This window comes from Paraburkholderia sp. EG286A (genome assembly GCF_040965375.1).
GTDB lineage: Bacteria > Pseudomonadota > Gammaproteobacteria > Burkholderiales > Burkholderiaceae > Paraburkholderia.
In genome coordinates, this window is the sequence record NZ_JBFRCB010000005.1 from 574,251 (window position 1) to 630,704 (window position 56,454).

Annotated in this window: 56 protein-coding genes (2 of these 56 running past the window's edge); 35 read left to right on the forward strand and 21 right to left on the reverse strand. The window is 63.8% G+C overall.

Going from position 1 to position 56,454, the window contains the following annotated elements; genetic code table 11:
- From AB4Y35_RS25740 to AB4Y35_RS25760, 5 genes are all read left to right on the forward strand, one after another.
- Positions 1–635: the 3' portion of a bifunctional YncE family protein/alkaline phosphatase family protein gene (locus AB4Y35_RS25740; protein WP_368706541.1), read on the forward strand. 2,182 nt of this gene lie to the left of the window's left edge; the window shows 635 of its 2,817 coding nt (coding positions 2,183–2,817); its start codon lies off the left edge, out of view; its stop codon occupies positions 633–635.
- A gap of 153 nt (positions 636–788) precedes the next feature.
- Positions 789–1,583 carry an energy transducer TonB gene (locus AB4Y35_RS25745; RefSeq protein WP_368706542.1) on the forward strand — a complete coding sequence of 265 codons (795 nt, stop codon included), beginning with the start codon at positions 789–791 and terminating at the stop codon, positions 1,581–1,583.
- A gap of 25 nt (positions 1,584–1,608) precedes the next feature.
- Positions 1,609–2,340, forward strand: coding sequence for a MotA/TolQ/ExbB proton channel family protein (locus AB4Y35_RS25750; RefSeq protein WP_368706543.1), 732 nt, complete (start codon positions 1,609–1,611; stop codon positions 2,338–2,340).
- 15 nt (positions 2,341–2,355) lie between these two features.
- A complete protein-coding gene (locus tag AB4Y35_RS25755) occupies positions 2,356–2,772 on the forward strand; it encodes an ExbD/TolR family protein (RefSeq protein ID WP_368706544.1) in 417 nt (138 codons plus the stop codon).
- 384 nt (positions 2,773–3,156) lie between these two features.
- Positions 3,157–5,118, forward strand: a complete 1,962-nt coding sequence (locus AB4Y35_RS25760) for a TonB-dependent receptor (RefSeq protein ID WP_368706545.1) — start codon at positions 3,157–3,159, stop codon at positions 5,116–5,118.
- Positions 5,119–5,249: 131 nt separating this feature from the next.
- Here AB4Y35_RS25760 and AB4Y35_RS25765 read toward each other — a convergent pair whose 3' ends face one another.
- From AB4Y35_RS25765 to AB4Y35_RS25775, 3 genes are all read right to left on the reverse strand, one after another.
- Complete coding sequence (locus AB4Y35_RS25765) at positions 5,250–5,564, reverse strand: DUF4148 domain-containing protein (RefSeq protein ID WP_368688929.1); 315 nt, start codon at positions 5,562–5,564, stop codon at positions 5,250–5,252.
- 518 nt (positions 5,565–6,082) lie between these two features.
- Positions 6,083–6,574 carry an aminoacyl-tRNA deacylase gene (locus tag AB4Y35_RS25770; RefSeq protein WP_368706546.1) on the reverse strand — a complete coding sequence of 164 codons (492 nt, stop codon included), beginning with the start codon at positions 6,572–6,574 and terminating at the stop codon, positions 6,083–6,085.
- A 127-nt stretch (positions 6,575–6,701) separates the two neighbouring features.
- On the reverse strand, positions 6,702–7,025 hold the full coding sequence (locus AB4Y35_RS25775) for a DUF4148 domain-containing protein (RefSeq protein ID WP_368706547.1): 324 nt from the start codon (positions 7,023–7,025) through the stop codon (positions 6,702–6,704).
- 304 nt (positions 7,026–7,329) lie between these two features.
- On the opposite strand from AB4Y35_RS25775, the gene AB4Y35_RS25780 reads away from it, so the two are divergent.
- Positions 7,330–8,481 (forward strand): MFS transporter, encoded by a 1,152-nt coding sequence (locus AB4Y35_RS25780; RefSeq protein WP_368706761.1) that lies wholly within the window; start codon positions 7,330–7,332, stop codon positions 8,479–8,481.
- Positions 8,482–8,537: 56 nt separating this feature from the next.
- Here AB4Y35_RS25780 and ccsB read toward each other — a convergent pair whose 3' ends face one another.
- From ccsB to AB4Y35_RS25800, 4 genes are all read right to left on the reverse strand, one after another.
- Positions 8,538–9,761 (reverse strand): c-type cytochrome biogenesis protein CcsB, encoded by a 1,224-nt coding sequence (ccsB, locus tag AB4Y35_RS25785; RefSeq protein ID WP_368706548.1) that lies wholly within the window; start codon positions 9,759–9,761, stop codon positions 8,538–8,540.
- A 55-nt stretch (positions 9,762–9,816) separates the two neighbouring features.
- Positions 9,817–10,488, reverse strand: coding sequence for a cytochrome c (locus tag AB4Y35_RS25790; RefSeq protein WP_368706549.1), 672 nt, complete (start codon positions 10,486–10,488; stop codon positions 9,817–9,819).
- A 51-nt stretch (positions 10,489–10,539) separates the two neighbouring features.
- Positions 10,540–12,048 carry a cytochrome C gene (locus tag AB4Y35_RS25795; protein WP_368688923.1) on the reverse strand — a complete coding sequence of 503 codons (1,509 nt, stop codon included), beginning with the start codon at positions 12,046–12,048 and terminating at the stop codon, positions 10,540–10,542.
- A gap of 570 nt (positions 12,049–12,618) precedes the next feature.
- A complete protein-coding gene (locus AB4Y35_RS25800; RefSeq protein ID WP_368706550.1) occupies positions 12,619–13,686 on the reverse strand; it encodes a purine nucleoside permease in 1,068 nt (355 codons plus the stop codon).
- Between the two features lie 286 nt (positions 13,687–13,972).
- Between AB4Y35_RS25800 and AB4Y35_RS25805 the strand changes: the two genes are divergently transcribed.
- On the forward strand, positions 13,973–15,334 hold the full coding sequence (locus AB4Y35_RS25805; protein WP_368706551.1) for a metallophosphoesterase: 1,362 nt from the start codon (positions 13,973–13,975) through the stop codon (positions 15,332–15,334).
- Positions 15,335–15,834: 500 nt separating this feature from the next.
- On the opposite strand, the gene AB4Y35_RS25810 is transcribed toward AB4Y35_RS25805, so the two are convergent.
- Complete coding sequence (locus AB4Y35_RS25810; protein WP_368706552.1) at positions 15,835–16,431, reverse strand: hypothetical protein; 597 nt, start codon at positions 16,429–16,431, stop codon at positions 15,835–15,837.
- A gap of 659 nt (positions 16,432–17,090) precedes the next feature.
- Between AB4Y35_RS25810 and AB4Y35_RS25815 the strand changes: the two genes are divergently transcribed.
- Positions 17,091–18,263, forward strand: a complete 1,173-nt coding sequence (locus AB4Y35_RS25815; RefSeq protein WP_368706553.1) for an alpha/beta fold hydrolase — start codon at positions 17,091–17,093, stop codon at positions 18,261–18,263.
- Positions 18,264–18,353: 90 nt separating this feature from the next.
- On the opposite strand, the gene AB4Y35_RS25820 is transcribed toward AB4Y35_RS25815, so the two are convergent.
- Both AB4Y35_RS25820 and AB4Y35_RS25825 read right to left on the reverse strand, forming a co-directional pair.
- Complete coding sequence (locus tag AB4Y35_RS25820; protein WP_368706554.1) at positions 18,354–18,770, reverse strand: helix-turn-helix transcriptional regulator; 417 nt, start codon at positions 18,768–18,770, stop codon at positions 18,354–18,356.
- A 187-nt stretch (positions 18,771–18,957) separates the two neighbouring features.
- Complete coding sequence (locus AB4Y35_RS25825; RefSeq protein WP_368706555.1) at positions 18,958–19,551, reverse strand: TetR/AcrR family transcriptional regulator; 594 nt, start codon at positions 19,549–19,551, stop codon at positions 18,958–18,960.
- A 124-nt stretch (positions 19,552–19,675) separates the two neighbouring features.
- On the opposite strand from AB4Y35_RS25825, the gene AB4Y35_RS25830 reads away from it, so the two are divergent.
- Together AB4Y35_RS25830 and AB4Y35_RS25835 are read left to right on the forward strand one after the other, a co-directional pair.
- The gene (locus AB4Y35_RS25830) at positions 19,676–20,101 is read left to right on the forward strand and encodes a 4-oxalocrotonate tautomerase family protein (protein ID WP_368706556.1); all 426 of its coding nucleotides are present in this window, start codon (positions 19,676–19,678) and stop codon (positions 20,099–20,101) included.
- A 154-nt stretch (positions 20,102–20,255) separates the two neighbouring features.
- On the forward strand, positions 20,256–20,564 hold the full coding sequence (locus AB4Y35_RS25835) for a DUF4148 domain-containing protein (RefSeq protein WP_368706557.1): 309 nt from the start codon (positions 20,256–20,258) through the stop codon (positions 20,562–20,564).
- A gap of 24 nt (positions 20,565–20,588) precedes the next feature.
- On the opposite strand, the gene AB4Y35_RS25840 is transcribed toward AB4Y35_RS25835, so the two are convergent.
- Complete coding sequence (locus AB4Y35_RS25840; protein ID WP_368706558.1) at positions 20,589–21,422, reverse strand: oxidoreductase; 834 nt, start codon at positions 21,420–21,422, stop codon at positions 20,589–20,591.
- A 94-nt stretch (positions 21,423–21,516) separates the two neighbouring features.
- Between AB4Y35_RS25840 and AB4Y35_RS25845 the strand changes: the two genes are divergently transcribed.
- From AB4Y35_RS25845 to AB4Y35_RS25905, 13 genes are all read left to right on the forward strand, one after another.
- Positions 21,517–22,488 carry an AraC family transcriptional regulator N-terminal domain-containing protein gene (locus AB4Y35_RS25845; RefSeq protein ID WP_368706559.1) on the forward strand — a complete coding sequence of 324 codons (972 nt, stop codon included), beginning with the start codon at positions 21,517–21,519 and terminating at the stop codon, positions 22,486–22,488.
- Positions 22,489–23,028: 540 nt separating this feature from the next.
- Complete coding sequence (locus AB4Y35_RS25850; protein ID WP_368706560.1) at positions 23,029–24,117, forward strand: ABC transporter ATP-binding protein; 1,089 nt, start codon at positions 23,029–23,031, stop codon at positions 24,115–24,117.
- Positions 24,107–25,033 (forward strand): carbohydrate ABC transporter permease, encoded by a 927-nt coding sequence (locus AB4Y35_RS25855; RefSeq protein WP_368706561.1) that lies wholly within the window; start codon positions 24,107–24,109, stop codon positions 25,031–25,033. Before AB4Y35_RS25850 ends, AB4Y35_RS25855 begins: the two co-directional genes overlap by 11 nt.
- Entirely contained in the window at positions 25,030–25,893 is an 864-nt protein-coding gene (locus tag AB4Y35_RS25860; protein ID WP_342924893.1) for a carbohydrate ABC transporter permease, read from the forward strand. The genes AB4Y35_RS25855 and AB4Y35_RS25860 overlap by 4 nt, the downstream gene beginning before the upstream one ends.
- A gap of 114 nt (positions 25,894–26,007) precedes the next feature.
- The gene (locus AB4Y35_RS25865; RefSeq protein ID WP_368706562.1) at positions 26,008–27,339 is read left to right on the forward strand and encodes an extracellular solute-binding protein; all 1,332 of its coding nucleotides are present in this window, start codon (positions 26,008–26,010) and stop codon (positions 27,337–27,339) included.
- Positions 27,340–27,413: 74 nt separating this feature from the next.
- Positions 27,414–28,925, forward strand: coding sequence for an alpha-N-arabinofuranosidase (locus AB4Y35_RS25870; RefSeq protein WP_368706563.1), 1,512 nt, complete (start codon positions 27,414–27,416; stop codon positions 28,923–28,925).
- A 17-nt stretch (positions 28,926–28,942) separates the two neighbouring features.
- On the forward strand, positions 28,943–29,707 hold the full coding sequence (locus tag AB4Y35_RS25875; protein ID WP_342924890.1) for a FadR/GntR family transcriptional regulator: 765 nt from the start codon (positions 28,943–28,945) through the stop codon (positions 29,705–29,707).
- A gap of 316 nt (positions 29,708–30,023) precedes the next feature.
- Complete coding sequence (locus tag AB4Y35_RS25880; RefSeq protein ID WP_368706564.1) at positions 30,024–31,157, forward strand: branched-chain amino acid ABC transporter substrate-binding protein; 1,134 nt, start codon at positions 30,024–30,026, stop codon at positions 31,155–31,157.
- A gap of 173 nt (positions 31,158–31,330) precedes the next feature.
- On the forward strand, positions 31,331–32,215 hold the full coding sequence (locus AB4Y35_RS25885; RefSeq protein ID WP_368706565.1) for a hypothetical protein: 885 nt from the start codon (positions 31,331–31,333) through the stop codon (positions 32,213–32,215).
- Between the two features lie 395 nt (positions 32,216–32,610).
- Positions 32,611–32,796 carry a hypothetical protein gene (locus tag AB4Y35_RS25890; RefSeq protein WP_342924887.1) on the forward strand — a complete coding sequence of 62 codons (186 nt, stop codon included), beginning with the start codon at positions 32,611–32,613 and terminating at the stop codon, positions 32,794–32,796.
- Positions 32,797–32,855: 59 nt separating this feature from the next.
- Complete coding sequence (locus AB4Y35_RS25895) at positions 32,856–33,038, forward strand: DUF6726 family protein (RefSeq protein ID WP_368706566.1); 183 nt, start codon at positions 32,856–32,858, stop codon at positions 33,036–33,038.
- A gap of 14 nt (positions 33,039–33,052) precedes the next feature.
- Positions 33,053–33,883, forward strand: a complete 831-nt coding sequence (locus tag AB4Y35_RS25900) for a hypothetical protein (RefSeq protein ID WP_368706567.1) — start codon at positions 33,053–33,055, stop codon at positions 33,881–33,883.
- A 93-nt stretch (positions 33,884–33,976) separates the two neighbouring features.
- A complete protein-coding gene (locus AB4Y35_RS25905) occupies positions 33,977–34,699 on the forward strand; it encodes a flagellar basal body L-ring protein FlgH (RefSeq protein ID WP_368706568.1) in 723 nt (240 codons plus the stop codon).
- A gap of 618 nt (positions 34,700–35,317) precedes the next feature.
- Here the strand turns inward: AB4Y35_RS25905 and AB4Y35_RS25910 are convergent.
- Both AB4Y35_RS25910 and AB4Y35_RS25915 read right to left on the reverse strand, forming a co-directional pair.
- Positions 35,318–36,136, reverse strand: a complete 819-nt coding sequence (locus AB4Y35_RS25910; RefSeq protein WP_368706569.1) for a response regulator — start codon at positions 36,134–36,136, stop codon at positions 35,318–35,320.
- Positions 36,137–36,221: 85 nt separating this feature from the next.
- A complete protein-coding gene (locus AB4Y35_RS25915; protein WP_342922732.1) occupies positions 36,222–36,773 on the reverse strand; it encodes a hypothetical protein in 552 nt (183 codons plus the stop codon).
- Positions 36,774–37,253: 480 nt separating this feature from the next.
- On the opposite strand from AB4Y35_RS25915, the gene AB4Y35_RS25920 reads away from it, so the two are divergent.
- From AB4Y35_RS25920 to AB4Y35_RS25930, 3 genes are all read left to right on the forward strand, one after another.
- Complete coding sequence (locus AB4Y35_RS25920) at positions 37,254–38,186, forward strand: lysozyme inhibitor LprI family protein (protein WP_368706570.1); 933 nt, start codon at positions 37,254–37,256, stop codon at positions 38,184–38,186.
- 78 nt (positions 38,187–38,264) lie between these two features.
- Positions 38,265–39,032, forward strand: a complete 768-nt coding sequence (locus AB4Y35_RS25925) for a response regulator (protein ID WP_368706571.1) — start codon at positions 38,265–38,267, stop codon at positions 39,030–39,032.
- Positions 39,033–39,036: 4 nt separating this feature from the next.
- Positions 39,037–40,350: an ATP-binding protein gene (locus AB4Y35_RS25930; RefSeq protein ID WP_368688896.1), complete on the forward strand. Its 1,314-nt coding sequence runs from the start codon at positions 39,037–39,039 to the stop codon at positions 40,348–40,350.
- 48 nt (positions 40,351–40,398) lie between these two features.
- Here AB4Y35_RS25930 and AB4Y35_RS25935 read toward each other — a convergent pair whose 3' ends face one another.
- Positions 40,399–41,328 carry a tyrosine-protein phosphatase gene (locus tag AB4Y35_RS25935; RefSeq protein ID WP_368706572.1) on the reverse strand — a complete coding sequence of 310 codons (930 nt, stop codon included), beginning with the start codon at positions 41,326–41,328 and terminating at the stop codon, positions 40,399–40,401.
- Between the two features lie 430 nt (positions 41,329–41,758).
- On the opposite strand from AB4Y35_RS25935, the gene flhC reads away from it, so the two are divergent.
- Positions 41,759–42,469: a flagellar transcriptional regulator FlhC gene (gene flhC / locus AB4Y35_RS25940; RefSeq protein ID WP_368706573.1), complete on the forward strand. Its 711-nt coding sequence runs from the start codon at positions 41,759–41,761 to the stop codon at positions 42,467–42,469.
- Positions 42,470–42,487: 18 nt separating this feature from the next.
- On the opposite strand, the gene AB4Y35_RS25945 is transcribed toward flhC, so the two are convergent.
- Positions 42,488–42,892, reverse strand: coding sequence for a hypothetical protein (locus AB4Y35_RS25945; protein ID WP_368706574.1), 405 nt, complete (start codon positions 42,890–42,892; stop codon positions 42,488–42,490).
- A gap of 170 nt (positions 42,893–43,062) precedes the next feature.
- Between AB4Y35_RS25945 and AB4Y35_RS25950 the strand changes: the two genes are divergently transcribed.
- From AB4Y35_RS25950 to AB4Y35_RS25970, 5 genes are all read left to right on the forward strand, one after another.
- Positions 43,063–43,527, forward strand: coding sequence for a hypothetical protein (locus AB4Y35_RS25950; RefSeq protein WP_368706575.1), 465 nt, complete (start codon positions 43,063–43,065; stop codon positions 43,525–43,527).
- Between the two features lie 120 nt (positions 43,528–43,647).
- Positions 43,648–44,628, forward strand: a complete 981-nt coding sequence (locus AB4Y35_RS25955; RefSeq protein WP_368706576.1) for an alpha/beta hydrolase — start codon at positions 43,648–43,650, stop codon at positions 44,626–44,628.
- Between the two features lie 161 nt (positions 44,629–44,789).
- Positions 44,790–45,752: a hypothetical protein gene (locus AB4Y35_RS25960; RefSeq protein WP_368706577.1), complete on the forward strand. Its 963-nt coding sequence runs from the start codon at positions 44,790–44,792 to the stop codon at positions 45,750–45,752.
- Between the two features lie 77 nt (positions 45,753–45,829).
- A complete protein-coding gene (locus AB4Y35_RS25965; protein ID WP_368706578.1) occupies positions 45,830–46,513 on the forward strand; it encodes a TetR/AcrR family transcriptional regulator in 684 nt (227 codons plus the stop codon).
- Positions 46,510–47,757 (forward strand): glycosyltransferase, encoded by a 1,248-nt coding sequence (locus AB4Y35_RS25970; RefSeq protein WP_368706579.1) that lies wholly within the window; start codon positions 46,510–46,512, stop codon positions 47,755–47,757. Before AB4Y35_RS25965 ends, AB4Y35_RS25970 begins: the two co-directional genes overlap by 4 nt.
- A gap of 2 nt (positions 47,758–47,759) precedes the next feature.
- Here AB4Y35_RS25970 and ubiM read toward each other — a convergent pair whose 3' ends face one another.
- From ubiM to AB4Y35_RS25985, 3 genes are all read right to left on the reverse strand, one after another.
- Positions 47,760–48,956 (reverse strand): 5-demethoxyubiquinol-8 5-hydroxylase UbiM, encoded by a 1,197-nt coding sequence (gene ubiM, locus AB4Y35_RS25975; protein ID WP_368706580.1) that lies wholly within the window; start codon positions 48,954–48,956, stop codon positions 47,760–47,762.
- Between the two features lie 23 nt (positions 48,957–48,979).
- Complete coding sequence (locus AB4Y35_RS25980; protein ID WP_368706581.1) at positions 48,980–49,492, reverse strand: hemerythrin domain-containing protein; 513 nt, start codon at positions 49,490–49,492, stop codon at positions 48,980–48,982.
- Positions 49,493–49,767: 275 nt separating this feature from the next.
- Complete coding sequence (locus tag AB4Y35_RS25985) at positions 49,768–49,977, reverse strand: hypothetical protein (protein WP_035514678.1); 210 nt, start codon at positions 49,975–49,977, stop codon at positions 49,768–49,770.
- 219 nt (positions 49,978–50,196) lie between these two features.
- On the opposite strand from AB4Y35_RS25985, the gene AB4Y35_RS25990 reads away from it, so the two are divergent.
- From AB4Y35_RS25990 to AB4Y35_RS26000, 3 genes are all read left to right on the forward strand, one after another.
- A complete protein-coding gene (locus tag AB4Y35_RS25990) occupies positions 50,197–51,240 on the forward strand; it encodes a D-cysteine desulfhydrase family protein (protein ID WP_368706582.1) in 1,044 nt (347 codons plus the stop codon).
- A gap of 54 nt (positions 51,241–51,294) precedes the next feature.
- Positions 51,295–51,681 carry an SgcJ/EcaC family oxidoreductase gene (locus tag AB4Y35_RS25995; protein ID WP_368688884.1) on the forward strand — a complete coding sequence of 129 codons (387 nt, stop codon included), beginning with the start codon at positions 51,295–51,297 and terminating at the stop codon, positions 51,679–51,681.
- Between the two features lie 247 nt (positions 51,682–51,928).
- A complete protein-coding gene (locus tag AB4Y35_RS26000; RefSeq protein WP_368706583.1) occupies positions 51,929–52,783 on the forward strand; it encodes an alpha/beta fold hydrolase in 855 nt (284 codons plus the stop codon).
- A 4-nt stretch (positions 52,784–52,787) separates the two neighbouring features.
- Here AB4Y35_RS26000 and AB4Y35_RS26005 read toward each other — a convergent pair whose 3' ends face one another.
- From AB4Y35_RS26005 to AB4Y35_RS26015, 3 genes are all read right to left on the reverse strand, one after another.
- On the reverse strand, positions 52,788–54,269 hold the full coding sequence (locus AB4Y35_RS26005; RefSeq protein WP_368706584.1) for a cytochrome P450: 1,482 nt from the start codon (positions 54,267–54,269) through the stop codon (positions 52,788–52,790).
- Positions 54,270–54,293: 24 nt separating this feature from the next.
- Positions 54,294–55,004 (reverse strand): YceH family protein, encoded by a 711-nt coding sequence (locus AB4Y35_RS26010; protein ID WP_368706585.1) that lies wholly within the window; start codon positions 55,002–55,004, stop codon positions 54,294–54,296.
- A gap of 84 nt (positions 55,005–55,088) precedes the next feature.
- Positions 55,089–56,454: the end of an Hsp70 family protein gene (locus tag AB4Y35_RS26015; RefSeq protein WP_368706586.1), read on the reverse strand. The gene runs 1,430 nt beyond the window's last position; only the last 1,366 of its 2,796 coding nucleotides appear in the window; its start codon lies beyond the right edge, outside the window; the stop codon is at positions 55,089–55,091.

The following is a 56,454-nucleotide window of genomic DNA, read 5'->3' on the forward strand; positions in this document are numbered from 1 at the left end:
AGGCGGACAACGACTTCGCGGTGGGCAAGCTGATCGAGACGGTCGCGCACAGCCCGTACGCGAAGAGCACGCTGATCGTGGTGGTCGAGGACGACTCGCAGGCCGGCTCCGATCACATCGACTCGCACCGTGCTCCGGCCTATGTCGTTGGCGCGTATGTGAAGAAGAACGCCGTGGTCAGCACCGCCTACAGCCAGGTCAACGCAGTCCGTACCATGGAAGACGTGCTCGGCACCCAGCACATCGACCTGAACACGGCGTATGCGCAACCGATGGCCGACGTCTTCGACACCGGCTCGGACGGTTCGTGGACCTACACCGCCGTTGCGTCGACGATCCTGAAGGGCACGAACGTGGGCAACGTGGCGACCGGCCCGACCTCGGGCGGCAACGACGGCAACCAGTATGCACAGGGTCCGGACATTCATCCGCTGCATGACGCGACCTACTGGGCGAACGCGACGAAGGGCTTCGACTTCTCCAGGGAAGATCGCGTTCCGCCGGAAGTGTTCAACCGCGTACTGTGGGCGGGCGTGATGGGCAACAAGCCGTATCCGGAGCCGCACTCGGTCTATACGAAGCCCACGACCGATGGCGCGAAGACGGTCGCTGCCGCTGACGACGATGACGATTGAGCGAATCACGTCGTCCGGACGTTGCGTTGACGGGGTCGTGACGTCCGCTGCGCCAGGCGCACAGTAGCTGGCATCGGTGGGCGGCTGTCCTTGGGGGCAGCCGCCGCCCGCTGACATCGACGCTCTGCGCAGACGTTCGATAAAGCGAACCGCTTGAACCGGATCTACCGCATGCAGATTTCGCCGCCTTTTATTGCCGATCGCGAGCCCGCATCGCCCAACAGACTGAACGTCCGCGCAACGAGCGCCATCGTTGTCGTCGCTGCCATTCACGTGGCGCTTTTCGCGGTGGTGCTGAGCGGTCGCAACGACCCTGTGCCGCCGCCCGCCGAGCCGCGCACGATCACGGCCGAACTGCTGAGTCCCGCGCCGGTTACGGCATCCGCCGTCGTCCAGTCGCCTCCTTCCCGGATCGAGCACCGTGCGACATCCTCCGACATTGCGAAGCCAAAGGCGCAGTCGCAAAATATCAGGAAAACGAATCATGTGACGACGCTGCATGAAACCATGGCCCCATCACCGCGCAGGCTTGCTGCAACCGAACCCGTGGCGGCACAGTCGAGCGCCACCGCCTCCTCGACACCAGCAGCAACCGTGGCCGCCGCACCGGAAGCCGCCGCATCGTCGCCCGATGCCGTCTCCGCCCGGCCGACAATCGCACTGGCCGCTCCGCAGGACATCTCGCATCTGCATTGCAGCATCGCACAGCCGCCCTACCCGGCGCTCTCGCAACGACGCGGCGAAACAGGTTCGGTGATGGTGAAATTCATCGTGGGACTGACGGGGCAGCCCGAATCCGTGGAACTGAAAAGCGGCAGTGGACACAGCCGCCTCGACGAAGCGGCGCTTGCCGCCGTGCGCGACAGCACGTGCCAGCCGTATCTCGAGAACGGTACGCCGCGCCGCGTGCCGACGTCTGTTCCTTTCGTATTCGCCCTGAACAACTAGCGCGGACGTTTATAGGGAACCCGCCATGCAAAACTATGGTATTTCGCATTTCCTGGCTGCCGGAGACTTCGTGTCGCGCGGCATCGCGCTCGCACTGCTGGTCATGTCGGTGCTCTCATGGAGCGTGATCATCGTCAAGGGTTGGAATGTCATCCGACTCAAAAAACTGGCCCGTGACATCGATCAGACAATCGCACAACTCGACGATTTCACGGACAGAGCCTTGCAATCGGAAAGCCGCGCAAGCACGGCGCGGGAAAACCCGTTTCTCGCGCTCGCGCTGGCCGGCAAGGAGGCCGCCGTTCATCATCGCAGCACGCAACCGCTTTTGCGCGAACGCATGGACGTGTCGGACTGGATAACGCGCTGTCTGAAAGACACGATGGACGAGAGTGTCGCCCAGATGCAGGGCGGTCTCTCGATCCTGGCATCGATCGGCAGCACCGCGCCGTTCGTCGGGTTGCTGGGTACGGTGTGGGGCATCTATCACGCCATGCTGGCAGTTGGCGCGACAGGCGAGTCGTCGATCGACCAGGTCGCGGGCCCGGTCGGTGAAGCGCTGATCATGACGGCGTTCGGCCTCTTCGTCGCCATTCCCGCTGTGCTGGGCTACAACGCGCTGACGCGCGCCAACAAGTCGCTCGCCGGCAAGCTGAGGCGGTTTGCGCATCGGCTGCACGCGTACTTCGTGACCGGTTCGAGCCTTTCGCCGGCGGTCCACGACAGCGGCCTGCGGCTCGCGACCGGCAGCGACTGACCTCGAGATACGGCAATGGCCATAACCCCGTTCAGTGACGACGAAGACGATGGGCTGATGGGCGAAATCAACATGACGCCGCTCGTCGACGTCATGCTGGTTTTGCTGATCGTCTTCATGGTGACGATCCCTGCGCTGCGCCATGCGGTGAAAGTGGAACTGCCACACGCAAGCAGCCAGAAGGAGGACGCAAAGGCGGCGCAGGTCAATGTGTCGATTGAGGCCAATGGCACCGTGCTATGGGACGGGCAGCCAGTAGCACCCAACGCGTTGCGCACGAAGATCGCCGCGGCGGCACACGAGAATCCTCTGCCGGAACTGCGGCTTGGCGCAGATCGCAAGGTGGCCTACGAAGCGGTGGCACAGGTGATGTCCGCTGCCTATGCAGGCGGCCTGACGAAGATCGGATTCGTCACCGAGCCCAAACCATAGACCATTGCTTCGCCAACCTGCTTCGAGGTAGCGGGCGGGCCGTTCGTAAAACGGCTCTCCCGTTGTCTATTTGCAGCTTACATATGCAAGTCATTTGCATTCAAGAATATAGGGGGCGACGAACTATCAGAAATCCCCAAAAACAGGATGACGTTAATGAAATCGTCCCCGTCTCGCATCGCAATCGCCGTATCGGTTGCGTTTACAACGCTGTCTTTTTCCAGTGCAGCGAAAGCTCAACAGGCCCAGCAAACGCAAACGCCATCGACACTGGATACGGTCGTTGTTCGCGCAACCAGACCGACGACCGCGCCCGACAACGTCAACGATCCTGACCAGACTGCAGACGTCAGCAAGACCGGAACCCCGATCGGCGACCTGCCCATGACGGTGCAGGAAATCCCCAGCGGGCTGCTCAAGGAGCAAGGCGCCACGAAGCTACAGCAGAGCCTCAGCAACGCCACCGGGGTGAACTCCGGCGGACCGGATGCCAAGGGCTTCTTCGATCACTTCATGATCCGCGGCCTCCAGGCCCAGATCTACACCGACGGGTTTTCCGATGGCGATCAGGTCAACGGCGTTTCGCATTCGCTGAACGGCGTCGAACGTATCGAGGTTCTCGAAGGACCGGGTTCGTCACTCTTCGGCAGTGGCCCGCCGGGCGGCACGATCAATATCGTCCATTACACGCCGTCTCCCACGCTTCAGTATGGCGGCAGCGTCCAGGCCGGTTCATTCGGCACGGTCTGGGGCAGCGCGTATGTCACGGGGCCGACCGGCCTCTCCGGTTTGAACTATCGTGTCGACGCGACGGGTGCAAGATCGGACGGCTACCGCAGCTTGTCGTACTGGGACAAGAAGATCCGTCCTGCAGTCGAATGGAAAGTCGGCAACCACAAGATCGACTTTTCGCTCGAGGCGCAGGACTCCCGCTCGACGCCAGATTCGTACGGCATCATCTATTACAACGGCACTCCCATCCGGAACGTCCCGTTCGACGCGAAGTATTCGACGCCGTTCGCCTATGCGCGCGCAAGTTACGTTCGCCCGACCCTCACCGACGAGTGGAAGGTCAACGACGTGCTGACGATCAACAACCGGCTGTCGTTCCTGCACCGCTCGCTTGAATTCTTTGGCAATGGGGATAGTTCGAAGACGAAGGTGGTCGGCAACGAGGTCGTCAACCGGCAGTTGCGCCAGCAGAACGATTCGGACAATACGCTCGACTATCAGCTCGAACCGGTGTGGAAGTTCGCAACGGGCAGCGTCAAGCACACGCTGCTGACCGGCTTCGAATACCAGCATCAGACCATCAATACCGATCGCTCCACGGCGGACCTTCCGAATATCGAAGATGTGTTCGCACCGGTGCCGCCCGAAACGTCGCTTGCGAGCCTGCATTTCCTTTGTGATGCGAAGCATTCGTGCGACAACGATCATCTGGTTGCGAACTTCTACAGCCTGTACGCCACCGATCAGGTGGATGCGACCAGCAAGCTGAAGATACGCGTCGGTGTGCGAAAGGACTGGTGGCAAACGTCGCTGACACCGAATATCACCGTGCCCGGCCGGGTGGACAACGAAGGCGTACCGATACTGGCGGGCAATACTTACTCGCGCAACGATGCGCCGGTGAGCTGGAATATCGGCGCGCTTTACAAGCTCACGCCGTGGATGTCGCCGTATTTCGGTATATCGAAAAGCTATCTGACGAACTTCAACTCGGAGAATACGCAGACGGGCATCGGCGCGCCTGAATCGGCGCTGCAGTACGAGGTAGGCGTCAAGTTTTCATTCCTCGACGGCCAATACGTGCTGAACACGGCACTCTTCGACGTATCGCGCGACAACGTGGCGACGCCGACGACCGTCAACAACATCGAAACCGTCGTGTACGACAGCCAGCGCACACAAGGCGGCGAGGCGTCTCTCGACGCAGGCATCACGGATCACTGGCACGTGATCGCCAATTTCACGGCTCAGCACGCCTATGTCACGAGCAATCCCCAAGGGATAACGGCGGTCGGCCACCGTCCGCAGGACGTGCCCGCGTTCATGGCGAATCTGTGGTCTACCTACACATTCGCGATCGCAGGCCATCCCGGGTTTCACGTCGGAGCGGGCATCAATTACATGAGCAAGGTATACAGCGATATCTCGAACATCAATTCGGTGCCGTCCTATGTCATCGCCAACGCGGCGTTCGGCTATCAGGCGAACCACTGGGGCGTGGATCTCAATGTCCACAATCTGACTAACCGCCGCTACTTCATCGCCGCCAATGAGGCCGGCGCCTATCTCGGCGAGCCCCTTAGCGCGTACGTTACCCTGCATGCCGATTTTTGAGGGAGATCTACGCCAGCGGCGGGGACCCATCTCGATCGACTGCTCGTACGATGGGTTGGCTTCTCAGCCGAAAACCAGCGCGCCGCCGGCGCAGTTCACGGCGCAATTGGCAGAGACACGGCGTTCGGCCGCTATTGACTGGCGCCCTGCCCAATCCCCGCCTTCTTCTGCGCGTTCTGGAGATCCTGCGGATAGTTCTGATCATTTGCGCGACCGGGTTGATAGCCCGCAGCTTCAAGCTTCTTCAATTCGGCGTTCTTTTTCGCCCGGGCTTCCTTTCGGGCCTGCTTGCGCTCCGCCTTGGTTGGCTTCGCGGACGACGCGCCCCCCGGCACTACGGCAGTGGCTGCACCCGAGGCGTCGTTCTGCGCGAAGGTTGGTGTGACTGTGCCAATCCCGAGCGATGCCGCGACGAGCAGGGCCGATATTTGTCTGGCGATAGGCATTTTCTTTCTCCTGTTCCCGGTTAATTGATGCGGTCAGGCCCATGGAAGTGGCTCAATGGGAAGTACCAAGTATAGGACAGTGAATATCGCGCGACGCCGGGACGCGCTCCGGGAATGCTCGGACTTTGGCCCTGCTACTTGCGGCGCCTTGTAGCCGCATACGGACATCAGGAAGGCGCCGCCTGGTTGCCGACGAGTGAACCACCATCCGCCAGCTCCATCGGGCTTAACTATTTTCGTGAGGCGGCCGCCGTGTTGGGCGCGCGCGGCCCACCGAACATGGACATGATGAAGGCCGTGATGAACCGCCACGGGATCGAACTGGCACCTTGAATATTGCCAGGATGGCGCCGTGAACCGTTGCTTGCGCAACCAGCCGGCGGAGGTCGTCTCCGCCGCCACCGCCTCTTTCACGAAGCGCTTGCGCCCGCTGCGTACGAAACGAGCATGTGTTTGCCCGGCGCGATGGGGCTAATCCGCACCGCGCCTGCCTGAACGCACGCTGTTCGACTACTCACTCACGCACGTCCACCCAAGCCTCGCATGCGCCTTGCAAAATGGGCTCGCTCCGCGTCGTCCATCAGCGCCAGAAACTGGTCCCCTTCCATATGAACCAGTTCTTCGTGATCGCCCGCCTCGAAGTACACGTCCGGCTGGCCGGCCAGGTTCGTCTCGAGGTAGGTCTTCATTCCATACGCTGCGCAGATCGGCGGCAGCGCCCCCGCATCGCAGTCCTTGAACAGCTCGCGCAGTTCGTCCTCCGTGGCAAGGGCGAGCCTGCGCCCTGTCTTGCTCCAAAGCTCGGACAATTGCACGGCATAGGTTGAGGGCAGCACGACGGCCACATAGCCGTGCTCGTCCTCGAGCAGCACCGTTTTTGCAAGGCGGTCGCCGGGAATGTGCGCCGCAGCAGCACTTTCCATGCTCGAATGACTGTATGGGTGGCGCACGATTTCGTAGCGTGAGCCCTTGCTGCGCAGGCGCTCCTGCAAAGTGGTCGACATCGACATGGCACACCTCCTGTCGAATGCGTAGAAAAAACCAGCCTCCAGTAATCCTTTCAGAATAGGTCACTCGCGAGCGACCCGGTAGCAGAACTCGATGTCGTCGCCGGGGAGTGGAGCGAACCCACCTTGCTCACCGGGGTGGAGACGGGTGGCACTCCGTGTTGAACCAATAGTCGACCAGGCGCTGCGCCGCCTGCAGATCGTCCGGGTAGTATGGGTCGTCGTACCAGGGTGACGGGTTGTAGCCCGCTTTCCTTAGGGCCGCCAGTTCGCTTTGGTGCTGCGCCATCGTGGGAGGCGCGTTGCTTCTGAGCGAGGCCAGGTCACGGCACTCCGTTGGGCTCAGATGTGGCCCGCTTTGTTGCGCGCTTTGCGGCACGCCGCCGACGACACACCCCGCCAGCAGGAGCGCCAACGCAGTCAGTGTCGGACGGATATTCGGGAGGCTCTTCATGGCGCATCTCCACGCGTCTGATGGGCGCAGCGCAACCCGGGTTTCCATCGCGCCGCAACTCCATGGTACGTCCATGCGGGCCACCGGGCAGGCGAAGCAGAAACACGAATCAATCGCGACCTGCACAGCCGCAACGCATGGAAGAACTGCGGTAGCATCAGCTTGCTGCACGAGCTGCTGGTGACCGCATTGGACATTGTCGTCATCGCCCTGACGTGGCACGAGTATACGTATCTCCGGAGCCAGCACAGTGCTGCCTGAGACGCCCGCTACCTCACGCATCCCCATTCCCCGCGCGGTACGCATGCTGGGGTACGTGAGCCTGTTCATGGACCTTTCTTCCGAACTCATTCACGCCCTGCTCCCCATCTTCCTCGTTACCACGATGGGCATGAGCGTGAGCGCGCTGGGCTTGCTCGAAGGCGCCGCCGAAGCGACGGCGATGATCGTCAGGATCTTCTCGGGTCCCGTGAGCGACTGGCTTGGCAAGCGCAAGGCGCTGTTGCTGCTCGGCTACGGGCTGGGTGCGCTGTCCAAGCCGCTTTTTCCGCTGGCGCATACGCCCGCGCTTGTCGCAGCGGCGCGTCTCATCGATCGTACCGGCAAGGGAATTCGCGGTGCGCCGCGTGACGCGCTCCTCGCAGATGTCGCGCCACCGGAGATTCGCGGCGCGTGCTATGGGCTCAGACAGTCGATGGATACGATCGGCGCGTTCGCCGGGCCGCTCGTGGCCATCGTGCTGATGCTCCAGTTCTCGGATCACATCCGTGCCGTGCTCTGGTTCGCCGTCGTGCCAGCCGTCATTGCGCTCGCCCTGATCGTGTTCGGCATCGAGGAGCCGGCCCATGAACAGGCGCCCCGCAGCTTCCGGTCACCGCTGCGCTGGGAGGCGTTGCGGGAATTTCCGGGGCGCTACTGGTTCGTGGTCGCGATTGGCGCGACCTTCACCCTCACGCGCTTCAGCGAAGCATTCCTCGTGCTGCGCGCGCAGCAGACGGGAATCGATATCGCGTGGATTCCCGGCGTCATGGTGGTGATGAGTCTCGCCTATGCGCTCAGTGCGTACCCCGCGGGCGCGCTGTCCGATCGAACCGACCGCCGTGTTCTGCTTGCACTCGGCATCGTCACACTGATCGCGGCGGATCTGGTGCTCGGCGCGCGTGTATCGATCATCACCGTGCTCATCGGCGTCGCACTGTGGGGCCTGCATATGGGGCTCACGCAAGGCATTCTCGCCGCGATGGTCGCCGAAACCGCGCCGCAGTCGCTCAGGGGCACGGCGTTCGGCGTCTTCAATCTCGCCAGCGGCATCTGCATGCTGATTGCGAGCGTCATTGCCGGCTGGTTGTGGGATCGGCACGGCGCACCCACCACATTCTTTGCCGGCGCCGTCCTGGCGCTCCTCCCCCTCGCCATGTGCCGCTTCGCACCGCGCCTCGCGAAGCTCAAACCCTGATGGGGCCTTGGGGCGAGCACGGAAGCTTCATGCGCTATCGCATTCCTTCGTTATCCTCACAGGCGGCCATAGCTGTGCAACCCGGACAGGAACATGTTCACCCCCAGGAATGCGAAGGTGGTGACCAGCAGGCCCGTGAGCGCCCACCACGCGGCAGCATGGCCCCGCAACCCCTTCATCATCCGCATATGCAGCCAGGCCGCATAGTTCAGCCAGACGATCAGCGCCCACGTTTCCTTCGGATCCCAGCTCCAGTAGCCGCCCCACGCCTCGGCAGCCCACAGCGCACCGAGAATCGTCGCAATGGTGAAGAACCCAAAGCCGACAGCGGTCGACTTGTACATCACGTCGTCGAGCACATCGAGCGTCGGCAGCCGGTCCGCCAGCACGCCCCGCTCCTTCAGCAGGTATGCCACGCCAACCATCGCCGACAGCGCAAAACTGCCGTAGCCGATGAAGTTGGCCGGGACGTGAATCTTCATCCACCAGCTCTGCAGCGCCGGCACCAGCGGCTGGATCTGCTGCGCGTCGCGCGCGATCGAGTACCACATCAGGAACCCGACCGCCGCGCTGATCACGAGCGACACGAAGGCGCCGAGCGAGCGCGTCTCGTAGTGCTCCTCGTAGTACAGGTAGAAAAGTGCCGTGATCAGGCTGAACAGCACGAACACTTCATATAGATTCGAAATCGGAATATGGCCGACATCCGCGCCGATCAGGTACGACTCATACCAGCGCACCATCATCCCGACGAAGCCCATCAGTACCGCGGCCCACGTCAGCTTCGAGCCAATCGCGCCGCCCGACGGCGAGCGCGACAGCATGCCCAGCCAGTAGAACAGCGTGGCCAGCACGAAAAACACGCTCATCCAGAGAATGGCCGACTGGCTGGAAAGGCAATACTTGAGGAAGAACGTGCTGTCGGCGCGCCCCAGGTCGCCCTGGTAAAGCTGGATCGCGAACAGCGACAGCGCTGCGATTGCGGCGATCAGCAGTCGCACGGGCTTCCAGCGCCAGCCGAGCATGACGAAAGCCGGCACGGAGCACACCAGCACCAGCCGGTCATAGGCACTCATGTACGCCTGGTAGCGTGACAAGGCAAAGCCTGCGCCTGCAAGCATCGCGAGGGCAAACAGCCAGTCGAATGCGCCGAGGCGCCTCGCAAAGGAGCGCTCGTCGGACAGCAGGCTCGCTTGATCCGCGCGCCACGTGGGTCGAGGCCGATGTCGTGCCGCTGGAGTCGCCACCGCGGCATCGGAAGACGGTGAGGATGATTTCATGACATTCGCTGTTCAAAGACGACGTCGAAGGATCGGGGGCTGCGCGCCTGCTGGCTCATCGATCGTCTGGCGCACCAGCGGACGCCTCCCCTTCCGGCGGAAACACCTCGACGTACGCCGCGACGGCACGCATGTCCCGATCCGACATGTTGGCGCACACCGCCTTCATCGCCGCGCCACGAGGCCGGGTATCCGTTTGCTGGAAGACCTTGAGCTGCTTCATGACGTAGTCCGCGTGCTGGCCCGCAAGCCGGGGAAACTGATTTATCCCTTCGCCATGCTGTCCATGGCACGCCATGCACGCCGAGACGCCCTTGTCCGGCAGACCCGAATGATAGATTGCGCTGCCTTCGTTGATGAGCGCGAGATCGCTCGCTTCACCGAGGACCGCGGGTTGACTCGAGAAGTACGTGGCGAGCTCGTCGATCTGCGCGTCGGTCAAATGGGTGAATCCCCACATAAAGCGCTGCGCGTTCGGGTCGGCGCGCGAATGACTCTTGAAGTCCGTCAGTTGATCGACCAGATATTCCTTGCGCTGCCCGGCGAGCTTCGGAAACGTAGGCGATACCGAGACACCGTTCACACCATGGCAGTTCGAGCACACCTGCAAGGCGATGGTCTTTCCGCGCACCTGCGGGTTGTCGACCTGTCGCGAATGCTCGAGGTCCTGACACGCCGACCCGCACAGCAGCATCCCAATGGAGACGATATGCGTCACTTTGTTCATGGCAACAACCTCCTTGCTGCAGCCTTTGCGGTGCTCTGTAACCACAGGACATCACCATGAAGCAGCCCACACATAGATGAAAAGCGTGTCGTTGTCTCTCGCGTTGCGTCCGGCGCCGTCGTAGTTCGACGTGGCTCCGAGAAACTTGGTGTAGTGCGTGTACTGAATACCTATCCGGATGCGTTGATTCGGTATCCAGAATATTTCCGGCATCCATCCCTGGGTATTCGGGTGGAAGTTCGCGCTGGCCGCGTAGGCTGTGCTGTCTGGACTGCCCGTCGTATTGAAAAACGACAGACTGAACCCGTACCTGGCCTGATACACATACGACGCCTTGATCCTCAACGAGTCGAGATTCCCCGACGCGCTATCGCTCAGGACCAGATTGTTCGGATCGTGGACGTTCTCACGCACATAGCGGGCTTGCGCGGTGATCGTGTGCGGTTCGAGCAGGTACTCGTACTGCGCGTCCACGCCGTAGTCGCGGAAGCGCGTCACGCCCTGCGTAAAGATCGGGAACTGGTTGGAGTCGTTCGGATAGATGTTCACGTTCAACAGGAACGCGCCGACCATTGCGCTATGGGGTCCCCAGTCCCGCGTCAGGGCGATGCGCGCATACGGGTTGTAACCGCGCAGATATATTTGCGGGTGAGCCGCGTTGCCTTCCCGGTTACCGTGACTCATGAACGACCAGATGCCATCGGCCGTGCTGTACGCGGTCAGTTCGGCGTAGACCATCTTGTTCCAGTACAGGTAGCCGCCGATGCCTGCCACCTGCGACGCCAGACTGCCTTCGATAACGGGAAGATTGGGGATCCTGGCAACCGGACTGATCGTCGATGAAATGTACGGATAACCCCATGCCGGCGCGGAATTCCAGACATCCTGCACGGTTGGGTTGTTGTGCAGCGTGACTCCGAGGATCAGGTCGTTCGCTTCGCCCATGATCCGGTCCACGAACCGGAAGTCTGTATTGTCGGATGCCCAGTGGCCTTCCCATTTGTTCGTTGTGCCATTCTGATGGTCGTAGTTCGTGTAGGTGAACTGCGTAAAGGCACCAATCTTGTCGGTGATCTTTCCGGCAAGGAAGATGCTCGCAAAGTCGAAAATCGGGAGACCATTCTTGGTGTTGATGGTGTTGCCGCTCGCGTCAGTATTGACTCGCGTCTGACTCAGATCGCCGATTGCCATTGCGGCAATCGGGATCGTGCGTTCGCCCAGCGTATAGCCGGTGAGCTTGAACATTCGCCCATAAGGCGTGAGCTCGGGAAATTGTCCCCCGGCGTGGCAAGCCACACAACTCTGGCCGGTTTGGCGCGCGAAGATCGGCAGCGCGTGTGCGATGGTCGCCGGCAACAACGCCAGCAATACGAATGCGAGTGCCCAGCCACAGAACAGCCAGTGATGACATGCTGCATGGCTGACGAGTAACTTTGTCATGGCTGCCACTCCTGCGCCGCGTCGAGAAAATGCGTCGTATCGGCGGTGAGCGCTGAAGTCCGTATTCCGTGTGCCGCGGCGATCAAGGAGCGACAGGCTCCAACTGGTGAAACCGTTCACGATGAACCCTTTTCACGCACGCGACGTCTTCATTGTGCAAACGCGCAATCAGAATCGCGATGGGTCAACCTCCTCTATTTTCGGTAGGGGGCTCGCTAGCGACGTGAGCGGTTCCACACGCAGTTCGACGCCCAAAGCGGGATGCACGTGGCGCTTTCGCCAGCCCGTCGAAGCCAGTGGATGAACTGAATGCGGAGAACGAACGCAAGTTTCCATTTGACACCTCCTGCGCGCACGATCGACCGGATCGATCATGACGGGTCGCGCAGCGTTGCTTCGCGCGACTCGCGTCCTGCGTAAACGAGAAGGCACTTCGAATATTCCCGGCGGGTTGTGACGCGACAATAGAAAGGCATCCGAAAGAACGCCAGGAAAAGTTGAACAACGTTGGGAACTGGGAAGGATCGGACAGATCCCGTGACACGGCACGCCGGCACCGCAAGACCACCATCCGTCTGTGCTGGCTTACACGCGACCACCGCCCACGAGGCCGCACATGAACTCAATGGTGCACACACTCGACGCGTGTGCGGGCCGGCACCCGGTCCGCCTCACCGCACCGCAAATGCGTTACCGCTGCGGTACGCCGTTGCGCCACTCGCCCCAATGCGTGACGATGTCCTGCACCAGCGGATTGCCCGCGAGGAACAGATTGTCGATCGCGATCGTGAAGCCGCCTTGCGACGCGTAGTTAAGCAGATTGTCCGCACTCGACTGGCCCGCATACGGCCGGTCGAAGTCCGAGCCGGCGCGCAGCACCGCGACACGGCTCAGGTCGACGCGATGCACGTTCGCCGCGCGTGTCAGCGCCTCGAAGGTGGCGTTGTCTTCCTGCTGCGTCGTGCAATAGGTGCCCTTGCCGTCGGTCAGGATCTTCGTCCATTGGCGCGCTCGCTCGCCGAGGTCGGTGCCCGACCACCAGGTATCGCCCGCCAGCGTGTCGCACTGGATCACGGTCGGCGGACGGTTTGCGGGCGCATAGCTGTATTTCGCGCGAGCAGCCTGCGCCTGGGCGTCGTCGGTCAGTGTCACATTGCGTGACAGTGCGAATGCCGCGTTCGTGAGCGCGGGGTTCAGCTGGAACACTTCGGTGCGATAGTCGAGCGGCGGCTTCTGCGTCGGGCCCGTCGTGTTGATGCCGAGATAGCCGGTGTTCCAGCCCGCCGGAATTTCGCGTCCGTCGATCTCCCACTGAATGCCGAAATCGACGAGCCAGTTCGCCCACGCAGCGGAACCGACGGTCCCCTGAAGCGGATCGATACCGGCGATGCCCGCCACCATGAAGTACGTATGACGCAGATCGAAACGCGGCGAGAACGTGAGCGCCATGATCGACGCGGCGGCGTTCGCGTGCCCCATGCCTGTCGTCATCACGCAGACATCCTGGCGGTTGCAGTGCACGGCCGGGTAATCGGGGGACAGACCCGCGACGGTGATGTCCTGCCACGGGCCGAGATGATCCAGCCACACCTGGCCTTCCGGACCGAACATCGAAATGATCATCACCTTGACCGCACGGCCATGCGACGCGCCGTCGTCCTGCGCGAAGCTGTCGTCGGCATGCGCGATGACGGGCGCAGCGGCCGCCCCGGCCACGAGCAACGATGAAATCACTGCGCCAAAAGCACGATTTAGCATAATAGGTCCCACCCGTTATGTAAGAACCGCGGTTGCGAAACGTAAATCGCGTGCCGTGTTGTCGACTGATGTCGTGGGTTTTATTCTCGGCGTGCAGCGTGGGACCTGGGCGTGAGCCATTCAGGCGAAAGTGAGTATAAACGGAGAAAAAAAAGCCTGTTACGACCTGCAACGACTGCGACTGAACCTCTCCCGCAAGCTACCGTCTCACCCGGAGCATTCGGCAGGGGATCGCGTCGGTCAAACGCGGTCCTGCTTTCTTAACCGCGATTGGAGGAAATAGAACATGCCAAAGAAGCGCTCAGTTCGAACGTCAGCCAGCAATGGCAGCGGCAGCAGCCGCGTTCTCGCCGCCCCCGTCTTCTCGCAGCCGCAGCCTACGCCAGATCCGCAAACCTTCATCGTCAGGCACGCATCCGATGTGGCGGCCTACAGGATGATCGACGAACTCAACCGCGAGCACAAACTCAAGGCCCTTCCGTTTCCTGCGCCGCGCGGCGGCGTCGAGCCCCGCCTGACACTCGCGGACGTGATCGACAACGATCCGGCCATCCTCAACCAGATCAACACGAACAGACAGATCGTTTTTCACTCGACGGGCGACTGCGGCAGCACCCGCGGACCGAAAACGCAGAACGAAGTCTCCGACAAGATGGTCAGCGACTTCGACGAAACCGATCCTGCCGAAGTGCCGCAATTCAACTTTCTGCTGGGCGACATCGTCTACAGCTTCGGCGAAGCGCAGTACTACTACGACCAGTTCTACGAGCCCTATCGCGACTATCACGCGCCGATCCTCGCCGTCGCCGGCAATCATGACGGAATGATCTCGCCTTTGCAGCATGAAAAGAGTCTGCAGGCGTTTCTGCGAAACTTCTGCTCCGACTGCTTTCAGGTCTCGCCCGATGCCGGCAACCTTTCACGTACTGCGCAAATTCAACCTGGCGTCTTCTTTACATTCGAAGCGCCGTTCGTGCGCATCATCGCGTTGTATAGCAATACGCTCGAAGATCCTGGCGTGATCTCGAACAGCGACATCGGCAAGAGCCAGCTGAAATTCCTCAAGGCAGCGTTGACGCGGGTGAAAAAGGAAGGCTACACGGGCGCATTGCTGTTCGCGCATCATCATCCGCCCTATGTCGCGCGCGGACGTCACGGCTGGAGTGTCGAGATGCAGCAGCAGATCGATGCGATCTGCGCAGAGGTGGGCGTATGGCCCCATGCCGATCTCGCGGGGCACGCGCACAACTATCAGCGCTTTACGCGCACACGTCCGGACGGCACCCACATTCCGTACATCGTGTGCGGCAACGGCGGACACAACGTGCAGCGACTGACCACCAACGGACAGCCGCCGCTTCGTGCGCCGCAGCTGATCCAGGCCGCAACGAACAGCACCGATGCCGTGGTCATCGAGAACTACGACGACCAGAACTACGGGTATTTGCGCATCGTCGCGGACGACACCCAGTTGCGCATCGAATATCACGCTGCCGTCGACGGGCCGTATACCAAGGCGCCCGACGATCAGGTGACCGTCGATCTGGCCACACGCCAGCTTTCCCACTACGTGGCCCGCAATGCTGGCATACCGGCGCTGGCCACGCGCATCCGCGAATTTGCGCAAAGCGGGAAAGCCAGGCGCTGATCGGGACGGCAGTACCGGTACGGTATGCATCAACTGACGCGATGAATCCCGAGGAATTCGGTGGCTCGCATCCACGAGTTCCTCTTCTCTGTTCTCTGGATTGTGCGCACGGATCATGCTTACCTGGCGGTTGATAAAGACTCTTATTCAAGTCTGGCGCTCGACATGGATTCCACGCATGACGTGTGGCCGGATGCGTACATGACGCCTGGAGACTTTGACGATGCCGATTCTTCAAAATGCCGTCGGCGAAATCGCGCAACCGCACAGGGAACGCCAGGGTGACCCCGGCTGCATCGGGCGATGCAACACTTTGTTCGTAGTTCTCCTTACTAGAATCGATTCCCCTGCTCATCGTGGCACATCGTATGCGCGAGGCGGCTGTTGGCGTACGCGCAGAATTTGAGCGCTGCACCGGCGCACTTTCGAAGCGGTTTGTACGAGGAAAGGGGCGGACGATGAACCGAGCGACGAAACACACGGCGACATGGGTGGTGGTTTTAGCGCTGTCCGGTGCGGCTTATGGGGCGGCGGGCGGCAACGGTGGCGGTGGCGGCCACGGTGGGGGTGGGGGCGCGGGTGGCAACGGCGGCGGCCACGGTGCGGGTGCGGGTGCGGGTGCGGGTGCGGGTGGCAACGGCAACGGCAACGGCAATGGCAATGGCAATGGCGGCCACGGTGCGGGCGTCGGTGCGGGCGTCGGTGCAGGTGTGGGTGGCAACGGCGCAGGCGTCGGCGCGGGCGTCGGTGCAGGTGTGGGTGGCAACGGTGCGGGCGCCGGTGCGGGCGTCGGCGCGGGTGTGGGTGGCAACGGTGCGGGTGCAGGTGCGGGCTCCGGGGGCAATGGTGCCGGGGCAGGAGGCAACGGTGCGGGCTCGGGGGGCAGCGGTTCCGGCTCCGGTGGTGCCGGTGCCGGTGCCGGTGCCGGTGCCGGTGCTGGTGTCGGTGCCGGGTCCGGCGGCGGCGCTGGCGCGGGTTCGGGTGGCGGTGCCGGTGCTGGTGCCGGTGCTGGTGCTGGTGCCGGTTCCGGTGGCGGTTCCGGTGGCAGCGGCTCTGGTTCCGGGGGCAGTGGTGCGGGTTCGGGAAGTGGCGGTCACGGCGCAGGAAGCTCCGGCGCAGGAAGCTCAGGTGGAGGCGCCGGCGGCGGCAACGCGAGTGCAGGCGGCCCCGGCGTGGCATCGGCCAGCGTCCTGGGAAGCAGGTTCGCCCAGTTGCGCATGAGGCAGAACGTGGTCGCGGCGGTGCCCCGGACCGCGCCAGGTGCAAATTCCATAGCGCGCGCCGCGCCGGCCACTTACAGCCAACCGAGGGTAACGGGTACGGGCGGCAGCACCAACGCCTCGGCGACGGCTACCTCGGATACCGGCTACGGCCCGCCAGGCGTCAATGGCACGGGGACCGGCTCTCGCGCTACGGCAGCCGCCATACCAGTCAGCAGCGAGTACAGCCCGCCGGGTGACATCGGCCCGAGTCCCGGTTCGGGTCCCTGGGGCGGCTTCGCGGTGGATACGGGCGGTATTGAACCACCGATCCTGACCCCCAACGGGCCGGTCAGATGACCAAGGGCGGTTGCCACATCGAACCATAGCGACGCGTTGGCACCCGTCCAGGCGATGAGTTTGCGAACCGTTTGCCCTGGTTCCTCGTCATGATCGGCAGCCGCGTGCACGACGGACGTCACACGCGAATCCTTTCATGATCGCAAGACACTCCGCGCTGTCGGGTGCGGATCCCCCCGAGTCCAGCGGCACACGATTTGCGCGCATGCGTGGAACGACGCCGGGACCGGACAGGCTTTGATATGCGAGAAAAGATCCAGCAAGCGCACCCGTATCCCGAGGTCGGCGTTCCGCTCTTCTGGCCTTTTGGCCTCGCGCTCGAGCTTGAAGAAACGGCACTGCAAACCGTGGATAAAACGGTTCGATTCCTGCGCGAAGTCGAAAAGACCCAGGCAGGCAACGAGCCGCCGCAATGGACCACCAGGAATCGGGTCGCTCTCGACCTGCCGACCCTGGCCTTGCGCGAGTTCTCGCAAGGCACCGGGACACCGGTGCTCGTGCTTCCCCCATACGCAGGACACTCATCGACGATCGCGGATTTTCAGGCGCACCAGAGCCTGATCGCAACGTTGCTCGCCAACGGCTGCTCGAGCGTGTACGCCGCCGACTGGCGCAGTGCGACGCCTGAGATGCGGTTCTACAACATCGGCAACTATCTCGCCGAGATCGATCTGTGCGTGCACGAACTGGGCAACCGTGTCCAGCTAGTGGGTCTTTGTCAGGGCGGGTGGTGCGCGGCCATGTATGCCGCACGCTTCCCGGGGAAAGTTGTGCGTCTCGTGATCGCCGGCGCGCCGATCGACACCGATGCGGGCGACGGCGCGATCAAACTGGCGGCGCATACGCTGCCCATGCGCTTTTACGAGGATCTCGTCCAGTCCGGTGACGGGCTCCTCCAGGGCCGCTACATGCTCGAAGGATTCAAGAACCTCCACCCGGTCGCGCAATACTTCGACAAGTTCGTCGAACTCTACGAGCGCATCGACGACCCGGACTACGTGCGGCGGTTCGAGCAGTTCGAACGCTGGTACGAATACACGCTTGACCTTCCGGGCACATGGTACCTGCAGGTGATCGACCAGCTGTTCAAACAGAACCGCCTCGCGAGGGGCGAATTTGTGGCGCTTGGCAAGACACTCGACCTGCACGACATCACATGCCCCACTTACCTGCTGGCGGGCGAGCATGACCAGATTACGCCGAAGGCTCAGGTGTTCGCCGCGAAATCGCTAGTGGGCACGAACCCGCAGGAGATATTCGAAGCCGTTGCGAACGGTGGGCATATCGGGCTCTTCATGGGCCAGCGGGCCCTGCGCGAAAACTGGAAACCGATTGCAAGGTGGCTCGCGGGCCATGTCCAGGCGAAATGACGAAGACTCACTCGCTCGGTCGGACCGCGCCGCGGCTTCGGCCATGACGCAGGCCGCTATCGACGCAAGGAGCCAGCCTCCCGGATGCATTCAAGCCCCGCGCTTGCGAGCGATACCGGCCAGGGCTTCGACCAAACATCCTTTTGAAGTCGAACTGAAAGTGGTCTCCGATGCGTAGCCCACGGCGGCGGCGATGCTCGCGAGATGATCGTTGCCCGTCTTCAAGGCATCTCTCGCGATCGTCATGCGCCAGCGAATCAGATATTCCAATGGAGGCAATCCCACGAGGTCTTTGAAGCGCTCGATGAAGGCGGTGCGTGACATGCCGACCTTCGACGCCAGTTCGTCCACCTTCCACCGACGAGCCATGTCCCCATGCACCATCTTTAGCGCGGAGCCGATCCCTGGATCCGACAACGCGCCCAGCCAGCCGGTGGGCCCCGAGCTGGCAGCAAGATGCGCGCGCAGAATGTTCACAAGCACAATATTCGCGAGGCTGCCCGCCATCGCCGCAGCGCCAGGCCGGACTGATTCTGTCGCTATCCTGATCAATTCGAGGGCGCACTCAACGACCTGGCATCCGGAGAATCCGCGGAAACGAGCACGAGCGGAGGCAAGATATTGAGCAGCAGCCCGCTCATGTCCATGGAACAACGTGTCGATCCGTGTCGGCAATAACCGTTTCCGCGCCCCCTCACCCTTGCCTGCGCGGCACCGAAGTCAGCGCAACCGCCGAGCGCTCGACAGCGTCGGCGATCCGCTTCGACAGCGCCGGATCCGGCACCGCCCGCGCCAGCGTGACTCCGCCCGACAACATCGCAAGCAGCGCGATCGCCTTGTCGTCGCGCGCCGCGCCGGCCTCGTCGGGCAGCCCCGCCGAGACCTCCTCGATCAAGCGGCGCAGCTCCGCCTCATAGGCTTCGCGAGTCTCGCCGTCGGCGCGCACCATCTCGGGCGAAAAGCTCGGCAGCGCGCAGCTTTCGCCGATGTCGCAAGTGCGCTTCGGGCCCAGATAGAACCCAATGAACGTCTTGAGCCAGCGTTTGCCGTGGCTCGCTTTCAGATCGGCGACGGCGAGCCGCAACTGTTCCATGCCAGCCAGAACCACCGTGCGGAACGCCTCGCCCTTCGATCTGAAGTGTCCGTAGAACGCGCCATTGGTGACGCCCGCCTCCTTCGTCAGGCCGTCGATGCCGGAGCCGCCGTAGCCGTCGCGCCGGAACAGCCGGCTCGCTGCATCGACGATGCGTTTGCGGGTTTCGATCTTGTGCTCGGCGGTGTAACGCATCGGCATCTCGCATTCGGAGCGATCGCTCTTTTTTCTTGCTTAAAGAGCGATCAGTGTCTATACATAGAGAGCAGTCGCTACATATATACCACTAACCGCAGTCACTGACACATGAGGATCTGACATGCCTATCACGCTGACCGTATCCGAAGGAGTGCTGTCCACCGAGGCCGAAGCCCGTACGTTCGCCGCCTTGACGCAGGCGCTGTTGAGCGTCGCGCAGCTCGAAGGCAACGCGTTCATGACGCCCAATGTGATCGGAACGCTGAACGTCATACCGGCCGCACGCGTGTTTTCGGCCGGCAAGCCTGCCGCCGCCGCGTTCGTCGAACTCACGCTGCCGCAGATCGCGCTGGCGACGCCCGAGGCCAAACAGGCTTTCACCGAAAAGGCGACCGCGATCCTCGAACAGGCGGCCGGTGGGCGCCTGAGGCGGGATCACATCTGGACCAACATCGTTTATGCCGCGGACGGCTCCTGGGGCATCGCGGGCCGCGCCCACAGCAACGCGGAGCTCGTCGAGGCGATACAGGGAGCGGCGATCGCGTGAACCAGGCGCCTCGCGTTTCACTGGTTCCCGGCCTTCTTCGATTTCTACTGCGCCTCTCCCGGCGACTGGTCTAAGGCAAAATAAACGCGGAAATCACGCGCGACGGGCGGGAGCGCACCGCTCGTCGCGCCAATCACACGCGTGGAGATGCGCTATGGAAAGCCTGCCGAAAAGCCGCCTGACGCTGACTGCGCTGTCGCTCCTGCTGGCGGGATGCGCCGCCGGCGGCGTGCCACAAAGCGGGCCACATCTGAGCGCAACGGAGTGCCGTGATCTGGCCACGCTCAGGAGCAACGCGCCTCCCACGATAGCGCAACACCAAAGCGAGGTTGCGGCGTTGAGGAAGGCGGGCTACGACCCGTCACCGTGGAACGACCCGTACTACCCCGAGGATCTTCAGGCGGCGCAGCACCGAATCGACCATTGGTTTGCAACGGAGTGCCAGCAGTCTCATGCAGGATGAGAAGATCGGATACGCCCGCGATCCTCAGCCATCAGTCGAGACCGTCACGCTCTCCCAGGCACGGATTTCGTCTTGCAACGCCGACAGCTTGTCCCGCACGAGCCCCAGTGCATCGCTACCGAGCAGGAGATGCGCGGGCGGGTGGTCCGCGGCAATAGCGGCGAGCATCGCGCGCGCTGCCTTTTGGGGATCGCCCAATTGTTTGCCGCTCTTCTCCTCACGCGCTTTGCGGATGGGGTCGAAAATCGCGTCGTAATCCGGGATCGAACGCGGCGTTCGTTGCATCGAGCGACCGGCCCAGTCGGTGCGGAAGGAGCCAGGCGCAACGGCTGTCACGGCGATACCCAAGGCCTTGACCTCTTTGCCAAGCGCCTCGGAGATACCCTCCAGGGCGAACTTGCTCCCGCAGTAGTAACTGATGCCCGGCATGGTGATATAGCCGCCCATCGACGTAATGTTCAGAATGTGGCCGCGCCTGCGCGAACGCATGAAAGGCAGAACCGCCTTCATCATGGCGACCGCGCCAAACACATTGACGTCGAACTGTCTGCGCATTTCGGCGAGGGGCGATTCTTCCATGACGCCTTCGTGCCCGTAGCCAGCGTTGTTGACCAACACGTCGACCGGTCCGACGCTCGCCTCGATTTCCTCGACGTTGCCGTCGATCGCATCGAAGTCGGTCACATCGAGCACGCGTGCGAATGCGGCATTTGCAGAGAGAGACTCGAACTCGCGCTTCGCCTCGACACTTCTCACGGTACCGACGACTTTGTGACCTGCCGCCAGCGCCTCTTGCGCAAGCGCGCGACCAAAGCCGCTGCTCACGCCAGTGATGAGCAGAATTTTGCTGGACTCCATTGAAGCATCTCCCGAACGTTGTCTGGTGAGTGCATACTAGTCTGAAGCGCGGAGCGAACCAAGCGAAATTCCGCTATTTTTCTTGCCTAAAACTATGAGCACGAACCGGGCCTCCACCCCCAATCCTGACCCCTCGTCGCGCAGCCGCAAGCGCATCGTTGCGTTGCTTCGCGCGTTGGCGCCCGAGGAGGGCTACAACCTCACCGCGCTGCCAGGCGTGCGTATCCTGCGCTCGAACCGGCCATTGTCACGCACGCCGGTGCTCTACGACCCCGGCATCGTGATCGTTTGTCAGGGGCGCAAGCGAGGCTATTTCGGCAACCATCTCTACCTGTACGATGAACAGCACTATCTCGCCGTGTCCGTGCCAGTTCCATTCAGCATGGAAACCGATGCGACCGGGCAGCGGCCATTGCTTGCGCTCTACTTGCACCTCGATTTCACGCTGGCCGCGGAACTGGCAGTACAGATCGATCGCGAAGGCGGAGCGGAGCGCGTGCAAGCGCCTCAAAGCATGATGTCGACGCCGATGGATGACGCGATGCAGGCCTCTGTGCAGCGCTTGCTCGAAGCGATGCATCGACCTCTCGAAGCCGCGGTATTGGGCCCGTGCCTGCTACGCGAACTCTATTTCCGCGTGCTCACAGGCGCACAAGGCAGCTCGATGCGCGAGGCTTTGGCGATGCGCGGTCAGTTCGGCCGCATAGGCAAATCGCTACGTCTTATCCATGCCGGCTATGCACAGTCGCTGGACGTGATGCAGTTGGCGCAGGAAGCGGGCATGAGCGTTCCGAGCTTCCATAGCCACTTCAAGGCGATCACCCAGGTTTCGCCGATGCAGTACGTCAAGTCGACGCGTTTGCATCAGGCTCGCCTGTTGATGGTCCGCCAGGACCTGACCGCCGAGGCGGCGAGCCTCGCGGTGGGTTACACAAGCGCGTCCCAGTTCAGCAGGGAGTTCAAAAGACTCTTTGGCCTGACGCCTGCGGCGGAAACGAAGCGTATGCGCGCAAGCTTTGCGATTCCAGAGCCGTTTGCAGATGCGATATATGTTTCGTCGCACTGAGTACGGCGCACTTTTGGCTCAATGGGTGAAAACGCTGCAAAAACGATGTCAGCGGGGAGAGCCGGCACCGCGCTGATGATAGCCAGAAAGATCCCGTTTCCGGATCAATGAGCTCAGCATTCCCAAATAATCGTCGCGCGGTCTGCTTTTCCGCGTTGCCTTGCCAGTCACGCTGACACTTCGCTAGCCCTCCCCGTTCTGATAGGTGTGGACTGCCGCGGCAAGCGCTACAGTTTGCATCGAGGGTGCCCCCCGCGTCCTCTCTTAGTGTCTCCTCAAACCTCTTGCCCGCCTCGTGCGGGTATTTTTTTGTCCCGCTAACGCATTGCGCATTCCACGCGCACGCGATACGCGAGCGCCAGGCATTCCTTTTCATTACGCCCCGCGCAATCGCCATCCCCATTTGACGCAATACGCATAAAACCCATTATTTGGGATGTCGAATGATTAAGTGTTTACACGAATGGGTTAGGACGTCACTCTTTTCATAATATCAACGCACTAAAAGCGGCGGTACGAGACTACTCCACAGGAGGCACCGTGACGGGCATCCGACTGAGCGGCGTAACGAAGCGGTATGGCGAAACCGAGGTGATCACCGGCCTCGACCTCGACATTCAGTCCGGTGAATTCCTTGTCTTCCTCGGCCCTTCGGGCTGCGGGAAATCCACCTTGCTGCGCATGATCGCTGGGCTCGAATCCGTGAGCGACGGCCAGATCAGCATTGGCGAGCGGCGCGTGAACGACCAGCCGCCCGGCAAGCGCGGCGTGGCGATGGTGTTCCAGCACTACGCGCTCTACCCGCACATGACCGTGTACGACAACATGGCGTTCGGCCTGCGCAATACGGGCGTGAGCGCGGGCGAAGTCGACCAGCGCATCAACGAGGCCGCGCGCATGCTCGAACTCGGCGCGCTGCTGCAGCGCCGTCCTGCCCAGCTTTCGGGCGGCCAGCGCCAGCGCGTCGCCATCGGCCGCGCCGTCGTCAAGGAACCCGAAGCATTTCTCTTCGACGAGCCGCTCTCCAACCTCGACGCCGCGTTGCGCACCCGCACGCGCCTCGAGCTTGCGCGCATCCATCAGCGCCTGCACTCCACCATGGTGTTCGTCACGCACGATCAGGTGGAAGCCATGACGCTCGCCACGCGCATCGTCGTCATGAACCGCGGGCGCATCGAGCAGATCGGCGCACCGCTCGACATCTACAAGCGGCCCGCCACGCGCTTCGTCGCGGGCTTTATCGGCACGCCCGCGATGAACTTTATCGATGTCGAGCGTGTTGGCGACAACGGCGGCCGGCTGATCGTCGCCCTGCCGTTCGTCGGCGTAGAGGCGCCCACCGCGATCGCCGCGGCGAGCTTACCGGCGGGCAAGCTCACGCTGGGCGTGCGCGCCGAACACGTGCTGCTGGACCCGCAAGGGGCGCTGGTCGGCCGTGCCGAAGTCATCGAACGGCTGGGCGACCGCTCGCTCGCGCATGTGAGCATGCCCAACGGTCAATTGCTCGTGGCGGAGTTGCCGCGCGCACGTGAACTCGAAATCGAGACGGGCGACACCATCCGCATGAGTCTCGACGCGGCGCACCTGCATGTATTCGATGAAACCGGCAAGGCCTGGCATGGCCTCTAACCGCTCGCTCGCCATGCCGCTGCGGCAAACGCGCGAGGGCCGCCGGCGCAACCTGCGCGCGCCGTGGTCCAACGCGCTGTTCGTGCTGCCGTTCGTGATCGTCTACGTGCTGTTGCTGATCGTGCCGTTGTGCTTTGGCTGGTGGCTCAGCCTGCAGCGCGTTGACCTGCTCGCGGGCACGAGCGAATTCATCGGCATTCGCAACTATCTCGATCTCACCCTCGACCCGATCTTCCGCGGCGCCCTGCGCAACACGTTCTACTTCGTCATTCTCACGGTTCCTGTGTTCGTGCTGCTCGGCCTCGCGCTCGCGCTGGTGCTGAACCGGCCCGGGCGCTTCGGCGCCGCGCTGCGCGCACTCTTTTTCGGCTCTTCCGTGTTATCGGTCACAATCGTCACGCTGGTCTGGAAGCTCGTGATGATGCCCGGCAACGGCCTGCTCGCCGACCTGAGCCACGCGCTCCATTTGCCGGAATTCGTTCCGCTGATGCACGAGGCCACCGCGCTGCCCGCCATCGCCGTCGTCACGGTCTGGTGGATCATGGGCCTGCCGATGATGCTGTTCCTCGCCGCGCTCCAGCAGATTCCGCAGGAGCTTTACGAAGCCGCGGCGCTCGACAGCGCTTCTCGCTGGCGCACGTTCACGAAGATCACGCTGCCTTCCATCTGGCGCACCGTCGCGCTCGTGGCGGTGATCGAGGCGGTGCTGCAGTTTCAGTTGTTCGGCCAGGCCCAGTTGCTCACGGACGGCGGCCCCAACAATTCCACGCGCCCGCTCGTGCAATTCATCTACGAAACCGGCTTCCGCCAATGGTCGTTCGGCTATTCCGCAGCGGCGGCGCAAGTGCTGTTCGCGCTGATGCTGATCGGCGTGGTTGCGCAAGCCTGGCTTCTGCGCAAGAAGGAGAAGGCATGAGCACGCTCGCTTTCGATACCCGCTCGCGCGGCTCGCTGACGGGCCGCATGGGCGACCGCCTGATGCTGGGCGCCGTGGTCGTGCTCGCGCTTTTCTGGATCACGCCGCTCGTCTGGGTGCTGTGCCTCTCGTTCAAGCCCAATGCGTTTCTCGAACGGCACACCGACGTGCTCTTTTCGCCGCCCTTCACGCTGCAGAACTACACGAACATCCTCAACACCTCGGCGGTGGGCGGGTGGCTCGTCAACAGCCTCATCGTTTCGATCGGGCAGACGCTGCTTACGCTCGTGATCGCCTCACTCGCGGGCTATGGCTTCGCGCGCACCGAGTTTCCCGGCAAGCGCTACATCTATGTGCTTTGCCTGTGCGGACTCGCGGTGCCCGAGCAGGCGCTCGTCATTCCTCTTCACCATATCTTCGCCACGCTCGACTGGCACAACACCTACGGCGCGCTGATCCTGCCGCGCCTTGCCTCACCGTTCGGCGTGTATCTCATGACGCAGTACTTCAAGGCCGTGCCCATCGAGATCGAGGAGGCCGCCTTGCTCGACAATGCCTCGCGCTTCAAGGTGTTCTGGCGCGTCGTGCTGCCACTTTCGCTGCCGGCGCAGGCAACGCTCGCCATCTTCACGTTTCTCAGTGCGTGGAACGACTATCTCTGGCCGCTCGTCTCTGCGTCCAAGCCCGAGATGTACACGCTGACGATCGGGCTCGCCTCCACGCAAGGCAATTTCGCGCAGTCCGAGGGCATCGGCTACCTCATGGCGCAGGCCGTCTTTGCCGGCTTGCCCATCTTCGTGCTGTATCTGTTCTTCCAGAAGTACATCGTGGCGGCCGTAGCCGGCACCGCAGTTCGGTAGGCGGTGACCCCGAATCACACATCGACCGGTCACCCTTGATTCGCAGTACAAACAAAGTGATCCACTGGGAGCGCGTGATCAGCGTGCCAGCGGGGTCTCGCACAGGAGAGAGACATGAGAAGATCGTTGACACGCGGCGTCCTCACGCTGGCTGCGCTCGGCCTTGCGGCGACCTTGACGGCGCCGGCCCAGGCCAAAACGGAAATCACGCTATCGCGCTTTTTCGGCGCCTGTGACGCCGAATACGGCAAGGTCAACGACGTGAGCCAGGCCTCTGGCGAATGCGGCATCATCACGACGCTCGTGAACCAGTTCAACGCGACGAATAAGGAAGACATCGTCGTCAAGCCGCAGATCATCGAGTGGGCCCCCTACTACACGCAGATCGACGCGCGCATTCTGAGCCGCGACGTGCCGACCATCTCGGTCATGCACGAGGCGGTCCTGGGCGACTACGTGAAGCGCAATCTGGTCGAGCCGCTCGACGACGGCTTCAAGTCGGTCGGCGTGGACACCAATGATTTCACGCCCCAGGCCCACCGCGCCGTGACGTTCGGCGGTAAGACCTATGCGCTGCCGTTCGACACCCATTCGTGGCTCTGGCACATCAACGTCAACCTGTTCAAGAAGGCGGGACTCGTCGACGCGAGCGGCAAGCCCATCCTGCCGAAGACACCCGACGAACTGCTTGCGCAGGCGAAGCAGTTCAAGGACAAGACGGGTCTGCCCTACTTCGCCGTGCCGATCGCCAATGAATCGGCCGCGCAAACGCGCACGTTCGACACCTGGGTCTATCAGCAAAACGGCACGCTGTTCCCCGCCGGCCCGACGAAGATCGACATGCACACGCCGGCCGCCGCCAACGCGCTCACGCTCTACGACAAGCTCATGAAGGCGGGCGACGTCACGCCGGGGCTCGACTATGGCGCGGCCAACCAGGCGTTCGAGAACGGCAAGGCCGGCGTGCTCATGGTCGGCACGTGGATGATCGAGGACTTCACGAATCTCGCGAAGAAGCCCGATTCCCCGCTCGCCAACGGCTACGACGTGGTGCCGTTCCCGAATCTGTATCAGAAGAAGGCGGTGTGGGCCGACGGCCACTCGTGGGTCATGCTCAAGGGCGGCGCGAAGGACGAAAAGACGCGCCACGCCGCGCTCGTGTTCCTCAAGTTCCTTTACGACCACGACGGCGACTGGGCGCGCACCGGCCATCTGCCCGCGCGCCAGTCGATCATCACGAGCGCCACGTTCAACGCGCTGCCGCATCGCGCGGAAATCAAGGAAATCTCGACCACCGGTTACGCGCTGCCGAACACGGTGCCGCGCCAGTTCGCAATCCAGCAGATCGTGGGCGAAGAGATCAGCAACATGCTCTCGACGGGCAAGTCGGTTGCCGACGTCCAGAAGGAAGCCGAGCAACGCACCAACGCCCTGCTCGCGCGATAACGCCACCGGAGGTCCGCGCCCGCCCGGCGCGGCCGCCTCACTACATATAGCTACAGGATGGATAGAGGAACACCATGATCGCTTCCCGCCTCATCGTCGACCGCGACTTCGTCATTTCCGAGCTCGACCGGCGCCTCTTCGGCGTCTTCGTCGAGCACATGGGCCGCTGTGTCTACACCGGCATTTTCGAGCCGGGCCATCCGGACGCCGACGAGCGCGGCTACCGCAAGGACGTGATGGCGCTCACGCGCGAACTCGGCCCGACGATCGTGCGTTACCCAGGCGGCAATTTCCTCTCGGGCTACAACTGGGAAGACGGCGTGGGTCCGCGCGAAAAACGCCCGCGCCGCCTCGATCTTGCGTGGTACTCCACCGAAACCAATCAGTTCGGCACGAACGAATTCATCGAATGGTGCCGTTCGCTCGACATCGAACCCATGTACGGCGTGAACCTCGGCACGCGCGGCCCCGACGAGGCGCGCCGCTTCGTCGAATACTGCAATCATCCGGGCGGCACGGCGCTCTCCGACCTGCGCCGCGAGCACGGCCATGAACAGCCTCACGACATCAAGTTCTGGTGTCTCGGCAATGAAATGGACGGCCCGTGGCAGATCTGCCGCAAGACTGCCGAAGAATACGGACGCGCCGCGCTCGAAACGGCCAAGCTCATGCGCTCGGTCGACCCCACCATTCAACTCGCCGCGTGCGGCTCCTCCACGCACGAAATGCCTACCTACGGCACGTGGGAGGACCGCGTGCTCGATCATTGCTTCGAGCAGGTCGATTTCATTTCGCTACATACTTACTTCGAGAACCGGCGCGACTCGACCGCGGAATTCTTCGGCAACATCGAGGTGATGGATCTGTTCATCAAGGAAATCGTCTCGGTGGCGGACAGCGTGGCCGCGCGCAAGCATTCGTCCAAACGCATCATGCTTTCATTCGACGAATGGAATGTCTGGTACAAGGCGCGCACCATCAACGACCTGCGCAAGCCGGGCTGGCCCGAGGCGCCGCGGCTCATCGAGGAGGTCTACAACCACGAGGACGCGCTCGTGGTGGGTGGCGCGCTCATCACCATGATGAACAATTCGGACCGCGTGAAAACCGCCTGTCTCGCGCAACTCGTCAACGTGATCGGGCCGATCATGACGGAGCCCGGCGGCCGCGCGTGGCGCCAGACCATCTTCCATCCGTTCGCGCAGGCCTCGAAATTCGGCCACGGCCGCGTGCTCAAACCGGTGATCGATTCACCCACTTACGAAGCCGAAACTTTCCCGGAGATCCCCTATCTCTGCGCAGCGGTGGTGGACGATCGCGCCACGGGCACGACGACCCTCTTCGCGCTCAATCGCCACCTGAGCGACGAAATGGAACTCGATATCGAACTGCGCGGACTCGGCAAGGAACGTACGCTCGATCACGCGCTCGAGTTGTATCATGCCAACATGAAAGCGGTGAACACGGTGGAGGCGCCGACGACGGTGGCGCCTGCAGTCAACAGCGCCGTGTCGGTCGAGGGGGAACGCGTGCGCGCGAAGCTCAAACCGGGCTCGTGGAACGTGATTGTGACGACCGCCCGATAACACAGCACGGACACGCTGTGCACGACGTCCATGAAGGGGAAGTGATGTTCGAGCGCGAACCGATCGTTGGCAATATAACAACGCAGATCGCCAAGATTATCGGCATGCGCGTGGTCTCGGGCGAGTTTGCGCCCGGCGACGCGCTACCGGTCGAAAGCGAACTGTGCAGCGCATACGGCGTGAGCCGCACCACGCTGCGCGAAGCGATCAAGCAGTTGGCGGGCAAACGGCTGATTGCCGTTTCGCCCAAGATCGGCACACGTGTCCTGCCCTTCTCCGACTGGAACCTGCTCGACCGCGATGTGCTCGCGTGGCGCCTCAATGCGCAGTTCGACTCGAAGATCGTCGAGGACATTTTCGAAATGCGCATCTGCTTCGAGCCGCGCGCGAGCTTTCTCGCCGCGCGCCACGGCAAGGAAGAGACCTTCCAGATCATCGAGCGCCGCTACCTGGAACTGGCAAGCGCCTACAGCCAGTCTGCCCAGCATGGCGCCTCGGACATACGCGCGGCCGCCGACGCGAATCTCGAGTTCCATCTCGCCATCATCACGGCCTCGCAGAACGGCATGTTCATCACGATCGGCAACGCCATCAAGGCCGCGCTGCGCGTGTCGTCGGAAATGATGCAGCGCCAGGCCGCGAAGCCCAGCGAAGACCTCGAACTCCACGATGCCGTGCGCCGGCACATCGTCGCGCGCGAAGCCGACGCTGCGGCGGCTGCGATGACGCGCCTGCTCGAGCAGTCGCGCGACCGGATCCTGCGTTATACGATCGCGCCTTGACGAGCGCGGGCGCGCGCTGCCGCGCTGTGCCGATTGCACCACCCGCTACTACGCACGGCTTGCGCGCGGCCGCTACCCGTGCGCACCCTGGTCTGCATCCCCTGCCGGCCACTATGCAGAAATCGTCACGAGTCGCACGTCAATCGAGCAAGACGCGCTGATTTTCGCTACCTAGACTGCAATCGCCGATCCCGCCACGTTACGCGGCAACGCGAAACCCACAGGCGTGCTCCGCAACAACTCCATATCGCACTCGCCGGCACGGCAGCACGGAGCGTCCGGCATTGCCCAAATTGCACCTGAGGGGAAGTGAAAAGTGAAATTGAAGGTAACGCACTCCGCACTTGTAGTCGCCTGGGCATTTTCATGTGCCGCCGCGCACGCCGATGTCGTCAAGATTGGTTTCGCCGCGCCGCTCACGGGCGCGCAGTCGAACTATGGCACTGACATGCAGAAGGGCGTGCAGCTGGCCATCAACGATTTCAACGCCACCCATCCCACCATCGCCGGCAAGCCTGTCTCGTTCGAACTCGACGCGCAGGACGACCAGGCTGACCCGCACACGGGAACGGTGGTGGCGCAACGTCTGATCGACGACGGCGTCAGCGGCATCATCGGCCACTTCAACTCGGGCACCAGCATTCCCGCCTCGGATCTGTACAACCGCGCCGGCCTGCCGCAAATCTCGATGGCGACCTCGCCGGTGTATACGGCACGCGGCTACAAGACGACGTTTCGCCTGCTGACGAGCGACGCGCAGGCCGGCCGCATCGTCGGCTCCTATGTCGTGAAGACGCTGCACTACAAGCGCATTGCGATCATCGACGACCGCACCGCATACGGCCAGGGCATTGCCGACGAGTTCGCGAAGGCCGTCGAGGCCGCCGGCGGCACGGTGGTCAAGCGCGACTACACGAACGACAAGGCGCTGGACTTCTCTGCAATCCTGACCAACCTGAAGGGCCTCAATCCGGATGCCGTGTTCTACGGCGGCGGCGACGCCCAATCGTCGCCGATGATCCGCAAGATGCGCCAGCTCGGCATCAAGGCGGCGTTCGTGACCGGCGAAATGTCGCGCTCGCCCACCTTCCTCAAAATTGGCGGCAGCGCGGCCGAAGGCGCGATCGTGTACATGGGCGGCCTGCCTAAGGAGAAGATGCCCGGCTTCGCCAGCTACGCCACGCGCTACAAGGCGCGTTTCGGTGAAGACCCGATCACGTACTCGCCGTACTCGTACGACGGTACGATGGCGCTTCTCACCGCGATGAAGGACGCGAACTCGACCGATCCGAAGGTCTATGGGCCGTACCTCGACAAGCTGTCGATCAAAGGCGTGTCGGCTGCAACCATTTCGTATGATTCGACCGGCGACCTCAAGGACGCGCCCGTGACCATCTACAAGGTCCAGCACGGCGATTTCAAGCCGGTCGACACGATCGCGGGTAGTTGATGTCGTTCGCGGGTCCATCATGGACCCGCTGAAGCCGAGCACTTGCTCCCGGGTGCCAGATCGCCCGTCTCGTCTGCTCCCGCAATCGGGCATGACCGTTGCGCCCACGCCTCGTACGCGGCGGCACCGCCGCCCGTCGAGAGCGAAGGGAGACAGTCATGAGGCAAACCGTATTGGGCGTCTACGACAGCTATGGGAGCGCGCGTTCCGCGCAAAAGGCGCTTGGCGACGCAGGCGTCGCGCAAGCCGACATCGCCATTTACTCGATGTCGGTCGAGGCACCGGCGGAAAAAGGGCCGCGTGTTTATGCATCCGGTGCGAGCAATGCGGGACAACCCACGCCAGTATTCGATCAACTCGAACGCCTGTTTGCGCGGCTCTTCACGCACGGCGCGTATCCGCCGGAGACCGAAGATTACCGGGAGTTCATCCGGCGCGGCGGAACCGTCGTCAGTGCGGACGTTTCCGAAATGCAGGTGAACCTGGCGCGCGAAGTGATGCGCAGCGCGGGCGCGGCCGACATCGAGGAACGCAGCAATGCCTGGCGCCATGCTTCGTCGGGCATGGCGCCTTCCCGGAGCACGACCGGAACGCCCGGTAATTCGCACGAGACATCGCCCGAGGCGGCAACCCAGACGCGGCATGCGGCATTTTCATCTGTAGTGCCAACCGTAGTCAGCGGCATGCAGCAGATCACAACGCACGCAACAACGGGACCCGAACGTGCCTCGAGCGCGGCCAAAGCGCCGCAGACATCGGCGAGGGGCCTGGTGGGCGATCCTGTCATGGGCACCCCGCTCGACGACACAGCCTATGAGACCGAAGTCCGCAATGCCTATGACGCAAACTTCGCGGACTCCGGGATGTCCTACGAAGAATATTGCGCAGCCTACGAGCACGGCGCCACACTAGGCCAGGACGAACGGTACCGCGAACGCGACTGGCAAGGCATCGAGCCCAGTGCTCGCGAGGATTGGGAGTCGCGCTACCCGGAAAACGGCTGGGAAAAGTTCAAGGCCGCCGTGCGCCACGGCTGGGAGCGCATGAAACGGGTTTGAAGCGACCTCCTTCCCCCTTCTTTTATTTGTTCCCAGGCTGCTGACCCAGGCAGCCCGGGAATGCGCGCTCGATTCACCTTCCTCGCCCTCCCCATCCCTTACACGGCGCGCGCCAAGCGCGTTTGCGGATTTCCTCCGTTCCAGCCCGGCTCGGCGCCTCGTCAGCGGTTCCCCCGCCGAATTCCCGCCTTTCAAACTTGCACATTCGTATACCCCCGGAAGGACTCGTAAGCGATCGGCCAAAGGCCACGCTGATTCCTGCTTCATGCGAACGCTCTGGAAGCGAAGATTTGCCTCGCCGCACGTCGATTGCCCCCCGATCGGCGTAAGGCGGGGCGCGCTTCCCCCTTCTCGGCGCGCCCCTTTTTTGTTCCATTGCGCCAAGGAGGCCCTTCATGACCAGCCCTATCGGTTCGAGCAGCATCGCGCACACGTCCTCGTTGACGACGCTGGGCGAAAACCGCAACACCAAAAACTCCAGCACGGGAGGCACCGCCGGTAACCCCTTTCCGCAGCAGGAAACCGTGAATCCGGCGATGCCCGTCGGTCCGCTCGGCCACAACATCAACACTTCGGCATGACCACTTCGCCGTCACGGGAGCCGTCGACGCGGCGCTCGCCCCTGTGCCAGACATCCCGCATGTCTACGCATGTGGTGCGCGCCGCGTCGGCCGTCGCCCTCGCCTGCCTCGCGCTGCCGCTCGACGGCTGTGCCGTGGTGGCCTTTCCATGCCGGGTCGCATCGGCCACGCTGAAGATCGTGCCGCTGGTCGGCCACCCCGCAGCCGTGCCGTTCGACGCGTGCGCGGCGGCGGTCGACTGATCGAGGTCCAGCCGATGAAACGGGCGTCATTGATCGCTTTCGTTTTGAGCGCGGCGAGCCTCGCGGCGCCGCTCTCGCCCGCGTATGCAGACACGCATTACGAAGGGCGCGTGCAAACGTACGTCGCGCCGAAGCCGCCCGCGCCGGCGACGCCGCCTGGCGAAGCGAGCGCTGTGATGGCCGCGAACGCGGCGCATGCGGCAAGCACAGCAAAACCGTCCACACCGCCGGCGAAAAAACGAAGGACGGCGCCCATTGCGCCGCCCGCCCGTCCGCGCGTTCCGGCGCCGGATGACACGCCCTTTGCGTTTCGCGGCATTGTGCTCGGCACGCCGCTGAGCGCGCTGCGGCAGTCGGATATGGTGCGTGCGACGCCGCATGAAAGCGAGTTGCTTTGCGAGACCGACATCGCGGGCAGCGACATCGGCATGATGGTCAAGAGTTATACGAGCCAGACGGTCGCGTGCCGGTGGGCGCACCACACGGCGCAAGGCTGGACGCCCTCGCGCGCGGTCGTGGACGGCGTGCCCGCGGTGGACCATATCCTGCGCTTTGCGCACGCATCGGCCGGTGATCCGCTGCGGCTTTATGAGATGTCGTTCGTCGTGGACTCGACAACGGCATTCGACCTGCGCAACCTGCTCGCCTCGCGCTACGGCGCGCCGCGCGTGCTTGGTGCGGCTTCGCTGCCGCTGCTCGTGTGGGAGAACGCGTCGAGCACGATCACCATCTGCCTGCTGCCCGACAGCCAGCGCGCGACGCTCACCTACCTCCTCAAGCCCGCCACGCTGCGTGGCAAAGGCAGCGAGAAGACGCTCAAGCTGAGCCAGTTCGATGAAGGCTGAAACGATGCACGCCAACCCGTCGCCGGGACGAACTCGACGAATCCGCTGAAATCGCTAAATCCGATGAATCACTCTTGCACTCGCCCCATCGCCATGCCATTCGATCGATCGGAATCCTCACTTTCCGGCGCATGCCACACGACTCGTTCGAAAGGCCTGCCGTACGTGTTGCTGTGCGCGTCGCTCGCCACGGCGCTCGCTGGCTGCGCGACGCCTGAGTCGATCGTCAACACGCCCATGACGCCGCCGCTCGCGGAACCGCTGTTGAACGTCAATACCAGCGGCGCGATCTATCAGTCGGGCACCGCCATCTCGCTATACGAAACACCGCGTGCGCAGCGAATCGGCGATGTGCTCACGATCCGGCTCTCCGAAACCTATAGCGGCAACGATGTCGCCAGTGCCGCCGCGAAGCGCGACAGCAACATCACAGCCACCGCTGCTGACCAGTCGACCGGCGCGGCGGCACGGCTCGCGCGCCTGTTCAATATCGGCTCGGCTTCGACCTCGTTCAACGGCAGCGGCAATCACTCGCTTTCGAGCGACATGACCGGCACGCTGGCGGTCACGGTCATCAGTAAAACGCCTACGGGCAATCTGGTCGTCTCCGGGGAGAAGATCATCGCGATGAGCGGTGAGCATCAACGGCTGCGGCTTTCCGGGATCGTTAATCCTAACGATGTGGAAGCCGATAATTACGTTGAGTCGGGGAAGATTGCTAATGCCCGGATCGAGCAGGTGGGGCGTGGGTTGCTTAATGATGCGACTACCGTCGGGTGGTTGCAGCGGATGTTTCTTAGTGTGCTGACGTTTTGAGTTTTTTTGTTTGCTTTCGCGTTTGGTTGTTTTCTTGTTTTCTTGTTTTCGCGTCGGTATGCTGGCGTTGCCCCTGTGCGGGGCGGCACCTACTTTTCTTTGCAGCGGCAAAGAAAAGTAGGCAAAAGAAAGCCGCTCAAACCGCTAACGCCTGCCACAGTTCACATCTCGTCATTAATGGTGAATGGCTCCGGAGCGTCTGTCATCTCGCACCTTCAAAGGTAGTGACAAGGCGCTCATACTTCCGGCGGCGCTACGCGCGCCGAAGGGCATAACCCAGAACAGTTAGTGCGCGTGCATTCTTGCGACGCTTGAAATACCCCTTGGTTTCCGCTGCAGACCCCACCGCAGCGCGCGTAGCGAGCAGCGGGATGAATGACTGCCTTGTCACTAAGTCGGATGGTGTGAGGCGACAGACGCTCCGGAGCCATTCGCCATTTACGGCGAGATGTGAACTGTGGCGGGCGCTGGCGGTTTGAGCGGCTTTCTTTTGCCTACTTTTCTTTGCCGCTGCAAAGAAAAGTAGGTGCCGCCCCGCACAGGGGCAACACTTGCATACCGACGAGAAAAAAAAAAGGAAATGCCAACAGTACAAAAAACCGAGCACAAAAAATACGCTCAGTCTTCCTCACCATCAGCCATTTCACCGTCAAACTCATCGGCATACTCACTGCCGCCTTCACCGTCCGGCTCCCGAACAGCATGTTCACCAAACCGCTCGGCAAACCCCACCTCGCCGTCCGGCACGAACACATACCCATGGCCCCAAACGGTCTGAAGATACCGCGGCTCAGAAGGGTCAGTTTCAATGAGCCGCCGCAAACGCCAGATCGCGACGTCGAGACTGCGGTTCCGATACCGCCCAGCCTCACCATATACGATCTCGATAATGCGCTCGCGCGAAAGAATCGTCATCGAGTGATTGACGAACAGCTTGAGAAACGCGAATTCGCTGGAACGCAGCGGCATGCGGACTTCGTCGCGATACAGCTCCCGCGAACGAAAATCGAGTTCGAAAGGGCCAAAGCGAAACGATTCCCGGCTCTCCGGCGCGCCCGTGAGGTTCGAAATACTGCGCCGGCGCATGACTGAACGAATGCGCGCCACCAGTTCGCCCGGATCGAACGGCTTGCCCACGTAGTCGTCGGCGCCGAATTCGAGGCCCAGCACGCGGTCGATCACTTCATTGCGCGCGGTGAGCATGATGACCGGCAAGTCGTCGCCGCTTTCGCGCAAGGCGCGCAGCGCGCTGATGCCATCCACTTCCGGCATCATGATATCGAGCACGACAACCTGCGGCCGCTCGGAGCGCAGCCGCTCCTGCATCGCACGCACGGAAGGCAGCGTCGTGACAGTAAAGCCACGCATCTGCAGATATTCGGCCGTGACGTCGCGCACGACCGGATCGTCGTCGACGAGAAAGATATTATTTGCCATGCGTAAATCGTAAGGGACGAGAACGAGCCGGTACAGGCCCGCAGCCTTACCAATCCTTTCCCGCGCATAGCGCGGGACACCCGTTTTACTGGTCGCTCGAGGCGGACTGGAATGAATTGCTCAATTGCGTCTGGTCGACCACCATGCTGTCCAACAGCCCCTTGAGCTTCACCGCCGCGCTCGAATAGCGGTCGGTGCCGAGACCGCGCACTTCGTAACGCCCCGTAACGGCAATATGGTTATGCATGAAGATCGTCAGGTTGATCGTCGAAAGATAGGCCCGGCTTTCGTCGCTGAACGTCGGCTTGCCGAATTCGATCGATGCGTTGTACACGAGGCGTCCTTCACAACTCACCGGCTCGGTGCCGGCGCCGTAGACATCCGAAGTCACGCCGCGCTGCGCGAGCACGAGCTGCAGCGATGGCACGAAGTCTCCCGACGTGACCATGGGATTGTTCTCGATGCAGATCGAACTGAGATTGACCGGCCGCCCCGACACGAACTTGGGCGAGGAGTAATTCGACGCGACCGCGTAACCCGCCTGAATCACGGAGCCGGTCGCATCGGCCGCGGTGATGAGCGTCCATGCGCAGCCGTTGAGCGCGAGCGCCGCGGCGCACGCGGCGCCGAGTTTCACCGCGCGCGCCCTCGCACGGCTGACGGATGACACGATTTCATGTGGCATGGGAGCGGATACCCGATGCGTTGATGGGCTGCGCGGAGCTTGACACGTTCCCGGCAGGACTCGCCACGCATGATCGGTGCAAAGCAATGCGCGCGATGGCCGGGACATCGGTCAATGTTGAATGTCACTTTCCACTTCTTCAAAAACCTCCCGCTCGGTAAGGGGTCGAACGGCGCTCGTGCGCGCCCTTTCAACGCAGAGGCGCGCGCCACAAGCGCTTGTCGACCTTCGCCCGTTACCGCGCGTCGCTGCGTGTGTAATGTTTCGTAAGCGCTCCTGCATTCTCCCCGCTGAGTGAGACATTGCGGATTCACCGCCGCGCTATCGTTCTCGCTGCGGTTCTCACTGCGGCGCCTCGCGCCTTTGCGACGCCGGACGAGCCACACCCTGTTCCTGTCTTTCTTCCGCTATTTCAACATCATCATGGCTGCCATGAACCGAGAACCGAAAATCCGTCGCGCCCCCTTCTTCAAGCGCGGCCTGAACGCTGCTGCGATCGCGCTGTTCGCGTCACTCGCTGGCTCGCCGTTCGCGCACGCTGCAAGCTTTCACTGCCCGCATAACGCGTCCGCTTCCGAGCGGCTCGTGTGCAACGATCCGACGCTCTCCGCGCTCGACGACAAACTGGCCGCGCTCTATCGCAGCGCCTTCGACGCGAGCACCGACACGACCGCGCTCGAAGCCGACCGCGTGAGCCAGTGGCAATGGCGCCAGCACAACTGCAAGGACAAGGCGTGCGTGACGGACTGGTACGACCGCCGCATCGCCGAGCTCGAAGGCGATCTCAAGCACGGTAAACAAGCCGCCGTGCGCCGCGTGAAGGAAGGCGTCGTCGACCAGCACCTGGCCCCGTCCGCGCAAGACGCCGTGCTCGAAATGCACGGCATCCCGCCCGCGCCGAAGGAAGTTGGCGCAGCGGCCGCCCCCTCTGCGGACAGCGCGAAAAGTGTGAAGAAAGCGGGCGCGAAAGTCGCGGCTGCCGAAGCCGATGCGCCGCTGCATCTGCAAAAGATGCCGAGCGGCGTCGCCGCCGACGCGCGCCAGACGCGGCTCGCACAAGCGCAGGCACACGCGCACCGCCTGCCCCAGAAGGAAGCCGCACCGTCGGGCGACGTCTCGGCAATGACCGCGAAGATGGCTGGCGCGAACTCGGCATTCGCCAAAGCGGCAGGCATGGCGTCCATCGACGCGCCGGCTGCGCAGCCCGCGAGCCCCGCGGCCACCGAAGCCGCCGCGAAGCCGGCGGCGGACCAGGCGAGTGCACAGCAGGGCGTGAGCGCACTCAACTGCGCATCCGTCGCGTCGACGGAATCCGCGCACGCTACGCAGGCATCCATCGAGCAAGGCGCCGTCGCCATGAAGTAAGAGGCCATGTAAGCTACGGCAAGAAATCTGCGGTCGCGCGCTGTTCTGCCGGTTGTCGATATCAAATAAAATACGGCGATGAGTCCACACGTTCTCATCGTCGACGACGATCCGGTCGTGCGCGATCTCCTCTCCAGCTTTCTTCGGGCCAACGGTTTCGAGGCCTCGGTCCTCCACGACGGCACGCATCTCGGTGCCCGGCTGGAACGCGAGCGGCCTTCGGTCGTCGTGCTCGACGTCATGATGCCGCGCACCGACGGCTTGCGCGCCCTCGCCGCCTTGCGCGCGCAGGGTGACGACATTCCGGTGATCTTCGCCTCCGCGCGCGGCGCAGTGGGCGACCGCATTGCGGGTCTCACACTGGGCGCGGACGACTACGTCGCCAAGCCCTTCGATCCCCAGGAATTGCTGCTGCGGATCCAGACCGTGCTGCGCAGGCGCGGCAACGGCCCCGCGGGCGCACCCGTGGCGCGCGAACGCTATCGCTTCGGCGCCTTCGAACTCGATTTCATGGCGCGCACGCTCGAACGTGACGGCGAGCGCGTGCCGCTGCGCAGCAGTGAGTTCGTGCTCCTGAAGATTTTCACGGAGCATCCGTACCGCGTGCTTTCACGCGTGCTGATTCACGACCTGCTCCACGCAGACGGCCTCGAATTCAACGAGCGCAGTCTCGACGTACCGGTCTGGCGCCTGCGCCGCGTGATCGAAGACAATCCTGCGCAGCCGCGCTACGTGCAGACCCTGCGCGGCAAGGGCTACGTGTTCGTGCCGCAGAGCGGGGTCGGCATCGAAGGCGACATCGACCATCCCCCAGCAGACGACAGCGGCCCCAGCCTGAACACGTAATGGCATGAACAATCCGTTGAATACGCTGTTCGGGCGCATGGCGCTGATGTCCGCGCTCCTGCTGTTCGCCATCCAGGCATGCTGGTTCATCGTGTTCGCGCCGCAGCCGCGCCGCCACGAAGTGGAAGGCTTCGAGCGCGGTCTGCTGCTCATGCTGCATGCCGCAACCAGCGCGGCGCCCGGTACGGCGACGAGCGCGGCACCCAGCACGCCTCCCAACGAAATGGACCTCGCGCCGGCGCTGCGCGTGCATCTCGTGCCCACCTGGAACATGCCCGCCGACGTGCGGCTCGAAGTGCCCAGGCGCGAGCCGCTCGCCGACTTGCGCAAGCAACTGCTGCGCGACCTGCCGCCCGGCACCGAGATTCTCGCCGACCTGCGCCATCGCGAAGCCCTGTGGGTACGTTTCGCGGGCCAGCCCACGTGGATCGTCGCGCCCGTCGATCTGCCGCCAGCGCGCAACCTGCTGCCGCTGTTCGGCTCGATGCTCGCCATCTCGCTGCTTCTCGCGCTCCTCGCCATGTGGCAGATGCAACGTCCGCTCTCGCTCGTGGCCCAGGCCGCGCGCGCGTTCGGCACCGGCCATCGTCCCGCGCCCGTCAAGCAGCACGGGCCGCGCGAATTGCGCGAACTGATCGGCTCGTTCAACGGCATGATGAAGCAGCTCAACGAAGCCGACGACGATCAGGCCGTCATGCTCGCGGGCGTCGCTCACGATCTCAAGTCGCCGCTCACGCGACTGAAGCTGCGTGCGAGCATGATGGGCTCGGAGCGCGAGCGCGAACAACTGATCCGCGAAGTCGATTCGCTGAACGATATCGTCCAGCAGTTTCTGGAATTCGCCCGCCAGCGGCCCGAAGCGGGTCCGGAAGTGGAAGTCGATGCGCTGCTGCGCGAGCAGTTCTTTTCCGATGCCGGCGACGACGACGATGCGCTCTTCAGGCTCGATCTGCGCGCGGGCTCGGCGTTCCGGCTGCCGCGCACGCTGCTCGACCGGCTCGTGTCGAATCTCGTCGACAATGCGCTCGAACACGGCGTGCCGCCCGTGGAAATCGCCACGCGCCGCGAAGGCGCGCAGTGGATCGTCGAAGTGCGCGATCATGGCCCCGGCATCCCGCCCGAGCGCGTGGCCGCGGCGCTTAAACCCTTCGTACGCCTTGACGAAGCACGCGGTGGTGAAGGCCATTGCGGATTGGGGCTCGCCATCGTGACGCGCCTCACGCGCAATCAGGGTGGTCGCTGCGAGTTGTCCAATCACCCCGAAGGCGGTCTGCGCGTGCGTATCGCGCTGCCGGCAGATGCACGGGCAACGGTGTAAGTCCCTAATTGCCCTCTATACCCCCGTTGATTCGACGCTGCGCGCCGCTCAGACCACGAGCCGGCCGCGCAGACGATTGACCGTGTCGGCCGCAAGGCCGAGCCCTGTGGTGAGATAGCGGTTAAGGTCGCCGTAGCTGCCCTGCACCGCGTCGAACGCGGCCTGCAGATAGCTGGCCTGCACGGGCGGCGTCAGATTGGCGGCATCCGCGCCCGTCGAGCGCCACGCGTCGGTCAGCATGAAATCCTTCACGATGATTTCGAGCGGCACGTTGGCGATCAGCAGCAACAGCGCGCACGCCCAGCCCACCACGTCCACGCCTGTGCCACCCGTGATCAGCAGCGGCCCCGGCGCGTCCGCGATATGTTCGAGCAGCGCCCCGTAGATCGAGCATTGCGTGCGGCCCGTTACGAGCGCGCGCCAATGCATTTGCATCGCCGCATCGAGCTCACCCGCAAGCATGCCCGCGAACGACGGCGGCTCGAGCGTGCCCAACACATTGAGCGCGAGGTAACTGGCGGTGCTGGGTGTCACGTCGGGCGCCGCGTCGATTTCCGCAGGCGTGCGCAGATCGTAGATGTTGGACAGCGCCATGCGCTCGAGCGTCGCGGCGTCGGCTGCGTTCGGCGTGAGCGCGTCGGAGCGGTAGATCAAGGCGCGGCGCACGTGCGCGCCGTCGCTCGTCGAGTAGCCCGGCGCGGCGCCGCCCAGATCGCGGAAGTTCGCGACGGAACCGATGACGGGCGTCGGCGCATCCTGCGCGCCGTCGCCTCCCGTATATTCGCCGCCACACGCACTCAGCAACGTGCTCGCGCAACCGCTCAGCGCCAGCAGGCTCACCGTGCCCTTGAGCAGCACGCGGCGCGGCGGGTTGGCGAGCGCGCCGCCACTGCGGTTGAAGTTGCCGGTCGCGGCCACAGGCAAACGCTTACGCGCCTGCGCGAACGAAGAAGTGTAGGCGGAGAAAGGCAAATTCATCGGTTGGCAGCTTAGGTAGGGAACCCGCAGTTCGCGCGGGCCGCTGCAACGTCGCGCGTCGCATGCGTTCGGAAAGGCCGCAGTTTACCGGCAGATGCGCCTGAAAAGGTAAAAGCGCAAAACGCCGTAATAATTTTTTCCGATTCACGGGGCATTGCGCACCGATATTTTCCGCCGGTTTGTACTTATATTCTTACCGGATCTTTCCATTTACACAAAACAGGTAATTTCCGTGGTAATGCGCGGTTATTTCCGATTTCAAGCCATGCCTGAATAACGGCTGCGCGGGGCATTTTCTTTATGGATATTTCAAGTCCTTTCCAAATATTATTCTTGACGCTCTTTGTCGCGCTTTTATAATCGCCCGTGAATTCAGGCATTCGCCTGGGCCACCGTGGCGGTCGTCGGCTGCCTCTCGGAGTACCACGTCATGTACAAAGGCAGTGTGACCGAAGAAGCGCGTGAAGTGCTGCGCGCAATCGAGCTGATCCAGCTGGGCGCACGCATGCCTGTGCTCGAAAAAGAACTGACACTTTCGCGCAATCGTTTGATCAGGCTTTATCGGGAACTCAAGAACGCTTCGCCGCCCAAGGGCATGCTGCCGTTTTCGGCGGACTGGTATTTCACGTGGCTGCCGAACATTCATGCTTCGCTCTTCTACAACATCTATCTGTTCCTGACCGATAGAGCGAAATGCAGCCGGCTCGACGCCCTCACGCGTGCGTACCGCCTTTATCTCGAGCACTGCGAGAGCGCCGAAACCGAACGCGTGCTGAGCTTCACGCGGGCGTGGACGCTGCTGCGCTTCTTCGAAGGCGGCCTGCTCACGCTGTCGAGCTGCACCGTTTGCTCCGGCCGTTTCGTGCGCCACGTGCGCGACGCACACAAACCCACCGCCTGCTGCATTTGCATGCCGCCCGCGCGCGCCGGCATGACGCGCGCCACACGCGCGAGCCGCACGCCGGAAACCGATACCCCTGCAGCCACCTCCGCCACGCGAGGCCGCGCCGCAGCAGCGCTCGGCGAGCTTTCGGGCACCATGCGCGAAACCATGCGCGACACGATCGCCGAAGTCACGCGCGCCCTCGATCCAAAGCGGTCCGCGAACCGCTTGCGCCTCGTCGCTTCGGTCCCCGTCTAGGTCAAAGCGGCACATTCCTTACGCCACATCTTCATCGCGCTCTGCATCCGCCTGCAGAGCGCGAATATCGCACGCGCAAATCCGGCAGATTGCTTTGTGATCCTGATGAACATGCTGATTCTGGCGCAGTTCGCATTGCTGCGCCGCAAGTTCGATGGCGTGTGAGTGCGCGGCCTGCCAGATCTCCCAGGCGATCTGCGCGCCGCTTTGCGAATAGTCGTCGTTGTGATCGCGCTCGAGCGCATCGGGCAGGCGCGTGTGGACTTGCAGATAGTGCGTGCGATAAAGCGCCTCGAATATCTCGCGGCGTGACGGGCGCTTCACGCTCGCCTCTTCGCGAACGTGAGCGGATTTGTGAGGCGCAGAGACTTCATCCACATGCGGCGTCGAGGCGTACTTCTTCTTGCGGGTGGGGAGGATCACGCGGTCGTCGCGCGGTCATACGCGCACGACGTTACGGATACCGATATTGTCGCAGGCTGGGCAAAAGAATTGGCCGCGGAATATCGCGAATTTTTCAGCGTTATTCGTGAGTCGTTTCAGCGCTGGACCTGCGATTATTGCAGGCATAAGGAAGTCGAAAGGAGTCGACCATGCAAATCGGGGCGGCGACACAGTTCGCCAACAGCAACGCCAACACGAGCACACTCCGTGCGGGCGCGGCTTCAGACCAGGCAGAACAGGACGGCGCGCAGTCGGGCGACGTGTCGACGACCGTCGCGCCGTCCACATCGCAGGACGATGCCGTGCAGATTTCGCCGCAAGGCTATGCGGCCGCGTCGACCGACGATAGCGCGGACAGCGACGACGCTGCGGCCGACGCGAGCGATGCTGCCGGCACGAGCGGCACGAGCGACACCAGCGATGCCACCGAAACGAGCGACGCATCCGGCGCGACAGCGACGTCGGCCAACGCGCAGCCCATGAAATCGCTCGTTTATGGCGCGCTGGGGCTCGAGCGTCCCGACGCGCCAGCCGACCCGAACCACACCTATACGCTTGGGCGCTGGATCGCAGCAGGCATTACGCTCGGCGGCATCATTTCGCTGTTCATTTGAGCGGCACGGCGCCGCAATCCGGCGCGCATAATGTTTCGGAGACCCGATGATATGGGTGGCTAGTCGGCTATCATCACTGCCGGCAAGACCATCAACCCATAACGTACACGAGGTCCGCCCGTGGCTCTCAGCGCCGTTGCCGCTTCGCAAGCCGTTCCGCTCGCCGCCATCGCTGCCGCGGCCGTCGCGCTCGTCAAGGGCGGCCCGAGGCAGCCCGAGCCGCTCGAATCGATCAACGCGCCGTTCAAGGAGGTCGACTTTTCCGACCTTCCCGCGCTGCGCCGTTATACGGCGCGAGACGGTGCATCGCTCGCCTGGCGCGCCTACCTGCCGCAGGCGGGTGCGCCGCAAGCGTGTGTCGTGCTCATCCACGGATCGTCGGCAAGCAGCGCGAGCCTCCACCCGCTCGCGCGCCAGTTCGCCGCCGCGGGCTACGCGGCCTGCGTGCCCGATATACGCGGCCACGGCGAATCGGGACGCAAGGGCACGATCGCCTACATCGGCCAGCTGGAAGACGACCTCGAAGACCTGCTCGCCGCACTGCCGGGCGAGCTGGCCGCACTGCCCAGAACGCTGATCGGTTTTTCGTCGGGCGGCGGCTTTGCGCTGCGCTTTGCAGGCGGCACACGTCAGCGTCTGTTCGAGCGTTACGTGCTGCTCGCACCCTTCCTGCACCACAAGGCGCGCACCACGCGCAACGAGGTCGGCGGCTGGGTGTCGGTCGGCATACCGCGCCTCATCGTCATCGCCATGCTCAACGGTCTGCGCATCCGCGTCTTCAATCATCTGCCGACGATCGCCTATGCGCTCGCGCCCGAGGTCCGCGACGAGCTCACCCCGCAGTATTCGTTCAACCTGATGCAGAATTTCCGCCCGCACGACGACTACCGCGCGGACATACGCCGCGCGCGGCAGCCGCTGCACGTGCTGGCCGGCGCCGACGACGAGGTTTTTCACGCCCGCGAATACGCGGCGGCGTTCGAGGAAGCCGGCGCGCACGTGCCGGTCACGATCGTACCCGGCGTGGGGCACATCGGCCTGACGCTGGATGCCACTGCCATCGCCACGATCATCGGCTGCGTGAAGCCATCAGGCACATAAGGCAGGTGCCGCTCGCCGGCGCGTCGCCTGTCCAGATCCGCCAGGCTGGCGGAATCCGCCGATTGATCTTCGCGGCGAACTGGCCCATATTCAAATGAGTGCGTAAATCAGGCACCGGTTTTGCGGCAATTCGTCAATCGAAGCGAAAGCGCGCTGCTCCCATGCTCAAGGCCCCTGGTCACGACGATTCCGATCCGTCGGAGTGCCCCTACTGCGGGACCAGGTTCAACGCGCCGCTCGCACTCTGCCCCCAATGCGGCGCGAATCAAGCGGCCGCCGCGGCCCGCATCGCAGGCCTGCCGGACGAACGCGCGCACGGGGTTGCCGAGCGCTTGCGCGCGAACCTGGCCCTTGGCGCCAATCGGCCCTACGACGGCGAGTACCCTTCGATCGACGAGGAACACGTCGCCGAGCGCAAGCGGCTGCCGCGCTATGCCTGGGCGGGTCTCGGCGCGCTCGCGATCGCGCTCACCGGCTATGCGTTCGTGCATCGCAGCGAATGGGAGCCGAAGCTCGGCGCACAGGTGATCGTGGGGTCCGTGAGCGGGTTGAAGGGCGCGCAGGGCACCCACGGCACTAGCGGCACAGTCACCGCGCTGACTAACCGGCCGCCCGCCGTCCTGCCGCGTGCGAACGCGGCCCAGCGCCGCGTCGCCCAGGAGAATGCGCCGGCCGTCTCACGCCCGCCCGCCGCGCCGCACTATGCGAGTGCGCATCCCGAGGTCGCGAGCAATCTCGCCAGCGCGCGTCTGAATCTCGACAAGAACAACCTCTGGCCCGCACGCAGGGCGCTCACGAGTGCGCTCGCCGTAGAGCCCGGCAACGCAGAAGCGCAGCAGATGCAAGCCGACCTCGTCGCGCGCGAGCAGCAGCGCGACGCGCTGATCGGCGAAGCGCGGCAATGCGCGCACGAGCGCGAATGGGCTTGCGTGCGGCAAGACGCGGGGCATGCGGTGGAAGTCGACGCATCGAGCCGCGAAGCGAGGCACCTGCTCACGCTCGCCAGCACCGAGCGCCGGCCGGGCGCCACCAAGCGCAACGGCCGGACGTGGCCATGGGAAAGCCAGTATGCGCAGGCAGGCGACAGCCGCTCCCGTCAGGATCCCCTCTTCTGGCATCACTGATCCGCCCCTCGGGCAATACTTGCAGACGATTTGTGAACGGTGAATAATATTGAACGTCGTTCAATATTATCGTCCGCATGTCCACGCCCACGTCCGCTTTGCCAGGCCGCCGCGACCGCAAACGCCTGCAGACACTGGAACATCTCGCGCGCACCGCTGCCGCGCTGTTCGAAACTCACGGTTACGAACCGGTGACCATGGAGCAGATCGCCGCCGCAGCGGACGTGGCCAAGGGCACGCTGTACAACCATTTCCCGGTGAAAGAGGCGGTGCTCGCCCATTGGCTGCATCTCGAACTGGCGGCGAATCTCGCGGCGCTGCACGCGAGGCTCGAACACACACCGGGCTTCGCCGCGGGAGCGCGGCTCGTGCTCGATCATTCCGCGAGCTGGTGCGAGGCGCACCCGGACTACCTCGCGCCTTACCTGCGGTTTCGCTTTCTCGGCATCGGCACAGAGCCTTCGCCGTCGCGGGACAGCGAGCAGCTCAGCGACATCGCCGATACCTTTGGCTGGCTCGTCCGGCGCGCGCAGGCGCAGGGCGAACTGCGCGACGATCTCGACGCGGCGCGGCTAGCCCTCGCGTTCCACCACCTCTACCTCGCCGCCATGCTGCGCTGGCTCGCCGAACCGCGCCTGAAACTGCGCAAGGAGTTTGCCGCAGCGGTCGATTTGTTCCTCCATGGCGCGGCCCTGCCCGCGCAGGCGGCCCGGGAAGCGCCCCGAAAAGCCGCGCCGAAATCGAGGAAAAAGGCCCAATGAAGCTGCTGATCGCGACCTACGGCACCGAGGGCGATGCGCGCCCGTTCGCCGCGCTGTGCCGCGGCTTGATGGACGCCGGGCACGAAGCGCGCCTGCTCGCCGACGCCGCCACGCTTGGCAGCGCCCATGCACTCGGCGTGCCGGCCACGGCGCTGGCCGGCGACATTCGCGGCATGCTGCGCCCGGACCACGCGATCGCGGGCGTCGTCGCCAAGGGCGGCGGCTTCAACGAGACCGCACGCGCGCTCGCGAAGATCGCCAACGAAAACGCGCAGTCGTGGATGCGCACCATCGTCGAGGCGGGCGAAGGTTGCGATGCGATTCTGGTTGCCGGACTGGCCGCGTTCGTGGGGCTTTCCGCGGTGGAGTATCTGGGCGCGAAAGGCATCGGCTCGGGCATGATCCCGCTCACGCCGACTGCGGCCTTCCCCTCGCCGTTCTTGCCGCCCAGGTGGGTGCCGCGCGTGCTCAACCGCGCCAGCCACGGTCTCGTGAACGGCCTGCTCTGGAAGGCGTTCCGCGACAGGACCAACGCCGCGCGCGCGATGTTCGGCCTGCCGCCGCGCAAGACGGTATGGAAAGACCACCCGATGGTGTATGGCGTCTCGCCAAACCTGTTGGGCGCGCCCGCCGACTGGCCCGCCAACGCCCATCTTTGCGGACAGTGGCTGGCGCCGAGCCCGGCATGGACGCCGCCGGTCGCGCTGGCGCGCTTTCTCGCTGCGGGAGACGCGCCCGTCTATATCGGCTTTGGCAGCATGACGGGGTTCGACAATGCGCGGCTGCTCGATGCCCTGATCGAAGCGATGCGGGGCCGGCGCGCACTCTTCTACCCGGGCTGGAGCGGCATCGATCCACAGGCGCTACCCGAAAACTTTTTCGTCGTCGGCGATACGCCGCACGACTGGCTGCTCCCGCGTACCGCCGCCGTCATTCATCACGGCGGCTCCGGTACTTCGCACTCCGCAGCACGCGCCGGGGTGCCTTCCATTGTTACGCCGTTTGCGGGCGACCAGTTCTTCTGGGCGGAGCGTCTGCGCCAGGCGGGCGTCGCCCCGCCGGCCGTCGACGGACGCAAGCCCACTGCCCGAGCGTTCGCGAACGCACTCGACTTTGCCGCCAGCGAAACGGTGCGCAGCCGCGCCCGCGCACTAGGCGAAACGATGCGTGCGGAGAACGGTGTGGCGAACGCGGTGGCCGCCCTCGAGCGCATCGTTGCGGTCGACGTGCGCGAGGGCGCCTGAAGTCAGCCGGTCAGTGAAGCCGCGATGGCCTTCCTGAACGGCATCAGTTTCGAAGCCGCGCGCAGCATGAAGTCGCGCGCCAGCTTCGCGGGCGCGCTGTTGTTCGTGTAGACGTCGGTGATGAACCGGGTCGCGAGATAGAGCGGTTTGGTCGCGCGGCGGTGCTGGGTTTCATAGCGCTGCAAAACCGAGGCAGCCCCGATGTCGAAGCCGCTCTTGTGTGCGTCGATGATTCGGTTACCTAAGGTTTCCACGCCGAGCAGCCCGAAATTGAAACCATGCGCGGTCACCGGATGCATGCCGACCGCGGCGTCGCCCACGGCCGCGAAGCGTTTGCCGACGAAGCGCTCCGGATAGACGGCCACGAGCGGATACACATGCCGCGTGCTCGCCAGCTTCATCGCGCCCAGCCTGTGCATGAAGCGATCCTCGATATGCCGCGCGAATGCGTCGGGCGCAAGCGCCGCGATCTCGCTGACCTGGCCCACGGGCAGCGTGAGCACGACCGACGACTGATGCGCGTTCGTCGAGCGCTCCGCGTTCATGGGCAGCAACGCGAGCGTCTGACCGTAGCCGAACCATTCCCACGCGGCGTGCTCGTGAGGCGCTTCATGCGTCATGCGGCAAACCAGCATCGCTTTGCCGAAATCGTGCATGCTGGCGGCAATGCCCATCATCTTGCGCGTGGACGAGAAGCGGCTGTCCGCCGCGACGATCAACTTCGCCGAGAGCGTTTCGCCGCTCTCCAATGTCACGCTCGCCTGATCCTCACCGGCGTTCACTGCGCTGACCTGTTGCGCCGCCAGCAGCGTCACGTCGCCATGCTCCGCCGTGCTTTGCCGCAGCGCCTCGTACGCGGCCTTGCGAATCAGGTGATTGGAAACGAGCCAGCCCAGCTCCGTGTGGCCGCTCAGGTCGTGTCCGATTTCGAGCGCCCCCGGCGAGGGACCATTGAACACCCTCGCGCTGCGCAGCGGCGCACGCGCGTGCGGGTCGATGAGATCCCAAAGCCCGAACCTGCGCATCGCGCGCACCGACTTTTGGGTCAGCGCGATCTCGCGCCCGTCGAACTGCGGCTCGTTGATGTCGGCGAGGCGCTGCTGCTCGACGACGACGATCTTGAGGCCAACGCCACTGAGCGAGCGCGCGAGACACAGCCCCACCGGCCCGGCGCCCACGATTACGATATCTGCTTGCATGAATCGAACGATTGGAATGTGACTCAGACGGCCTGATCGGCTTGATCGACTTGATCGGCTTGATCGGCTTGATCGACTTGATCGACTTGATCGACTTGATCGGCTTGATCGGCTTGATCGACCTTCGCGATGCCGCGTTCGCGCAGGGCTTCGACCATGAGCGCGTCCATCGACTTCACGTGCCAGGCGAACCATTCGCGCAGTTCGCCCACCAGTTGCCGCCCCGTGTCGAAGCGCCCCTCGTCGGCAACTTGCCTGCGCACCTCGCCTGCCACGTTCAGCACGTGCCGATGCTGGCCCGCATGGCAATGGCGCGGACCGAAGTTCATTTCCTCCATCCACGCTTCTTCCTGTGCGAAATGCTGCTTCGTATGCGCCGCCCACGCGTCGAACGCGCCGAGCCACGTTTCGTCGCTCGCACGCGCCAGCGCGTCGAGCAGCGCGACGAACTCGGCATGCATCGTATCGGTCATGAGTTCGCCCAGTTGCAGATCGGGCGCGAGAGTTGGCGAGGGGCGCGGCGCGGGTGAGGTCATGAGGGAAAGTGACGGCGTACACGAACGGTCTGAAAAGCCCTCTCGGGCAATTTTTCAAGATACCGGGGCACATGAGATTGCGCGCTGATTTTTAGCAAACGTCGCACGATCGGTCACTGAGGCCGATGGACGCGGCATAAGCACATGCAGGCGAAGCGATCAGACGAAAAGAAACATCGATGCCGGCGCAGCGCGGGGAGCGCGGGCCGCAAACGTGGAAGGATGCGAGGAAAGGTGCCGCAGACGCGAAAATACGCAGCCGCGCGGCGCGCGGCTCAAACCAGTTCGGCGAGATTGACGAGGGCGCGGTCGCCGTCGGATTGTGCTTCGTTTTCGGCGCGGAACGTCTTTTCGCTGTACGCGATGACCTTGAACCCGCCGCCTGCCGAACGCTCTATGGTGATACCCCAGTGCCAGCCGCCCTCCTGTTCGAATACGTGCAGCCTCGGACTCGATGGTTGGCTCGGCGATTGAAAAATATTCATTTGAAGCCTCCCGTGGTGGGAATATCGTCTCGGACGATTGCCTGGATAAGAATCAGTCTAAAAACCTCCTTGCTGCGACGCAATACGGAATTACGTGGACGTGAGAACCCTGAGACGTTGCGCATCATTCGAGCGTTACCCTGGTTATTATTCGACGCCTGGCAAATACAAATGCCGCCAGCCACGCTCCCATTCAAACTGCGAGACAGCGAGAGCCCGATGACTACCGTAACGAATGCCGTGACACATTCCGCGTCCCCGTATCAGCTCGATCTTTCGCGGCATGCTCGCCGCGCACTGCTGGAAGGACCCACGCCGATCCAGCCATTGCCGCGGCTAAGCCACGAACTTGGGGGCGTGAATGTCTATGTCAAGCGCGACGATCTCACTGGCCTCGGCGGCGGCGGCAACAAGCTGCGCAAGCTGGAGTTCCTGGTGGGCGAAGCGCTGGCTGCGGGCGCGGACACCATCGTCACCGTGGGCGCGCGCCAGTCGAACCATGCGCGCTTGACGGCAGCTGCGGCTGCGCAAGCGGGCCTGCAGTGCGAACTCGTGCTCACGCGGGCCGTGCCGCGCGACGACTTCGAGTATCTGGAGAACGGCAACATCCTGCTCGACGACCTGCTCGGCGCACGCGTGCACGACCTGCCCGGCACGGCCAATGCCCAGGAGTTCGCCCAGGCGCGCGCCGACGAGCTGCGCGCCCAGGGCCGCAAGGTCTACGTGTGCCCGCTGGGCGGGTCGAGCCCGGTGGGATGTCTGGGGTACGCGGCGTGCGCCGCCGAAATCATGACGCAGGCCCATGCACAGGGCTTGAGCTTCGCGCGCATCGTCGTGCCCAACGGCAGCGGCGGCATGCACGCAGGGCTCGCCGCCGGCTTCGCGGCGCTGGGCCTCGACCCGGGCCTCGTGCTTGCGTACACCGTGCTGGCGAAGGCCGAGCAGGCGCACGCCGCCACGCTCGAAAAGGCCGGCAAGACGCTCGAGCTGATCGATCCGGCGCGGCGCATCGAGGGCCGCTCGATCGTGATCGACGAAGCCCAGCTCGGCGACGGCTACGGCATTCCAACCGACGCGATGCGCGAGGCCGTGCGGCTCGTCGCTTCGAAAGAAGGCCTGCTGATCGACCCCGTGTACGGCGGCAAGGCATTCGCCGGTCTCGTGCAAGCCGCACGATCGGGACGCCTTGCGCGCGGCGAGAACGTCCTCTTCGTCATGACCGGCGGCTTGCCGGGCCTGTTCGCGTATCGCAGTGCGTTTTGAGGCGCCGCGCGGCGCATTCCAGAACCGTAGAAATGAAACACGAGGGAGTCCACGATGACCGATGACGAACGCGCCATTCGCGAGCTGGTGCAAACCTGGATGGAAGCGAGCCGCGCCGGCGACACCGCCAAAGTGCTGAGCCTGATGACCGACGACGTGGTATTCACGGTGCCCGGCCAGGAGCCGTTCGGCAAGGCCGAGTTCGCCGCGGCTTCGCAAGCGCAGCAGGACATGCGCATAGAAGGCACGGCCGAGATCGTGGAACTGCAGGTACTGGGCGATTGGGCCTTTCTACGCAATCGCATCGACATTTCCATTACGCCGCCGGGCGCGGCCCAGCCCATGCGGCGTGCGGGCTACACGCTCACGCTGGTGCGCAAGGATGCGAGCGGACGCTGGCTGCTCGCGCGCGACGCCAATCTCGTCGCACCGAAGACATAAATCCTCCGCCGCGAACGCGGCCGGCGCCGCGACAACCCACGATTCGACCGCCGCGCCCCAGGCCGCCAGCGGTGTGGGGCGCACCCGCTTGCTTTCAGCACTGAAAGAGAACAGCCCCGCGCGACAGGCCTCGCCGCGTTACGCCCCTTTTTCGAATCAGAAAACCTTATCGATTCCTTCAGTTTATTGAGTTTCCCTTAATCGTTCGGTTGCGGCAAAGTGACGCTCATACGCTCGGAGCCACTCCTTGAACCAACGCATCGATCCCTCCCTACTTGCTGCGCCCGACCTGTCGTACGCGACGTTGCACTCGGGCATTGCCCTGCCGTTCCTCGAGCGCGGCGAAGGCGAGCCGCTGCTGTTCGTCCACGGATCGCTCTGTGATTACCGCTACTGGACGCCGCAACTCAACGGCCTGTCGGAGCATTTCCGCTGCATCGCGCCGAGCCTGAGCCATTACTGGCCCGCGGCGGACGCCTGCATCCAGGGCGATTTCGGCTGGGAGAGCCACGTCACCGAGCTGGCCGATTTCATCACCGCGCTCGGTCTCGAATCGGTGCACCTCGTGGGCCATTCGCGGGGCGGCTGCGTGGCGTGGCATCTGGCGCGCCGCTATCCGCGCCTCGTGCGCACGCTGGTGCTGGCCGACCCGGGCGGCCCGCTCTCGCGCGTGGACGACGACGAAGCCGCGCTGCCTCCCGCCACCAACGCGCTGCGCACGCGCGCCGCCGACCTGATCCACGCCGGTGAAGTCGAAGCAGGGCTCGAGTTGTTCGTCGACTCCGTGAGCGTGCCGGGCGCCTGGAAGAAAGGCTCGGCGGCGTTTCGCCAGATGGCCATCGCGAACGCCACGACGCTGCCCAAGCAGTTGCAGGACCCGCTGCCGCCTTACGCGCCGCGCGCCGCCGGCGAGATCAAGTGCCGCACGCTGCTGATCGACGGCCAGCGCAGCCCGCTCATGTTCCGCAACAACGTCGAAGCGCTGGACGAGTGGATCGCATTCGCGCGCCGCGTCACGATCAAGGGCGCCACGCACGGCATGAACGGCACGCACCCCGACCTCTTCAACACGCACGTCCATACCTTCATCACGCAAGGTTGAGACTTCAGTCACGGCCCGGTTGATATGTCGCCTGTGGTCGAGGCGACTCAACCGTTGGCCGCAGTTCCAGCCGCACCGGCATGCGGTTCGGCACCATCGCGAACGCCGTGATTTCCTCGATCGTCGCGGGATCGACGGCCAGCTTCACCTTGAAGCGGTTCATCAGCGTGGAGAGCACGAGGCGCATTTCCATGGCCGCCAGATGCCGCCCCGGACACACGCGCGGCCCCGCGCCGAACTGCACCCACGCGCGCGGATCGTGCACACGCGCGTCAGTCGCGCAAGCCGCGTTGCCGCGCAGCCAGCGGTCAGGATCGAAGCGCCCGGGCTGCGAATAGTGGCGCGCGTCGAGCATGGGCGGGCGCGTGAGGAAGAACATCTTCGAACCGGCGGGCAACGCGACGTCGCCCACCTGCACGGGCTCCACGGGCTCGAACGCCATGATCGCGGCCACCGGACGAAAGCGCAGCGTTTCGTTGCACACCGCTTCGAAGAGGTCGAGATCCTTCACGAAGCCGTAGTCCGGACACACCGAGTGTGGGCCCAGCACCGCATGCGCATCGCTGGCGAGGCGCTGCTGCAGCGGTTCGTCGGCGCAGAGATAGTAGAGCGACCACGCCAGCGCGTTGGCCGTGGTGTCCTCGCCCGCCAGCAGCAGCGTGAGCACGTTGGCGGCGATGATGTCGTCGGTCACGTCGGAGCCCGGCGCATCGCGCAGCGCAAGCATCGCTTCGAGCAGATGGCGCGGCGCATCGGACGGCTCGTCGCGCATGCGCTCGCGCGAACGCGCCATCATGCCGCGTATCGTGCGATGCACTTCGGCGAGCGCCCGGTCCGTGCGGCGGTCGCGCGGCAAACGCAGATAGCGCCAGTACGGGAACGGCGCGTTCACGCGGTGCATGAGCGTCGGGAAAATCTGCGCGAGATGCTCCTGAATCACGCCGCGCTCCTGCTCGAGCGTGCGCGGGTCCTCGCCGAATGCGAGCGCGCTCGTCACATCCACCGTGTAACGCTTGAGGTCGTCGGTCATCTCGACCACCCCGCCACGCTCGGCCGCGCGTTGCCAGCGGTCGTGCAGACGCGCTGTGATCGCTTGCAGCGTGGGATAGAACGCGCGGAGGTGCGGGATGGAAAGCGCCTGCATGACGAGCCGGCGCTGCGGCTCCCACGCCGCGCCTTCAGCGGAGAACACGCCGTTGCAGCCAATTTCGGCGAGCACGGGTTCGAGCGACGCGTAACGCCGGTAGCGATGCGGACGCTCGCGCATCACGCTCTGGCTCAGCTCCGCGTCGCTCCAGACCGTGACCGGCATGCCGCAGATCTGGAAGCGATACGGCGTGCCGAGTTCCTCGGCCCACTGTTCGAGCACGCGATGCAGTTTCGGCGCGTTCAGCTGATGCAGATTGCCAATGAACGGCAAGCCGCGCGGGCAGGGCAGGTCGCGCACCTGGCGCAGGCGCTGGGCGGAGGAGGCGGCGGCGGCCATGGCGCGACGGCGGGGTGGCGATGCTCAGTCGAGCGACATGCCCAGTTCGGCGGCCATGCGCGCGACGAGCGTTTGCAGGCGTGCAACTTCGTCGGCGAGACGCTGCTGTTCGGCGCGCACCGCCTCGAAATCCGCGAGCGAGACACTCTCGCCGGCCTCCTCGCGCGCGCCGGGCGCGATGGACCCCGCGGCAACGAAACTCGCCGTGTTGACCTCGCCGCACAGCAAATGCATCCATCGGCTTTCGCGTTCGCCCGGCGCGCGCGGCAGCTTCACGACGAGCGGCGGCTCGCGTTCGGCCAGCTCTTCGAGGAAGCCTTCGACCGACGAGACATCGGCGAACCCGTGCAGGCGCGACGAGTTCAGGCGCAATTCCGCCGCCGTTTGCGCGCCGCGCAGCAGCAGCACGGTCAGCAGCGCCACGGCCTGGCTCGGCACGCCGAGCACGCGGTTCAGGTTGTGCTCGAAGCGCGGCACGCGGCTGCTGCTGCCTTCGAACACGAGGCTCAGCAGCTTGAGGTCTTCGATGGCAGCCAGCACTTCGGCTTCGCTCACGTTCATGACCGGCGTGCGCGCGGTCTTCTGGTTGCAGCCGAGCGTGAGCGCGTTGAGCGAGAGCGGATAGGTATCGGGCACCGTGTGCTGCTTTTCGACCAGCACGCCGACGATACGCGCCTCGATCGGCGAGAGCGCGCGCAAGGCGCGCGGCGAGGAAGCATCGGCAGGAGAATTCATGGGCAGATCAGTCCGCTGTATTTCAGTTGGAATCAGGCGTTCGATCATACGCGCGCCGGGCTTCCTGCAGAAGTCACCTGCCGTTCAGCCCGCGATCAGCTTGAGCCCCGCCGGCAGCGCCTCGCCGAACACCCGGCCCGTGTCCGCCGTGTCGAGCGCGACGACTTCGCGCACCATCGTGACCCACCCAGGCGGCGCGTTCGCCGACTCCATGCGGCGCACCACGGTCTCGCGCAACTCGGCGGGCAGGTCGCGCGAACGGTCGCCCGTCATGCGCGCGATTTGCGCGGCGGCGAACATCGCCGGTTCGATCTTTTTCCAGTCGAGCGCGAGAATCGCGTCGAGCCAGAGCGCGGCGGTTTGCGGCGGCACCACGCCGTGCGCGCTGCCGTAGAACGGCTGGCGCGCGCCGATGCGGCCCACGGCCCACCACGTCTGATGATTCTCGGAAGGCTTCTGGAGCCGCTGCAACAGCCGCTCGCCGATCTCGACCTTGCGCTCGGCCGCAATCTGTTCGAGCGACGCATAGAGCCGGATCATGTCCGCAGCGCCAAGCTTCGAAGGGTCGAAGGGCAGCTTGTGGCGCTTCGAGCCGGCCGCCTCTTCGAGGTACGTCATCGCCTCCAGCACCTCGTGCTGCTGCGCCTCGTTCAGACCACCGGCCGCGCGCCGCCAGAGCGTCCACCATTCCGACCACACCTGGCCTTCATTGACGAACTGGATGCCGTCGTCGAAGAGCGACCAGAGTTGCTCGACGCGCCATTCGTCCAGCGGATAGCCGAAGCCCGGACGCAGACAAAAGCCGGCGAGATTGAGCCACAGGCGTTCGTGATCGGCGGAGCGCCGGCGCTTGCCCGCGCGTTCCCAGAGCGCGCCGAACAGCTCGCGCAGTAGCGGGCCGTCCCAGTTCTGGCGCGGCCCGAGCCGCACTTCGAGATGCGCGCGCAAGCGCTTCACTTCCTTCGCGTCGACCTTGACGGAGCGAGCGCCGAACACGCGTTCGATCGCCTCGATCGCTTCGTCGAGGCCCGCATGGCGCGACTCGCCGCTTGCCGCGCCTGCGCCGCCTTCGTGCTCCGCGCGGCGCAGCGCGAATTCGAGCAGCCAGCGCTGCGAGGCGTCGTCGGTGGCGATGCAGTGCATCTCCAGCGTGCCGACTTCGGTGAGCGCGGTCGTGAGCTTGACGGGGCGCTCGCGCGCCGTCTTTGCATCGCCGCCTGCTGGCACCACGGTTGCGAGCGGCGGCAGGCGCACGAAGTCGCCCGCCGCGAGGTCGGCCAGTTCGCCGGGTTGCCATGCGGTGTCGGCCACCGTCGATGCGAGGTGGAACTGCACCGGCTGGCCCAGTTGCAATGCGAACGTGCGGTCGTCCAGATGCAGCTCGTGGCCTTCCTCCGTGCCGCGCGGCAGGACGCACACGCCGCGCGGTGCGGCATCGGCTGCCGCGCCT

What these genes read in the sequence shown, in the direction of transcription:
- ubiM (WP_368706580.1), bottom strand. Translation starts at nt 48,956, where the DNA reads ATGCAAGCAGATATCGTAATCGTGGGCGCCGGGCCGGTGGGGCTGTGT.
- AB4Y35_RS25750 (WP_368706543.1), top strand. Translation starts at nt 1,609, where the DNA reads ATGCAAAACTATGGTATTTCGCATTTCCTGGCTGCCGGAGACTTCGTG.
- AB4Y35_RS25925 (WP_368706571.1), top strand. Translation starts at nt 38,265, where the DNA reads ATGAGTCCACACGTTCTCATCGTCGACGACGATCCGGTCGTGCGCGAT.
- AB4Y35_RS25855 (WP_368706561.1), top strand. Translation starts at nt 24,107, where the DNA reads ATGGCCTCTAACCGCTCGCTCGCCATGCCGCTGCGGCAAACGCGCGAG.
- AB4Y35_RS25830 (WP_368706556.1), top strand. Translation starts at nt 19,676, where the DNA reads ATGCCTATCACGCTGACCGTATCCGAAGGAGTGCTGTCCACCGAGGCC.
- AB4Y35_RS25805 (WP_368706551.1), top strand. Translation starts at nt 13,973, where the DNA reads ATGCCAAAGAAGCGCTCAGTTCGAACGTCAGCCAGCAATGGCAGCGGC.
- AB4Y35_RS25930 (WP_368688896.1), top strand. Translation starts at nt 39,037, where the DNA reads ATGAACAATCCGTTGAATACGCTGTTCGGGCGCATGGCGCTGATGTCC.
- AB4Y35_RS25760 (WP_368706545.1), top strand. Translation starts at nt 3,157, where the DNA reads ATGACGGTGCAGGAAATCCCCAGCGGGCTGCTCAAGGAGCAAGGCGCC.
- AB4Y35_RS25980 (WP_368706581.1), bottom strand. Translation starts at nt 49,492, where the DNA reads ATGACCTCACCCGCGCCGCGCCCCTCGCCAACTCTCGCGCCCGATCTG.
- AB4Y35_RS25820 (WP_368706554.1), bottom strand. Translation starts at nt 18,770, where the DNA reads ATGGCGGGCAGCCTCGCGAATATTGTGCTTGTGAACATTCTGCGCGCG.
- AB4Y35_RS25765 (WP_368688929.1), bottom strand. Translation starts at nt 5,564, where the DNA reads ATGCCTATCGCCAGACAAATATCGGCCCTGCTCGTCGCGGCATCGCTC.
- AB4Y35_RS25965 (WP_368706578.1), top strand. Translation starts at nt 45,830, where the DNA reads ATGTCCACGCCCACGTCCGCTTTGCCAGGCCGCCGCGACCGCAAACGC.
- AB4Y35_RS25905 (WP_368706568.1), top strand. Translation starts at nt 33,977, where the DNA reads ATGCCATTCGATCGATCGGAATCCTCACTTTCCGGCGCATGCCACACG.
- AB4Y35_RS25970 (WP_368706579.1), top strand. Translation starts at nt 46,510, where the DNA reads ATGAAGCTGCTGATCGCGACCTACGGCACCGAGGGCGATGCGCGCCCG.
- AB4Y35_RS25790 (WP_368706549.1), bottom strand. Translation starts at nt 10,488, where the DNA reads ATGAACAAAGTGACGCATATCGTCTCCATTGGGATGCTGCTGTGCGGG.
- AB4Y35_RS25865 (WP_368706562.1), top strand. Translation starts at nt 26,008, where the DNA reads ATGAGAAGATCGTTGACACGCGGCGTCCTCACGCTGGCTGCGCTCGGC.
- AB4Y35_RS25825 (WP_368706555.1), bottom strand. Translation starts at nt 19,551, where the DNA reads ATGCGTTACACCGCCGAGCACAAGATCGAAACCCGCAAACGCATCGTC.
- AB4Y35_RS25895 (WP_368706566.1), top strand. Translation starts at nt 32,856, where the DNA reads ATGTCTACGCATGTGGTGCGCGCCGCGTCGGCCGTCGCCCTCGCCTGC.
- AB4Y35_RS25935 (WP_368706572.1), bottom strand. Translation starts at nt 41,328, where the DNA reads ATGAATTTGCCTTTCTCCGCCTACACTTCTTCGTTCGCGCAGGCGCGT.
- AB4Y35_RS25960 (WP_368706577.1), top strand. Translation starts at nt 44,790, where the DNA reads ATGCTCAAGGCCCCTGGTCACGACGATTCCGATCCGTCGGAGTGCCCC.
- AB4Y35_RS25800 (WP_368706550.1), bottom strand. Translation starts at nt 13,686, where the DNA reads ATGCTAAATCGTGCTTTTGGCGCAGTGATTTCATCGTTGCTCGTGGCC.
- AB4Y35_RS25990 (WP_368706582.1), top strand. Translation starts at nt 50,197, where the DNA reads ATGACTACCGTAACGAATGCCGTGACACATTCCGCGTCCCCGTATCAG.
- AB4Y35_RS25920 (WP_368706570.1), top strand. Translation starts at nt 37,254, where the DNA reads ATGAACCGAGAACCGAAAATCCGTCGCGCCCCCTTCTTCAAGCGCGGC.
- AB4Y35_RS25775 (WP_368706547.1), bottom strand. Translation starts at nt 7,025, where the DNA reads ATGAAGAGCCTCCCGAATATCCGTCCGACACTGACTGCGTTGGCGCTC.
- AB4Y35_RS26005 (WP_368706584.1), bottom strand. Translation starts at nt 54,269, where the DNA reads ATGGCCGCCGCCGCCTCCTCCGCCCAGCGCCTGCGCCAGGTGCGCGAC.
- AB4Y35_RS25950 (WP_368706575.1), top strand. Translation starts at nt 43,063, where the DNA reads ATGCAAATCGGGGCGGCGACACAGTTCGCCAACAGCAACGCCAACACG.
- AB4Y35_RS25770 (WP_368706546.1), bottom strand. Translation starts at nt 6,574, where the DNA reads ATGTCGATGTCGACCACTTTGCAGGAGCGCCTGCGCAGCAAGGGCTCA.
- AB4Y35_RS25985 (WP_035514678.1), bottom strand. Translation starts at nt 49,977, where the DNA reads ATGAATATTTTTCAATCGCCGAGCCAACCATCGAGTCCGAGGCTGCAC.
- AB4Y35_RS25840 (WP_368706558.1), bottom strand. Translation starts at nt 21,422, where the DNA reads ATGGAGTCCAGCAAAATTCTGCTCATCACTGGCGTGAGCAGCGGCTTT.
- AB4Y35_RS26010 (WP_368706585.1), bottom strand. Translation starts at nt 55,004, where the DNA reads ATGAATTCTCCTGCCGATGCTTCCTCGCCGCGCGCCTTGCGCGCGCTC.
- flhC (WP_368706573.1), top strand. Translation starts at nt 41,759, where the DNA reads ATGTACAAAGGCAGTGTGACCGAAGAAGCGCGTGAAGTGCTGCGCGCA.
- AB4Y35_RS25780 (WP_368706761.1), top strand. Translation starts at nt 7,330, where the DNA reads ATGCTGGGGTACGTGAGCCTGTTCATGGACCTTTCTTCCGAACTCATT.
- AB4Y35_RS25845 (WP_368706559.1), top strand. Translation starts at nt 21,517, where the DNA reads ATGAGCACGAACCGGGCCTCCACCCCCAATCCTGACCCCTCGTCGCGC.
- AB4Y35_RS25900 (WP_368706567.1), top strand. Translation starts at nt 33,053, where the DNA reads ATGAAACGGGCGTCATTGATCGCTTTCGTTTTGAGCGCGGCGAGCCTC.
- AB4Y35_RS25755 (WP_368706544.1), top strand. Translation starts at nt 2,356, where the DNA reads ATGGCCATAACCCCGTTCAGTGACGACGAAGACGATGGGCTGATGGGC.
- AB4Y35_RS25835 (WP_368706557.1), top strand. Translation starts at nt 20,256, where the DNA reads ATGGAAAGCCTGCCGAAAAGCCGCCTGACGCTGACTGCGCTGTCGCTC.
- ccsB (WP_368706548.1), bottom strand. Translation starts at nt 9,761, where the DNA reads ATGAAATCATCCTCACCGTCTTCCGATGCCGCGGTGGCGACTCCAGCG.
- AB4Y35_RS25860 (WP_342924893.1), top strand. Translation starts at nt 25,030, where the DNA reads ATGAGCACGCTCGCTTTCGATACCCGCTCGCGCGGCTCGCTGACGGGC.
- AB4Y35_RS25995 (WP_368688884.1), top strand. Translation starts at nt 51,295, where the DNA reads ATGACCGATGACGAACGCGCCATTCGCGAGCTGGTGCAAACCTGGATG.
- AB4Y35_RS25890 (WP_342924887.1), top strand. Translation starts at nt 32,611, where the DNA reads ATGACCAGCCCTATCGGTTCGAGCAGCATCGCGCACACGTCCTCGTTG.
- AB4Y35_RS25870 (WP_368706563.1), top strand. Translation starts at nt 27,414, where the DNA reads ATGATCGCTTCCCGCCTCATCGTCGACCGCGACTTCGTCATTTCCGAG.
- AB4Y35_RS25910 (WP_368706569.1), bottom strand. Translation starts at nt 36,136, where the DNA reads ATGGCAAATAATATCTTTCTCGTCGACGACGATCCGGTCGTGCGCGAC.